The sequence below is a fragment of the uncultured Psychrobacillus sp. genome (genome assembly GCF_938022135.1).
Classification (GTDB): domain Bacteria; phylum Bacillota; class Bacilli; order Bacillales_A; family Planococcaceae; genus Psychrobacillus.
Window position 1 is genome coordinate 2,501 of sequence record NZ_CALIED010000019.1, and the last position, 57,671, is coordinate 60,171.

General features: G+C 36.4%; 58 protein-coding genes, 1 pseudogene and 2 riboswitches (2 of these 61 running past the window's edge). Of the genes and pseudogenes, 42 read left to right on the top strand and 17 right to left on the bottom strand.

Annotated features, from left to right (window positions below):
* The 7 genes from Q0371_RS04075 to dnaA form a co-directional block, all read right to left on the bottom strand.
* A protein-coding gene (locus Q0371_RS04075) for an HD-GYP domain-containing protein (protein ID WP_169359835.1) crosses the window boundary here: on the bottom strand, positions 1-137 show its 5' portion. The gene continues 973 nt to the left of window position 1, outside the view; only the first 137 of its 1,110 coding nucleotides appear in the window; its start codon is at positions 135-137; the stop codon falls past the left edge of the window.
* A gap of 170 nt (positions 138-307) precedes the next feature.
* On the bottom strand, positions 308-2,842 hold the full coding sequence (gyrA, locus tag Q0371_RS04080) for a DNA gyrase subunit A (RefSeq protein WP_169359834.1): 2,535 nt from the start codon (positions 2,840-2,842) through the stop codon (positions 308-310).
* Positions 2,843-2,869: 27 nt separating this feature from the next.
* Entirely contained in the window at positions 2,870-4,792 is a 1,923-nt protein-coding gene (gene gyrB, locus Q0371_RS04085; RefSeq protein ID WP_205964073.1) for a DNA topoisomerase (ATP-hydrolyzing) subunit B, read from the bottom strand.
* 48 nt (positions 4,793-4,840) lie between these two features.
* On the bottom strand, positions 4,841-5,953 hold the full coding sequence (gene recF / locus Q0371_RS04090) for a DNA replication/repair protein RecF (protein WP_169359833.1): 1,113 nt from the start codon (positions 5,951-5,953) through the stop codon (positions 4,841-4,843).
* 1 nt (position 5,954) lies between these two features.
* Positions 5,955-6,182: a S4 domain-containing protein YaaA gene (gene yaaA / locus Q0371_RS04095; RefSeq protein WP_169359832.1), complete on the bottom strand. Its 228-nt coding sequence runs from the start codon at positions 6,180-6,182 to the stop codon at positions 5,955-5,957.
* A 107-nt stretch (positions 6,183-6,289) separates the two neighbouring features.
* Positions 6,290-7,426: a DNA polymerase III subunit beta gene (dnaN, locus tag Q0371_RS04100; RefSeq protein WP_169359831.1), complete on the bottom strand. Its 1,137-nt coding sequence runs from the start codon at positions 7,424-7,426 to the stop codon at positions 6,290-6,292.
* A gap of 170 nt (positions 7,427-7,596) precedes the next feature.
* Positions 7,597-8,940 carry a chromosomal replication initiator protein DnaA gene (gene dnaA, locus Q0371_RS04105; RefSeq protein ID WP_169359830.1) on the bottom strand — a complete coding sequence of 448 codons (1,344 nt, stop codon included), beginning with the start codon at positions 8,938-8,940 and terminating at the stop codon, positions 7,597-7,599.
* Between the two features lie 575 nt (positions 8,941-9,515).
* Here dnaA and rpmH point away from each other — a divergent pair.
* From rpmH to Q0371_RS04160, 11 genes are all read left to right on the top strand, one after another.
* Positions 9,516-9,650, top strand: coding sequence for a 50S ribosomal protein L34 (gene rpmH, locus Q0371_RS04110; RefSeq protein ID WP_144540295.1), 135 nt, complete (start codon positions 9,516-9,518; stop codon positions 9,648-9,650).
* Positions 9,651-9,720: 70 nt separating this feature from the next.
* Positions 9,721-10,065 carry a ribonuclease P protein component gene (rnpA, locus tag Q0371_RS04115; RefSeq protein WP_251556726.1) on the top strand — a complete coding sequence of 115 codons (345 nt, stop codon included), beginning with the start codon at positions 9,721-9,723 and terminating at the stop codon, positions 10,063-10,065.
* 72 nt (positions 10,066-10,137) lie between these two features.
* The gene (yidC, locus tag Q0371_RS04120) at positions 10,138-10,914 is read left to right on the top strand and encodes a membrane protein insertase YidC (protein ID WP_169359828.1); all 777 of its coding nucleotides are present in this window, start codon (positions 10,138-10,140) and stop codon (positions 10,912-10,914) included.
* Positions 10,911-11,666, top strand: coding sequence for an RNA-binding cell elongation regulator Jag/EloR (jag, locus tag Q0371_RS04125; protein WP_251556725.1), 756 nt, complete (start codon positions 10,911-10,913; stop codon positions 11,664-11,666). Before yidC ends, jag begins: the two co-directional genes overlap by 4 nt.
* Positions 11,667-11,906: 240 nt before the next feature.
* Complete coding sequence (gene mnmE / locus Q0371_RS04130; protein WP_169359826.1) at positions 11,907-13,292, top strand: tRNA uridine-5-carboxymethylaminomethyl(34) synthesis GTPase MnmE; 1,386 nt, start codon at positions 11,907-11,909, stop codon at positions 13,290-13,292.
* A 22-nt stretch (positions 13,293-13,314) separates the two neighbouring features.
* Entirely contained in the window at positions 13,315-15,204 is a 1,890-nt protein-coding gene (gene mnmG, locus Q0371_RS04135) for a tRNA uridine-5-carboxymethylaminomethyl(34) synthesis enzyme MnmG (RefSeq protein ID WP_169359825.1), read from the top strand.
* Between the two features lie 23 nt (positions 15,205-15,227).
* Positions 15,228-15,944 (top strand): 16S rRNA (guanine(527)-N(7))-methyltransferase RsmG, encoded by a 717-nt coding sequence (rsmG, locus tag Q0371_RS04140; RefSeq protein WP_169359824.1) that lies wholly within the window; start codon positions 15,228-15,230, stop codon positions 15,942-15,944.
* A gap of 87 nt (positions 15,945-16,031) precedes the next feature.
* A complete protein-coding gene (gene noc / locus Q0371_RS04145) occupies positions 16,032-16,901 on the top strand; it encodes a nucleoid occlusion protein (protein ID WP_251556724.1) in 870 nt (289 codons plus the stop codon).
* Positions 16,902-17,047: 146 nt separating this feature from the next.
* Positions 17,048-17,809, top strand: a complete 762-nt coding sequence (locus Q0371_RS04150) for an AAA family ATPase (RefSeq protein WP_169359841.1) — start codon at positions 17,048-17,050, stop codon at positions 17,807-17,809.
* Positions 17,802-18,644, top strand: a complete 843-nt coding sequence (locus Q0371_RS04155; protein ID WP_169359822.1) for a ParB/RepB/Spo0J family partition protein — start codon at positions 17,802-17,804, stop codon at positions 18,642-18,644. Before Q0371_RS04150 ends, Q0371_RS04155 begins: the two co-directional genes overlap by 8 nt.
* 62 nt (positions 18,645-18,706) lie before the next feature.
* Positions 18,707-19,405 (top strand): DUF554 domain-containing protein, encoded by a 699-nt coding sequence (locus tag Q0371_RS04160; protein ID WP_169359821.1) that lies wholly within the window; start codon positions 18,707-18,709, stop codon positions 19,403-19,405.
* Here the strand turns inward: Q0371_RS04160 and yyaC are convergent.
* The gene (gene yyaC, locus Q0371_RS04165) at positions 19,370-19,957 is read right to left on the bottom strand and encodes a spore protease YyaC (protein ID WP_169359820.1); all 588 of its coding nucleotides are present in this window, start codon (positions 19,955-19,957) and stop codon (positions 19,370-19,372) included. The genes Q0371_RS04160 and yyaC overlap by 36 nt on opposite strands.
* 75 nt (positions 19,958-20,032) lie before the next feature.
* On the opposite strand from yyaC, the gene Q0371_RS04170 reads away from it, so the two are divergent.
* From Q0371_RS04170 to ychF, 3 genes are all read left to right on the top strand, one after another.
* Positions 20,033-20,887, top strand: coding sequence for a mechanosensitive ion channel family protein (locus tag Q0371_RS04170; protein WP_169359819.1), 855 nt, complete (start codon positions 20,033-20,035; stop codon positions 20,885-20,887).
* Positions 20,888-20,897: 10 nt separating this feature from the next.
* On the top strand, positions 20,898-21,098 hold the full coding sequence (locus Q0371_RS04175; protein ID WP_169359818.1) for a DUF951 domain-containing protein: 201 nt from the start codon (positions 20,898-20,900) through the stop codon (positions 21,096-21,098).
* An 85-nt stretch (positions 21,099-21,183) separates the two neighbouring features.
* The gene (ychF, locus tag Q0371_RS04180; RefSeq protein WP_169359817.1) at positions 21,184-22,284 is read left to right on the top strand and encodes a redox-regulated ATPase YchF; all 1,101 of its coding nucleotides are present in this window, start codon (positions 21,184-21,186) and stop codon (positions 22,282-22,284) included.
* A gap of 20 nt (positions 22,285-22,304) precedes the next feature.
* On the opposite strand, the gene Q0371_RS04185 is transcribed toward ychF, so the two are convergent.
* Positions 22,305-22,862 (bottom strand): DUF3267 domain-containing protein, encoded by a 558-nt coding sequence (locus tag Q0371_RS04185; protein WP_240949719.1) that lies wholly within the window; start codon positions 22,860-22,862, stop codon positions 22,305-22,307.
* Positions 22,863-23,028: 166 nt separating this feature from the next.
* Between Q0371_RS04185 and rpsF the strand changes: the two genes are divergently transcribed.
* From rpsF to rlmH, 17 genes are all read left to right on the top strand, one after another.
* On the top strand, positions 23,029-23,319 hold the full coding sequence (gene rpsF, locus Q0371_RS04190; protein ID WP_169359815.1) for a 30S ribosomal protein S6: 291 nt from the start codon (positions 23,029-23,031) through the stop codon (positions 23,317-23,319).
* Between the two features lie 43 nt (positions 23,320-23,362).
* On the top strand, positions 23,363-23,860 hold the full coding sequence (gene ssb, locus Q0371_RS04195; RefSeq protein ID WP_169359814.1) for a single-stranded DNA-binding protein: 498 nt from the start codon (positions 23,363-23,365) through the stop codon (positions 23,858-23,860).
* Between the two features lie 46 nt (positions 23,861-23,906).
* Entirely contained in the window at positions 23,907-24,143 is a 237-nt protein-coding gene (gene rpsR, locus Q0371_RS04200) for a 30S ribosomal protein S18 (RefSeq protein ID WP_142540806.1), read from the top strand.
* A gap of 491 nt (positions 24,144-24,634) precedes the next feature.
* Entirely contained in the window at positions 24,635-25,576 is a 942-nt protein-coding gene (locus tag Q0371_RS04205; RefSeq protein ID WP_169359813.1) for a YybS family protein, read from the top strand.
* A 12-nt stretch (positions 25,577-25,588) separates the two neighbouring features.
* Positions 25,589-27,565, top strand: a complete 1,977-nt coding sequence (locus Q0371_RS04210; protein WP_298468661.1) for a DHH family phosphoesterase — start codon at positions 25,589-25,591, stop codon at positions 27,563-27,565.
* On the top strand, positions 27,562-28,011 hold the full coding sequence (rplI, locus tag Q0371_RS04215; RefSeq protein ID WP_169359811.1) for a 50S ribosomal protein L9: 450 nt from the start codon (positions 27,562-27,564) through the stop codon (positions 28,009-28,011). The genes Q0371_RS04210 and rplI overlap by 4 nt, the downstream gene beginning before the upstream one ends.
* Positions 28,012-28,023: 12 nt before the next feature.
* On the top strand, positions 28,024-29,379 hold the full coding sequence (gene dnaB / locus Q0371_RS04220; protein ID WP_144540259.1) for a replicative DNA helicase: 1,356 nt from the start codon (positions 28,024-28,026) through the stop codon (positions 29,377-29,379).
* 135 nt (positions 29,380-29,514) lie between these two features.
* The gene (locus Q0371_RS04225) at positions 29,515-30,801 is read left to right on the top strand and encodes an adenylosuccinate synthase (protein ID WP_298468667.1); all 1,287 of its coding nucleotides are present in this window, start codon (positions 29,515-29,517) and stop codon (positions 30,799-30,801) included.
* Between the two features lie 551 nt (positions 30,802-31,352).
* Positions 31,353-32,828 (top strand): M23 family metallopeptidase, encoded by a 1,476-nt coding sequence (locus Q0371_RS04230; protein ID WP_298468670.1) that lies wholly within the window; start codon positions 31,353-31,355, stop codon positions 32,826-32,828.
* A gap of 253 nt (positions 32,829-33,081) precedes the next feature.
* The gene (yycF, locus tag Q0371_RS04235; RefSeq protein ID WP_169359808.1) at positions 33,082-33,786 is read left to right on the top strand and encodes a response regulator YycF; all 705 of its coding nucleotides are present in this window, start codon (positions 33,082-33,084) and stop codon (positions 33,784-33,786) included.
* Positions 33,787-33,790: 4 nt separating this feature from the next.
* Positions 33,791-35,608: a cell wall metabolism sensor histidine kinase WalK gene (gene walK, locus Q0371_RS04240; RefSeq protein WP_169359807.1), complete on the top strand. Its 1,818-nt coding sequence runs from the start codon at positions 33,791-33,793 to the stop codon at positions 35,606-35,608.
* Positions 35,605-36,960, top strand: coding sequence for a two-component system activity regulator YycH (gene yycH / locus Q0371_RS04245; protein ID WP_169359806.1), 1,356 nt, complete (start codon positions 35,605-35,607; stop codon positions 36,958-36,960). Before walK ends, yycH begins: the two co-directional genes overlap by 4 nt.
* Positions 36,947-37,753, top strand: a complete 807-nt coding sequence (yycI, locus tag Q0371_RS04250; protein ID WP_298468674.1) for a two-component system regulatory protein YycI — start codon at positions 36,947-36,949, stop codon at positions 37,751-37,753. The genes yycH and yycI overlap by 14 nt, the downstream gene beginning before the upstream one ends.
* Before the next feature lie 12 nt (positions 37,754-37,765).
* The gene (locus Q0371_RS04255; RefSeq protein ID WP_169359840.1) at positions 37,766-38,554 is read left to right on the top strand and encodes an MBL fold metallo-hydrolase; all 789 of its coding nucleotides are present in this window, start codon (positions 37,766-37,768) and stop codon (positions 38,552-38,554) included.
* Positions 38,555-38,686: 132 nt separating this feature from the next.
* Entirely contained in the window at positions 38,687-39,907 is a 1,221-nt protein-coding gene (locus Q0371_RS04260; protein WP_298468679.1) for a trypsin-like peptidase domain-containing protein, read from the top strand.
* A gap of 167 nt (positions 39,908-40,074) precedes the next feature.
* Positions 40,075-40,260: a CxxH/CxxC protein gene (locus tag Q0371_RS04265; protein WP_298468682.1), complete on the top strand. Its 186-nt coding sequence runs from the start codon at positions 40,075-40,077 to the stop codon at positions 40,258-40,260.
* A 69-nt stretch (positions 40,261-40,329) separates the two neighbouring features.
* Positions 40,330-40,809 (top strand): 23S rRNA (pseudouridine(1915)-N(3))-methyltransferase RlmH, encoded by a 480-nt coding sequence (gene rlmH, locus Q0371_RS04270; RefSeq protein WP_169359802.1) that lies wholly within the window; start codon positions 40,330-40,332, stop codon positions 40,807-40,809.
* Between the two features lie 187 nt (positions 40,810-40,996).
* On the opposite strand, the pseudogene Q0371_RS04275 reads toward rlmH, so the two are convergent.
* Positions 40,997-41,617: pseudogene (locus Q0371_RS04275) on the bottom strand (DJ-1/PfpI family protein); the annotation flags it as partial.
* A gap of 39 nt (positions 41,618-41,656) precedes the next feature.
* Positions 41,657-41,863: a hypothetical protein gene (locus Q0371_RS04280; RefSeq protein WP_169359801.1), complete on the bottom strand. Its 207-nt coding sequence runs from the start codon at positions 41,861-41,863 to the stop codon at positions 41,657-41,659.
* Positions 41,864-42,099: 236 nt separating this feature from the next.
* On the opposite strand from Q0371_RS04280, the gene Q0371_RS04285 reads away from it, so the two are divergent.
* Together Q0371_RS04285 and Q0371_RS04290 are read left to right on the top strand one after the other, a co-directional pair.
* A complete protein-coding gene (locus Q0371_RS04285; RefSeq protein WP_169359800.1) occupies positions 42,100-42,804 on the top strand; it encodes a response regulator transcription factor in 705 nt (234 codons plus the stop codon).
* On the top strand, positions 42,782-43,846 hold the full coding sequence (locus Q0371_RS04290; RefSeq protein WP_298468688.1) for a HAMP domain-containing sensor histidine kinase: 1,065 nt from the start codon (positions 42,782-42,784) through the stop codon (positions 43,844-43,846). Before Q0371_RS04285 ends, Q0371_RS04290 begins: the two co-directional genes overlap by 23 nt.
* 597 nt (positions 43,847-44,443) lie before the next feature.
* Here the strand turns inward: Q0371_RS04290 and Q0371_RS04295 are convergent.
* The 4 genes from Q0371_RS04295 to Q0371_RS04310 form a co-directional block, all read right to left on the bottom strand.
* Positions 44,444-44,905 (bottom strand): staygreen family protein, encoded by a 462-nt coding sequence (locus Q0371_RS04295; protein WP_169359838.1) that lies wholly within the window; start codon positions 44,903-44,905, stop codon positions 44,444-44,446.
* Between the two features lie 414 nt (positions 44,906-45,319).
* Positions 45,320-46,054, bottom strand: coding sequence for a glucose 1-dehydrogenase (locus tag Q0371_RS04300; RefSeq protein WP_169359798.1), 735 nt, complete (start codon positions 46,052-46,054; stop codon positions 45,320-45,322).
* A 107-nt stretch (positions 46,055-46,161) separates the two neighbouring features.
* The gene (locus Q0371_RS04305) at positions 46,162-46,791 is read right to left on the bottom strand and encodes a TetR/AcrR family transcriptional regulator (RefSeq protein WP_298468695.1); all 630 of its coding nucleotides are present in this window, start codon (positions 46,789-46,791) and stop codon (positions 46,162-46,164) included.
* Between the two features lie 177 nt (positions 46,792-46,968).
* The gene (locus Q0371_RS04310) at positions 46,969-48,120 is read right to left on the bottom strand and encodes an ABC transporter permease (protein WP_298468699.1); all 1,152 of its coding nucleotides are present in this window, start codon (positions 48,118-48,120) and stop codon (positions 46,969-46,971) included.
* A gap of 138 nt (positions 48,121-48,258) precedes the next feature.
* Between Q0371_RS04310 and Q0371_RS04315 the strand changes: the two genes are divergently transcribed.
* From Q0371_RS04315 to Q0371_RS04355, 9 genes are all read left to right on the top strand, one after another.
* Positions 48,259-48,843, top strand: coding sequence for a TetR/AcrR family transcriptional regulator (locus Q0371_RS04315; RefSeq protein WP_298468702.1), 585 nt, complete (start codon positions 48,259-48,261; stop codon positions 48,841-48,843).
* A 93-nt stretch (positions 48,844-48,936) separates the two neighbouring features.
* The gene (locus Q0371_RS04320) at positions 48,937-49,365 is read left to right on the top strand and encodes an HIT domain-containing protein (protein ID WP_298468704.1); all 429 of its coding nucleotides are present in this window, start codon (positions 48,937-48,939) and stop codon (positions 49,363-49,365) included.
* Positions 49,366-49,454: 89 nt separating this feature from the next.
* Positions 49,455-49,501: riboswitch (PreQ1 riboswitch) on the top strand.
* A gap of 126 nt (positions 49,502-49,627) precedes the next feature.
* Positions 49,628-50,101 (top strand): 6-carboxytetrahydropterin synthase QueD, encoded by a 474-nt coding sequence (queD, locus tag Q0371_RS04325; protein WP_298468707.1) that lies wholly within the window; start codon positions 49,628-49,630, stop codon positions 50,099-50,101.
* A complete protein-coding gene (gene queE / locus Q0371_RS04330) occupies positions 50,094-50,822 on the top strand; it encodes a 7-carboxy-7-deazaguanine synthase QueE (RefSeq protein ID WP_298468710.1) in 729 nt (242 codons plus the stop codon). Before queD ends, queE begins: the two co-directional genes overlap by 8 nt.
* A 675-nt stretch (positions 50,823-51,497) precedes the next feature.
* Complete coding sequence (gene ahpC / locus Q0371_RS04335) at positions 51,498-52,061, top strand: alkyl hydroperoxide reductase subunit C (RefSeq protein ID WP_169359796.1); 564 nt, start codon at positions 51,498-51,500, stop codon at positions 52,059-52,061.
* 243 nt (positions 52,062-52,304) lie between these two features.
* Complete coding sequence (gene ahpF, locus Q0371_RS04340) at positions 52,305-53,858, top strand: alkyl hydroperoxide reductase subunit F (RefSeq protein WP_298468762.1); 1,554 nt, start codon at positions 52,305-52,307, stop codon at positions 53,856-53,858.
* A 120-nt stretch (positions 53,859-53,978) separates the two neighbouring features.
* Positions 53,979-54,025: riboswitch (PreQ1 riboswitch) on the top strand.
* Between the two features lie 124 nt (positions 54,026-54,149).
* Positions 54,150-54,650 carry a preQ(1) synthase gene (queF, locus tag Q0371_RS04345; protein ID WP_298468713.1) on the top strand — a complete coding sequence of 167 codons (501 nt, stop codon included), beginning with the start codon at positions 54,150-54,152 and terminating at the stop codon, positions 54,648-54,650.
* A gap of 176 nt (positions 54,651-54,826) precedes the next feature.
* Positions 54,827-55,501, top strand: a complete 675-nt coding sequence (gene queC, locus Q0371_RS04350) for a 7-cyano-7-deazaguanine synthase QueC (RefSeq protein ID WP_169359793.1) — start codon at positions 54,827-54,829, stop codon at positions 55,499-55,501.
* A 47-nt stretch (positions 55,502-55,548) separates the two neighbouring features.
* Positions 55,549-56,088 (top strand): VUT family protein, encoded by a 540-nt coding sequence (locus Q0371_RS04355; protein ID WP_298468716.1) that lies wholly within the window; start codon positions 55,549-55,551, stop codon positions 56,086-56,088.
* Positions 56,089-56,221: 133 nt separating this feature from the next.
* Here the strand turns inward: Q0371_RS04355 and Q0371_RS04360 are convergent, their stop codons facing one another.
* Entirely contained in the window at positions 56,222-56,812 is a 591-nt protein-coding gene (locus Q0371_RS04360) for a hypothetical protein (RefSeq protein ID WP_169359791.1), read from the bottom strand.
* Between the two features lie 208 nt (positions 56,813-57,020).
* Positions 57,021-57,671 carry the 3' portion of a sodium/glutamate symporter gene (gene gltS, locus Q0371_RS04365; RefSeq protein WP_298468765.1) on the bottom strand. 534 nt of this gene lie beyond the right edge of the window, so 651 of the gene's 1,185 nt are visible here — the last part of the coding sequence; the start codon falls outside the window, past its right edge; it ends in the stop codon at positions 57,021-57,023.

Here is a 57,671-nt window from a genome sequence, read left to right on the forward strand (position 1 = left end):
GCTCTTAGTACCTCAATATGTTCCCTAGAGACTTTTGTATCTTTACGCACGACTGGGGACTTTGTATTCACAAACAGATCTTCGGCTATTATACTACCAATTCTAACCTCTTCTAGATTTTGTAAGATATATTCCATTTGTTACCCTGCTTTTTCTTTTATTTTCCTTAATTATACTAAATTCTATTGATTCTTGTATATGCGAATTCTATGTTTATCTAATTAATATAAATCGTATTTTCACTTAGCTACAGTTATCTAACTAAAAAAAACTACCCTTAAACAGTGTCTAAGGGTAGTTTACTTACTTATTCTTCTATTTCTTCTATTTCTTCTATTTCTTCTGTTGAGGATGAATCTTCATCAGGAGTAACAGCTGCTTCTTCCATTTCAGCATCTATTACTTCTTCTTCCTCTTCTTTTTCAACTTTTGCTACGGTAGCAATTAACTCGCTGCCAGATAATCTCATTAGACGAACACCTTGAGTACTTCGTCCTGTCATAGAAATATCGTTTACATCCATACGGATCAACATGCCATTAATTGTGATTAGCATCAAGTCTTCAGAACCATCTACTGCCTTCACGGCACATAAAGGTCCATTCTTATCAGTGATTTGGCATGTTTTTACACCCATACCACCTCTAGTTTGCAATCTATACTCAGATTCTGGTGTACGTTTACCGTAACCATTCTCCGTAACCACTAGTATCTCTTGTCCAGGTTCTATAATTTCCATTCCTACTACGTAATCGTCATCCTTCAAACGGATTCCTCTTACTCCTCCAGCAGTCCGGCCCATAGAACGTATATCTGTTTCTTCGAATCTTACTAGCTTACCTTGGCGTGTACCTATGATAATCTCTTTTTTACCGTTGGTTAAACGAACTCCTATTAGTTCATCCTCTTCACGTAAAGAGATAGCTATTAAACCATTAGCACGGATATGTGCAAAACCTGATACTGGTGTTCTTTTTGTTACACCATGCTTAGTCGTAAAGATTAAGTAATTATCTTCTTCAAATGAAGCCATTGGGATCATCGCAGTTACATGCTCGTTTTTCTCAATGCCTAGAAGATTAACCAGTGGCAGGCCTTTTGCTGTTCGACCATACTCTGGAATTTCAAATCCTCTTGCACGGTATACCTTACCATTATTCGTAAAGAATAGAATCGTATCATGGGTGGATGTATACAATAAATGCTCAACGAAATCATCTTCATTAGTTCCCATTCCTTGTACTCCACGACCACCACGTTTTTGACTCTTATACGTATTTGCAGGTAAACGTTTAATATACCCTTTATTTGTTAAAGTAAGCACAGAATTTTCTACAGGTATTAAGTCTTCATCTTCAAAGACCTCTGCTCCTCCTGCAACAATCTCCGTACGGCGTTTATCTGCATAGCGATCTTTAATCTCCGTGATTTCTTCACGGATGATTTCAATTACTCGATATTCATTAGCTAAGATGAATTTTAGTTCCTCTATTAATTGTACTAATGCCTTATATTCATCTTCAATTTTATCGCGCTCTAATCCAGTTAAACGTTGTAAACGCATATCCAGAATTGCTTGCGCTTGTCGTTCTGATAAATTGAACTGCTCCATTAAGCCATTTTTTGCTATTTCTCCTGTTTGAGAAGAACGAATTAGCTTAATAATTTCATCAATATGATCTAATGCAATTCGTAGACCTTCTAGAATATGCGCGCGGTCTTCAGCCTTGTTCAATTCAAACTGCGTACGACGACGGATTACCACTTTTTGATGTTCTAGATAATAGTAAAGCATTTCTTTTAGGTTCAACACTTTAGGCTGGTTGTCCACCAACGCTAACATATTAATACCGAAGCTCGATTGTAGTGCGGTTTGTTTGTATAAGTTATTGAGGAGCACGTTAGAATTTGCATCCTTACGAACTTCAATAACAATACGCATTCCGTTTCGATCTGATTCATCAGCCAAATGAGTAATTCCATCAATTTTCTTATCACGTACAAGCTCTGCTATTTTTTCAATTAGACGAGCTTTATTTACTTGATATGGAATTTCTTTAACGATAATTACTTCTTTCCCACTAGGCTTTTGTTCAATTTCGACCTTCGCACGGATTAGGATAGAGCCCTTCCCAGTCTCATAAGCACGACGGATCCCGCTACGGCCCAATATGATACCGCCTGTTGGGAAATCAGGACCAGGAATAATATTCATTAATTCCTCAATAGTGATGGCTGGGTTTTCCGTTAAAGCCAAAACCCCGTCTATTACTTCCCCAAGATGGTGAGAAGGGATGTTAGTTGCCATACCTACAGCAATTCCCGAAGCCCCATTTACAAGTAAATTTGGGTATCTACTTGGTAACACAACTGGCTCTTTTTCTTGACCATCATAGTTATCTTTATAATCAATCGTATTTTTATTTATATCGCGTAATAATTCTAAAGCAATTTTGGACATACGTGATTCTGTATATCGCATAGCTGCTGCTCCGTCTCCATCGACAGATCCAAAGTTACCATGGCCGTCTACCAGCATGTATCGATAGCTAAAATCCTGCGCCATACGAACCATTGCATCATAAATGGAGGAGTCACCATGTGGATGGTATTTCCCCATTACGTCTCCTACGATACGAGCAGATTTTTTATGAGGCTTATCTGGTGTATTTCCTAGTTCTTGCATCCCATATAAAATTCGACGATGTACGGGCTTTAACCCGTCTCGTACGTCAGGTAATGCACGGGATACAATAACGCTCATCGCATAGTCAAGAAAGGATGTTCTCATTTCTGTACTAATATTGATCCCTCTGACACCTTTATTCGGTATTTCTGACATCCTAAAGACCTCCAGTTAAACACATTCTTAAATATCTAAATTTTTCACATATACAGCATTGTCTTCGATAAACTGACGACGAGGCTCTACCTCTTCGCCCATCAGCTGTGTGAAGACTTCATCTGCCTCCATTGCATTATCCAAGTTAACTTGAAGCAATGTACGATTTTCTGGATCCATTGTTGTTTCCCAAAGTTGAGTTGCATCCATTTCTCCAAGTCCTTTGTAACGTTGAATGTTTGGCTTAGACGTTTTAGGCAATCGATCTAAAATTTCTTTTAGTTGTTCATCATTATAGCAATACTCTACATGCTTTCCTTGTTTCACTTGATATAAAGGTGGTTGTGCTGCATACACATAACCTGCTTCAATCAATGGTCTCATAAATCGGAAGAAGAAGGTAAGTAATAATGTACGAATATGAGCTCCATCTACGTCCGCATCGGTCATGATAATGATTTTATGATAACGAGCTTTTTCTAAAATAAACTCTTCCCCAATGCCAGTACCTAAAGCTGTAATCATAGTACGAATCTCTGCATTTCCAAGTATTCTATCTAAACGTGCTTTTTCCACGTTTAATATTTTTCCTCGTAATGGAAGAATAGCTTGATAGTGACGATCTCGTCCTGATTTCGCTGATCCACCTGCTGAGTCACCCTCAACTATATACAATTCGCTATCTGCTGGAATACGGGAAGAACAATCTGCTAATTTCCCTGGTAAGCTAGATACCTCTAAAGCTGACTTACGACGAGTTAATTCTCGTGCTTTTTTCGCAGCTACACGTGCACGGGCAGCCATCAGCCCTTTATCCACAATTTTTCTAGCAATTTGAGGGTTTTCTAATAAAAATCGGTCAAAACCTTCAGCAAACAAACTATTAGTAATAGTGCTTACTTCGGAGTTACCGAGTTTTGTTTTGGTTTGTCCTTCAAATTGAGGATCGGGATGTTTTACTGAAACAATAGCAGTTAAACCTTCTCGTACATCGTCACCAGACAAGTTTGTTTCTGAATCTTTTAGTAAACCATTTTTTCTTGCATAATCGTTAATTACACGAGTAAGGGCAGTTTTAAAGCCAGATTCATGTGTTCCGCCTTCATACGTATTAATATTATTTGCGAAAGATAAAATGTTTGATGAATATCCAGCATTATATTGCATGGCAATTTCAATAGATATTCCGTCTTTCTCACCTTCTACAAAAATAGCTTCTTCTGTAATTGGCTCTTTTGATTTATTTAGATCCTCTACGTAAGATTTAATACCGCCCTCGTAAAGGTATTTAACTGATTTTTCTTGGCCTTCTCGTTCATCTGCAATAGTGATGGTCAAACCACGGTTTAAATAAGCTAATTCTCTTACGCGGTGCGCTAAGATATCATACTCATAAACAGTTGTTTCCGTAAAAATTTGCGAGTCTGCTTTAAATCTTGTAGTAGTTCCTGTTTCTAATGCTTCTCCCGTTACTTCTAAAGGTGAAGCAACAGCTCCTCGTTCAAATTTAATCGTATGAATTTTTCCATCGCGTTTAACATAAACTTCCGTATACTCTGACAAGGCATTTACTACTGATGCACCAACACCATGAAGCCCACCGGACACTTTATATCCGCCGCCGCCAAATTTACCACCAGCATGAAGAACAGTCATAATAACTTCAACTGCAGGTTTTCCCATTTTTTCTTGGTTATCAACTGGTATACCACGGCCATTGTCTTCCACACGAATCCAATTGTCTTTTTCAATCGTCACAATAATATGATCGCAATAACCAGCGAGCGCCTCATCAATACTGTTATCAACGATTTCCCATACAAGATGGTGAAGTCCTTTAGAGCTAGTAGTCCCTATGTACATTCCGGGACGTTTTCTTACCGCTTCTAAACCTTCTAATACTTGTATCTGATCAGCATCATAAGATGGTTTTAAATCTTTCTCTTCCATTGCCAACTTGCTCACCCACTCTTTCATTACTTTCCATACTGGTGAATTTTATTTTATAACTGCCCCTTGTTCCACATGAAACATCTTTGCCTGTTTAATCGTGTCATGGGCTATTCCTTCAATACTTGTCGTTGTAACAAACGTCTGAACGTCACCATGAATAGTCGTTAATAGATGCGATTGTCGGTAGTCATCTAATTCCGATAGAACGTCATCCAGCAATAAAACAGGAGCTTCACCTACCTCCTGTTTTATCAATTCGATTTCGGCTAATTTAAGTGATAAGGCTGTTGTTCTTTGTTGTCCTTGCGAACCATAAGTTTGAACATCATAGTCATTGACAAAAAATTTAAGGTCATCACGATGAGGACCATACAAAGTGACTCCGCGATCTAATTCTCTTTTTTGATTTTCAAATATTTTTGTCTCTAAAGTTGTCTTCATCTGACTTTCTGAATAGTCTGCTTTAATACCTATAGTAGAGTCATATGCAACTGTGAGTTTTTCTAATCCTCGTGAGATACCAAAGTGAATTGGTTCTGCCCACTTTTGAAGTAATTCCATAAATTGGAATCTTTTTTGAATTACTTTTACTGCAGCATTTATATATTGTTCTGTATAAACGTCAAACATGACATCATTTAACTTAGATTGACCTTGATGTTTTTTTAAAATATGGTTTCTTTGCTTTAAAATCTTTTGAAAGTTAAGCAAATCATGTAAATACCTAGGAGATATTTGTCCTATTTCCATATCTAGAAAACGTCTTCTGACTTGAGGACTACCTTTAACCAAAAACAAATCCTCTGGTGCAAACATGACAACATTAAGCTGACCTATGTAGTCACTGAGTCTATTTTGTTCTAGGTGATTCACCTTTGCTTTTTTTCCTTTTTTGGAGAGTATTAATTCCAAGGGGAGTCGTCCATATTTTTTGTGTATATCCCCTATTATTTTACCATACTCTGCTTCCCAGCGTATCAATTCTTTATCATTAGAAGTTCTATGAGACTTCGCCATTGATAATACATATAGGGATTCCATTAAGTTAGTTTTACCTTGGGCATTTTCCCCAATCAACACATTTATTTTAGAGGAAAAATCCAATTCTATTGAATCGTAATTACGGAAGTTTTTTAGCTCAAGTCGTTCAATATACATATTACTCTCCGTTCTCAGGTCCAATCATTAGAAATTTTCCTACTCCTGGAATATTCACTACATCTTTGTTTCTTATTTTTCTACCTCTTCGTTGATCTGCTTCTCCGTTTATATATACGGGATTTTCGCTCAAAAACCATTTAGCCATTCCACCTGAACTTATTGCGTCTGTCATCTTAAGTAATTGACCTAAGGTAATAAATTCCGAATCAAAACGAATCTCTTCCACTAATTATTCAACCTCTTCTCATTTTGTTTATCCCTCCATTTTACCCTAATAAAGCAAATAAGTAAAAAAGATAGCCACTATTGGTGACTATCTCTTGTTTATGCTGTTTAGTAAGTTCTTACTGGAAGGATTAATTGCAAGATTGAATCGTCATGTACAGATTTTAAAACAAACGGTCTCATTGTCCCTGCAAAAAGAATTTTTACATCTTGTCCATCAATCGCCTTTAGTGCATCCATCATGTATTTAGCACTGAAAGAAATCTTAAGCTCTTCGCCTTCTATCGTTTCCGCTAGAATTTGTTCTTCTACTTTTCCGATTTCAGGAGAGTTGGAGGAAACTTCTAAGGAATTTAAATCTAGAGTTGAAAAACGAACAACATTATTTCTTTCTTCTCGTGCCAATAAGGAAGCACGATCTATTGCTTGCAATAAAGATTTACCGTTAACAACAATAGTTGTTTTATATTCGCTTGGGATCAGTCTAGATGTGTCAGGGTAATTTCCTTCTAACAATCTAGAGTAAAATAATACATCCTCGGTTTTGAATAATATCTGCTGCTGAGTCATAACTATAGCTACTTCGGAAGAAGTTTCTTCTAGAATCTTATTTAATTCATTTAAGCTTTTTCCTGGAATTACTACGCTATATTTTTCTTCAGGTAAATCTTTTAATGCTGTTTTTCTTTTTGCTAGACGATGGCTATCTGTAGCTACACAGTGGAGCTCCCCATCAATAACCTGCCAATTCACTCCAGTTAATACTGGTCTGCTTTCTGATGTAGAAACAGCAAATACTGTTTCTTTAATAATAGATTTCAACAAGTCAGAAGGAATATAGAATTGTCGATCTTCTTCAAGTTGAGGTAACAAAGGATATTCACTAGCATCAATGCCTATTAAGTTGAATTCTGATTTACCTGAACGGATATGTGTGTGGAATTGGTTTGTAACTTCAATTTCTACATCGTTAGTAGGTAATTTACGAACAATCTCACTAAACATTCTTGCTTGGACAACTATTGATCCTGGTTCTACGATCTTTATAATTTGTTCTCCATTTTTTTCAACTGGTATAAATGTTTGGATTGTAATATCTGAATCACTACCAGTCAAATACAAACCTTCTTTTGTTACTTCTAATTTTAATCCAGTCAATATAGGAATTGTTGTTTTAGAACTTACGGCTTTCATTACATCATTTAGTCCATTTAATAGACTATCTCTCATTACTTCAAATTTCATTTTAGTACCTCACTTATATATTTATTATTTATTAAAAGATTAATAGATATAGTAATAGGGCTTGTGGATATGTTGATAAGTGCATATTTCGCTATATTTCGCCACATATCCCCATGTGTATAACTTGTGTTTAAGTATGGACCTAAAATAGGAACTTATCCACAATCTAATTATCTACCGAGGATAGATTTTATTTGCTTAATATCATCCTGCAGGTTCATATCTGTTTTTAGCATCGTAGCTATTTTATCGTGTGCATGAATTACTGTAGTATGATCACGTCCACCAAACTCTTCGCCAATCTTAGGCAATGAGAAATCAGTTAGCTCACGGGAAAGAAACATAGCTACCTGACGAGGGAATGCGATAGATTTGGTACGTTTTTTCGCAGTAAAATCTTCTAATCTTATATGAAAATGCTCTCCTACAACCTTTTGGATATCTAAGATCGTAATAATTCTTGGACGTGCATTTGGAAGAATATCTTTTAATGCCTCAGCAGCTAAGTCTATATTAATATCTTTATTAACAAGCGAGGAATAGGCCACTACGCGAATAAGTGCACCTTCCAGCTCTCTTATATTCGAGTCAATTTGATTTGCGATATAGGCCATAACTTCATCAGAAATATCCAAACCGTCTGCGCGTGCTTTTTTACGTAAAATAGCAATTCTTGTTTCTAAATCAGGTGGTGCTATATCTGTTATCAAGCCCCATTCAAAACGGGAGCGTAAACGATCCTCTAACGTGGGAATCTCCTTAGGTGGTCTGTCACTGGAGATAACAATTTGTTTAGATTCTTCATGTAAAGCATTAAAAGTATGAAAAAATTCTTCTTGAGTTGATTCTTTTCCGGCAAGGAACTGAATATCATCTATTAAGAGAACATCTACATTTCGATACTTATTTCGGAAGTCTACTGCTTTGTTGTCGCGAATAGAATTAATAAATTCGTTCGTGAATTTTTCAGAAGATAAATAAACCACTTTTGCATTCGGATTGTGTTCTTGAACATAGTGTCCAATCGCGTGCATTAAGTGGGTTTTTCCTAATCCAACTCCTCCGTATATGAAAAGAGGATTATATGCTTTTGCAGGTGCTTCTGCTACAGCTAAAGAGGCAGCATGGGCAAAACGGTTACCAGAACCAATGACAAAAGTATCAAATGTATTTTTTGAGTTAAGCATTCCAGGAGAAAAGTCTGGCTGATCATCTGGAGTAACCGGTGTTTTTGGCTTTGGTATTTCAAAGTCATCAAAGTCCTGACCCTTAGGTACTACAAAAGAAATTAATAATTCATTGCCAGTAAGTTCTGTAAGAATCCCAGCAATTAAATGAACATAGTGATTTTCAAGCCAATCCCTAGCAAAGGAATTGGGCGCAGCTATGGTTACAGTGTCTCCCTTATAAGAAAGCATCTTTGTTGATTTTAACCAGGTTTCGAAGCTTGGTTTCGATGTTTTCTTTTCTACTTCAGAGAGAACTTTAGCCCAAAGTTCTTCAAAGTGTTCCAATAACATAATCTCCTTTTCTATAAGATTGATAGGAAATCCGTTTCTCCTACCTTTTAGTAATAAGACTGTTTTACAAAAAGAGAATAATCATTCAGCTTTCTATTTTATATGTATAAATTATAGTTATATACACAAATCCACGTCCTGTGGATAAACTTTATAAACGTATGGGGAAAATATTATCCACAGATTACTAACAACTGTGGATAATAAAAAATAACATATTTCGTTTGAAAAAGTAAAACACAGATATCGTATCAAAAAAACGTTGCAATTACAAGATACTTTAAGGTTATCCACAATATTAAATTAATTAACAGTTAAGGTTGTCCACAGCAAAGGGATATGTTAAAAACATGTTCATAAGCTATGTGGATATTTTTTTGTCGAAAATTGTTATTCACAGGTAAGTGGGAAAAGATATCTTAGTATGTGGATAAGAGTGGGCAAGAAGAAAACAGAAGCAGCAAGACATGGACTTAAATAAAGATTGACAAATACAGTGTAGTTTTTATATAATATCGGAGACTGTCTAAGGAACATTTTAAGATGATCACTCAGGAGGTGTCATATAGATGAAACGTACATTCCAACCAAATAGCCGTAAAAGAGCAAAAAATCACGGTTTCCGCGCACGTATGAGTACAAAAAACGGTCGCCGCGTAATAGCAGCCCGTCGTGCTAAAGGAAGAAAAGTATTATCAGCATAATTATAAGTCCACTGACCAATTCAGTGGTCTTTTTTTTCTTTCAAACCGATTAGTTGGAGCAGGTGACTAGATGAATAAGAAACAACGCATAAAAAAGAATGCTGAATTTCAAAAGATCTTTAAAAAAGGGAAATCATTCGCCAACAGACAGTTTGTAGTTTATACATTGGAGAATGAATACGATTATTTTCGAATAGGATTATCTGTAAGTAAGAAAGTTGGCAATGCAGTGGTTCGTAATCGTATTAAAAGATACATTCGTCAATCCTTTTTAGAGTTGAATGATTCAGTGGCAGGAAACAAAGATTATATTATTATCGCCAGAAATTCGGCGGCCAAGCTTGACTTTCATGAGACAAAAAAGAACTTAGAGCATGTTTTGAAAGTAGCCAAAGTTTTAAAGAAGAAAAGCTAGTGAAGTCTTTTGGATGAGATGTTAAGATAAGGATAGATGAAAGATGAATGTATTTTAATAGGGGGAAGAAGGTTGAAGAGAAAATTACCTTTACTATTATTATTAATAGTAATGACAGCTTTACTAGCTGGATGTACGGAATTCAATGAACCAATTTATAATACTTCCGAAGGTTTTTGGAATGAATACATTGTTTGGCCATTAGTTTCCGCTATTACATTTTTCCAAGAGCTATTAGGGACATATGGTCTCGGGATCATTGCAGTAACGATTATAATTCGTTTAGTAATTTTACCGTTAATGATTAAACAAACTAAAAACTCTAAGGCAATGCAAGAAGTACAACCAGAGATGTTAAAGCTAAAAGAAAAATATAGCTCCAAGGATGCTGTAACACAGCAAAAATTCCAACAAGAAATGATGGCTTTATATAAAGATAGAAATATTAATCCAGCAGCTGGATGTCTTCCTATTTTTATTCAGATGCCAATACTAATCGGTTTCTATCATGCAATTAGTCGTATGAATAATACACCAGAGATCAATCTAGGCGATTTCTTAGGTTTTGCATTGGCAGAGCCAAGTATTATCCTAGCTGTCTTAGCCGGAATCATGCAATTAATCGTATTGAGAACTGGCCCAGCAATGGACAACCCTCAAATGAAAATCATGATGTATATCATGCCGTTCATGATCATGGGATTTGGTATTGTATTACCTGCTGCATTAACATTGTATTGGGTAATCGGAAATATTATATCTATCATTCAAAACTTATTCATTTATAAACCTTGGAAAAGAGAAAAACAAGTACCTGTTAAGGCAAAAACGGGAGGGGCCAAAAAATGAAGCAGATTACACAGACTGCACCTACAAAAGAGGAAGCTATAAACGTTGCACTTAAAAAACTTGAAGTATCGAGAGAAGATGTGTCAATTACCGTAGTGGAAGAAGGGAAAAAAGGCTTTTTTGGATTTTTATCTAAGCCTGCAGTTGTTGAAGTAACTGTTTTAAAAAAGGAAAACCCAGTCGATCAGGTCTTGGAAGAAAAAATAGTAGAGGAAGTAATCGAACAGCCGGTTTTAGATAATACCTCTACATTAGAAGAAGTAAAAGAAACTATAGAAGTCACTGAAGCACCAAATAATGATCAAGCGATAGCTGAAACAAAACTATATCTTGAAACAATCGCTAAGGAATTGGATATTGACGATTTAGTAATTAATGAAACAAGAGAGGGTAAGTACATTTATCTTCATTTAAACAGTGAAAAGGCTGCCTTATTAATAGGAAAAAGAGGCCAAACATTAAATGCACTGGAAAACCTATCTCAATTAGTTGCAAACAAATTCTCAAATTCCTTTATCCTTATTAGGTTGGACGTTGGTAACTACCGTGAAAGAAGACAAGAAGCATTAGAACAGTTAGCAGAACGTATGGCTGACAAAGCAGTGCGTACTGGTCAACCGATAGAATTAGAACCGATGTCTTCTTCTGAGAGAAAGATTATTCATAATGCTTTATCCCTAAGAGTAGACATTGAAACTTACTCAGTCGGTAATGAACCAAATAGATATTTAGTGATTGAATCAATAAAATAAGTAAAACGGATTTTAGCTTGAAAATAAGCTGGAATCCGTTTTCTTCTGTTATTAATCCGCTTAAGAAGATTTCCGAAGATGAGCCATAAGCCATCAGTAGGATTCTTTTTTTGTTCACATAATAAAAAGTATCTATACTTCTGATTTAGGACAAAATATGTTATTGTTATATGTTAGATAGTCATGTTCTTTTCAGTTATTCACATGTGGATAACTGAAGGTGCAAGGAGGTGTACACTTTTGGAATTTGATACAATAGCTGCAATTTCCACTCCATTAGGAGAAGGAGCCATTGCCATTGTAAGACTTAGTGGAGCAGAGGCAATTTCAATTGCCAATAAAGTTTTTCAGTCTCCAAATGGAAAAAATCTTAGTGAACAATCTTCTCATACTATTCATTATGGACATCTCGTGGATCCAAAGACGAATGAAGTAGTAGAGGAAGTTATGTTATCTCTTATGAAGGGTCCAAAAACTTTTACGAGAGAAGACGTAGTAGAGATAAATTGTCATGGAGGACTAGTCACAGTAAATAGAGTTCTTCAGTTAATACTTATAAATGGTGCACGGCTTGCAGAACCTGGTGAGTTTACAAAACGTGCTTTTTTAAATGGAAGAATAGACTTGTCGCAGGCTGAAGCGGTAATGGATTTAATCAGAGCCAAAACGGATAAAGCAATGAATGTAGCTTTAGGTCAAATGGATGGACGTTTATCACGTCTCATCAAAACCTTAAGGCAAGCACTCCTTGAAACTTTAGCTCAGGTAGAGGTAAATATTGATTATCCAGAGTATGATGACGTTGAAGAGATGACGTTACCTATGATGATTGAAAAAGGGACTTGGGTAAAAGAAGAAATTGAAAAGCTGTTAATTACTTCATCTCAAGGTAAAATTCTTCGCGAAGGGCTGTCGACAGCAATTGTCGGAAGACCAAATGTAGGGAAATCATCACTTTTAAATAGCTTAATTCAAGAAAACAAAGCAATTGTTACGGAGATAGCAGGAACTACGAGGGATATTATAGAAGAATATGTAAATGTACGTGGTGTCCCTTTAAAATTAGTAGACACTGCTGGAATCCGTGAAACTGAAGATATAGTCGAACGCATTGGAGTAGAGAAATCACGCCAAGTTCTAAAAGAGGCAGATTTAATTTTACTTGTGTTGAATAATTCAGAAGAGCTAGCTGAAGAAGATAGAAGGTTATTCGAGACTATTAAAGGAATGGATTATATCGTTATCGTTAACAAAACGGATCTTCCAACCAAGTTAGATTACGATGAGGTACAACGTCTTGCTACTGATAAGCGTATTGTTTCTACTTCCTTATTAAAAGAAGAGGGAATTGACGAGCTAGAAGACTCTATAGCGTCCTTGTTCTTTGAAGGAAACATTGAAGTGTCAGACATTACCTATGTTTCTAATGCCCGTCATATCGCTTTATTAAATCTTGCTAAATCTACAATTACTGATGCCATTGAAGCAGCACATAATCACGTGCCAGTCGATATGATTCAAATAGATGTTACTAGAACGTGGGAAATATTAGGAGAAATAATTGGCGATACAGTCGAAGAAAGCCTGATTGACCAGTTATTTGCTCAATTCTGTTTAGGAAAATAAAAAACGAGAGGAAGTTACGAACATGCCAAACTTTGAAGCAGGCAAGTTCGATGTGATTGTTGTAGGAGCAGGGCATGCGGGTGTTGAAGCCGCATTAGCCTCTGCTAAAATGGGTGCTAAAACGCTTGTTTTAACAATCAATCTAGATATGATTGCATTTATGCCATGTAATCCGTCCATCGGAGGCCCTGCAAAAGGAATCGTAGTGCGTGAAATTGACGCCTTAGGTGGAGCCATGGGTAAAGTTATAGATAAAACTCACATTCAAATGAGAATGTTGAATACAGGAAAAGGACCAGCAGTACGTGCACTTCGAGCACAAGCGGACAAGGTTCTATACCAAAATGAAATGAAACGTCTTATAGAGGAACAAGCAAACCTTACAGTTCATCAAGCAGTAGTAGAAGAACTATTAGTTGAAGATGATAAAATTGTTGGCTTAGTAACCCAAGTAGGGGCAGTTTATCGAGCAGAAACAGTAGTTATTACTACAGGTACATTTTTACGTGGTGAGATTATTATAGGAGACCTTAAATATTCTAGTGGTCCCAATAACCAACAACCATCCATTAAGCTAGCTGATAGTATCCGTAATTTAGGATTCGACCTAGTTAGATTTAAGACAGGTACTCCACCTCGTGTAAACAGTAAAACGGTAGACTATAGTAAAACAGAAATTCAGCCAGGCGACGATGTTCCTCGAGCATTTAGTTTTGAAACAACAGAATTTATTATGGATCAATTACCTTGCTGGTTAACATATACAAGTTCTGAAACACACCAAATTATCAATGATAATTTACATTTATCGCCAATGTATTCTGGTATGATAAAAGGAACGGGTCCAAGATACTGTCCGTCTATTGAAGATAAAATTGTTAGATTTAATGATAAGCCACGTCATCAAATCTTCTTAGAGCCAGAGGGTCGTAACACAAGAGAAGTTTATGTACAGGGGTTATCAACGAGTCTTCCAGAGCATGTACAACGTAAACTGTTAGCTTCTATCCCAGGATTAGAAAATGCGGAAATGATGCGAGCAGGCTATGCGATTGAATATGATGCAATGGTTCCAACACAGCTATGGCCTACGCTAGAAACAAAAAAAGTTAAAAACTTATATACAGCTGGACAAATTAACGGAACTTCTGGTTATGAAGAAGCTGCAGCTCAAGGACTAATGGCAGGAATTAACGCAGCTCTTAGAGTATTAAATAAAGAAGAAAAAGTGTTGAGCCGATCAGATGCGTATATTGGTGTCTTAATTGATGATTTAGTTACAAAAGGAACTAACGAGCCATATCGTTTGCTTACTTCCAGAGCTGAATATCGTTTACTGCTTCGTCATGATAATGCTGATTTAAGATTGTTAGAAATTGGATATAATATTGGCTTAGTGCCAGAAGAACGGTATAATAAGTTTTTAGAGAAAAAGAAAAGAATAGAAGACGAGCTTCGTCGCTTACGCTCCATTATTATCAAACCGAATGAGGAAACTCAAGAGGTTGTTCGTAATGCAGGCGGTAGCGAGTTAAAAGATGGAATTCGTGCTTCAGATCTTCTTAAAAGAACAGAAATGAACTACGACTTAGTAGCCCAACTAGTTCCAGGAGAAGTTCAGTTAAGTGAAGAAGAAAAAGAACAAATTGAGATTCAAGTTAAGTATGAAGGCTATATAGATAAATCTCTACAACAAGTTGATAAGTTGAAAAAAATGGAAAACAAAAAGATCCCTGATCAAATTGATTACAATGCAATCTCCGGACTTGCAACAGAAGCAAAACAAAAACTAATGCAAGTAAGACCATTATCTATTGCACAAGCATCTCGTATTTCAGGAGTAAACCCAGCAGATATTTCTATCCTTCTAATATATATTGAACAAGGTAAGATAGCTAAAATCACTGGTTAGTCTAAGACAATGAGGAGAACAAAATGAACGAAGAACAATTTAAAAATGCCCTCTATGAAAAAGGAATTGAACTAACAGATTTCCAATTAGAGCAATTCAGAAAATATTATGAGTTACTTGTGGAATGGAACGAGAAAATGAATTTAACAGCCATTACAGATGAACCATCTGTTTACTTAAAACATTTCTTAGATTCTATCAGTGCTTCTTTCTATGAGGATTTTAATGGTTCCCTTTCTGTTTGTGATGTAGGAGCAGGGGCAGGGTTTCCAAGTATTCCATTAAAAATTTGTTTTCCAAACCTTAATGTAACAATCGTTGATTCTTTAAATAAAAGAATTCAATTTTTGACTCATTTAAGCAAGGAGCTAAATTTAAAAAATGTTAATTTTGTTCATGCGCGTGCTGAGGAATTTGGACAAAATAAAGAATATAGAGAACAGTTTGATCTTGTTACTGCACGAGCAGTAGCAAGACTCTCTGTACTGTCAGAGCTATGTATTCCACTTGTGAAAGTCGGTGGGAAGTTTATAGCTATGAAAGCAGCAAGTGCACTAGATGAATTAAAAGATGCACAAAAAGCTATTGAGGTATTAGGCTCTGAAAAAAGTGCGGAGTATTCTTTTCTATTACCGATAGAAAATAGTGAGAGAACGTTATATGTCTTTTCTAAAATTAAAAGCACACCGAAAAGATACCCTCGAAAGCCAGGTATACCAAACAAAACACCTATTATTTAATGAGGAACGTTCCACGTGAAACATTATTATATTATTTTCTGTGTCGTGAACATAAGTAAAGAGTATCTAAAAGGTGGTGCTAGTTAGATGAAAAGTCCTTTCTCACGATTTTTCGGAGGTTCTGATAAGCAAGGACAAGATCCAGTCGTTGAGGCTACTCAGACTAATAATGAAGAAGTAGTACAGGTAGCCATAGAAAAAATAGTTCCTAATAGGTACCAGCCTAGGACCGTTTTTGATGATGCAAAAATAGAAGAACTTGCTAGAACTATTCATACACATGGTGTAATTCAACCAATCGTCATTCGTAAAATGGATGACGATAAGTATGAAATAATAGCGGGGGAACGTCGCTTCAGGGCGATGACAAAGCTTAAGTGGACAGAAGTACCTGCTATAGTTCGTAACTTAAGTGATAAGGAAACAGCATCAATTGCATTGATAGAAAATCTTCAACGAGAAGAGCTGACTGCCATTGAAGAGGCAGTAGCATATCAAAAATTACTTAAGCTGCATGAGCTAACACAAGAAGCGCTCGCTCAAAGATTAGGTAAGGGCCAATCGACTGTAGCTAATAAGTTACGTTTGCTGAAACTACCAGAAGAAATTCAACAAGCAATTATGGATAAGAGATTGTCGGAACGTCATGCAAGATCTCTTATGCAAATAAAGGATGAAGAAATACAAATCAAGCTTATGGTTGAATCCATTGATAATCATTGGAATGTAAAGCAGCTCGAAGAAAAAGTTAATGATATAGTAAATCCTCCTGTTAAAGAGGAAAAAGCTCCAAAGCCTAAAAGAAAAGCGATTAGTAAAGATGTACGAATTGCTTTAAATACGATCAAGCAATCTCTTAGTATGGTTACTAAAAGCGGAATTAATTTAAAAACCGAAGAAGAAGACACCGAAGATTTTTATCAAATTACAGTAAGAATACCTAAAAAGAAATCATAAATAGATATTATAATATATAAAATATATGAAACTCTCACTATTTTGTGAGAGTTTTTCTTTTGTAACAATAATAACATTCATTTTTCTGTAAAATTTGATAGAATGGAAGAGAGTGGTTTTTTATTTTGATGAAAGTAGGTGCAAGAGTGGGAAGAATTATTGCAATAGCCAACCAAAAAGGTGGTGTAGGTAAAACTACTACATCCGTTAACTTAAGTGCCTGTCTTGCATACTTAGGAAAGAAGGTTTTACTGGTAGATATTGATCCCCAGGGAAATGCTTCTAGTGGCGTTGGTGTCAACAAAGGCGATGTGAATCAATGTATTTATGATGTGTTAATAGATGATGTTAGTGTAAAAGAGACAATTTTAGAAACGAAAGTGGAAAATTTACATATAGTTCCTGCAACCATTTCTTTAGCAGGTGCAGAAATTGAACTAGTATCTACCATTTCAAGAGAGGTACGACTTAAAAAAGCTTTGCAGGAAGTGCAAGCTGATTATGAGTATATTATTATAGATTGTCCTCCTTCACTTGGTCTCTTAACCATCAATTCTCTTACTGCTGCTGATGCTATTATAATCCCAGTTCAATGTGAATTTTATGCTTTGGAAGGGTTAAGCCAGTTACTGAGTACGATTCGATTGGTGCAAAAACACTTAAACAAAACGTTAGCAATTGACGGCGTGTTATTAACAATGTTTGATGCCAGAACAAATCTTGGCATTCAGGTAATTGAAGAAGTTAAAAAATATTTCCAAGACAAAGTATATAAATCTATTATTCCAAGGAATGTTCGTTTAAGTGAAGCACCTAGTCACGGAGAGCCTATAATTATTTATGATCCAAAATCTCGAGGAGCGGAAGTATATTTAGAACTTGCGAAGGAAGTGATTCGTCATGGCTAAAGGACTTGGAAAGGGGATTAATGCTCTTTTTCCTGGAGAAGATACAATGCCAGAAGAAAAAGTAGAACAGATTAGTATTGTTGATATTAAGCCTAATCCTTATCAACCAAGGAAAATATTTGACGATGAGGCATTACAAGAGTTATCGGAATCTATAAAAGAGCACGGAGTACTACAACCTATCATCGTTCGAAAAAAAGGTTCTAAGTTTGAAATTGTTGTAGGAGAGCGTAGATTTAGAGCTTCTAAAAAGGCTCATTTAGATGCAATTCCTGCTGTAGTACGCGAGTTAAATGATCAACAAATGATGGAACTTGCTATCTTAGAAAATCTACAACGAGAAGATTTAACACCCATTGAAGAAGCAGAGGCTTACCAAAATCTGATGGAGACTCTTGGCCTTACCCAAGAACAATTAGCGTTCAGACTGGGGAAAAGTAGACCTCATATAGCAAACCATCTTCGCTTACTTACACTCCCTGATGTTGTTAGAAATGCTGTCTCTGAAGGGAAATTATCCATGGGGCATGGGAAGGCATTATTAGGTTTAAAGAAGAAAAAATCTATCCCTCTCATTATGCAAAAAACAATTAAAGAAAATCTAAATGTAAGGCAGTTAGAAGCCTTAGTTCAACGTTTAAATGAAAATGTTCCACGTGAAACAAAAAAAATAGATAAAGATATTTTTACTTTAGAAAAAGAATCGGAATTAAGAGAACTTTTTGGGACAGCTGTAAAAATAACTAAAAACAATGAAAAAGAAAAAGGAAAAATCGAGATAGAGTTTTACTCGAAGGATGATTTGGAAAGAATTTTAAAATTATTAGAGGATTAGACGTGACCTATTTCTAGGACAACCTAGAGATAGGTTATATTTTTAGGAGAAGAGGATAGGATATGGTGTTATTTGGTACATTGGTCAATGCAATACTGATCATAGCAGGGACATTAATCGGACGACTTTTAAAGGACATCCCTGAAAATATGAAACAAACGGTAATGTATGCTATAGGAATAGTAGTAATGGTAATGGGTATACAAATGGGATTAGAAAGTAGTAATTTTGTTATTATCATTATCTGCATTGTGCTTGGTGCGGTAGTAGGTGAGTGGATAGATATAGACAAATGGATTAACAGGTTAGGGCAGTCTATTGAAAAAAAGTTTGGTTCAAAAAAACAAACAGATAGTATTGCCCAAGGTTTTGTTACAAGCACACTTATATTTGTAATAGGCGCAATGGGTATTTTAGGAGCTTTAAATAGCGGTCTTCAAAATGATCATGAATTATTAATCAGCAAGGGAATCATCGACGGCTTTACTGCTATTATTCTCTCCGCAACATTAGGGATAGGTGTTGTTTTTTCAGCTTTTCCGGTTGCAATTTACCAAGGAACAATAGCATTGCTTGCTACACAAATTACAAGATTGGTACCAGAAGCTGCACTTGATTTGTTTCTTCAGGAAATGACAGCCGCTGGAGGAATTATGATTATTGGTATTGGAATGAATTTAATAGGATTAACTAAAATTAGAGTAGCAAACCTATTACCATCTTTATTATTTGTAGGTATTGTAGTGGCTTTTATTTTTTAAGTTATATCTATGCCATGCAAGAAGTAGAGATCGAGAAATGACCTTTCCCATTTCAAAAGTAAGATTTAATCGAGTACTTTGCAATACATTATATTCCATATAGCCACCGATATTAACAATTGCTTTGATTGAAATTTCACCAATAGGTGGTAAATCTTTTTTTACAGCTTTTCCAGGAAAAAGAGGACCTGGATGAATAATAATTTCTCCAATGTTATTAGCATTCCCTAAGCAGGCATCAATGGCCACAACAAATGGTTTTTGAGAAGAACTGTAGAGCGTATTAGTAGTCTCCTCTAAATTCAACGCATGGAGTGGGCTGTCCAATGTTCCAACGATTTCAAAAGGAAAAGAGTTAAGCTGTGTTAAAAATGACCCAGTCATTGGACCTAAGGCATCTCCAGTTGAACGGTCTGTCCCTATGCAACAAAAAACAAGGTTTTGATGATCAAAAGGTATATATTCTAAAAAGTGGTTGCTTAATCGCCAAATAACTCCTGTTTCTTTATAATAGATAGTGGAAGCTTGAGGCGCAGCATTAATTTTATTCATATATAAACTCGCTTTCTTTTTTAAAGTTAGTATATGCATGGTAGAAAATATTTATTCAGTGAGGGTGGGGATGCAATGAATGCAACATATAAAGAGTTGGAAGCATACATATTAAATGAAGTAGATTGGATAGAATTAGGAAAATCGTTTGTTGAAATTATCTTTCTTTTTCTTTTGGCAGCTACTGTTATAAAAATAGGTAAGTCAATTATTCGTCGAGTTTTCGCTGTTAGATTAAAAGGCCCGTTGAGATATTCGGAAAGAAGACATAATACGCTCATAAAGCTATTAGAAAATATTTTAACCTATGCAGTTTATTTCACATTGATAGTAGCAGTTTTATCAAAATTCGGATTTGATGTTGGAGGTTTAATCGCTGGTGCTGGAGTTATAGGCTTAGCGATAGGGTTTGGTGCTCAGAGTCTAGTTAAAGATGTTATTACAGGTTTCTTTATCGTATTTGAAGACCAGTTTGCAGTTGGAGATGAGGTCCAAATTGGAACATTTAGAGGAATAGTAGAAGAAATAGGACTGCGTACAACGAAGGTGCGAAGTTATGTAGGGGAAATGTATATTATACCTAACGGGACAATATCTAATGTCGTTAACTATTCTGTGTTCAACACCATTGTTACTATTGATATTAAAGTATCATATGAGTCGGACATAGACGCAGTAGAGAATATGTTAAAGGGATTTTTAGAAAATCTGAATTATAAATATGAAGAGCTTGTAAAAGTACCGGAAATTTTAGGGGTACAAGAGATATCCTCAGATGATTTGGTGCTTAGAATTGGAGTAGAGACGATCCCTATGATGCAGGATGACATTGCTAGAAGAATTAGAAGAGATCTTAAAGAATTTTTAGAGCAATCTGGGGTGGATATTCCGTATCCAATCGTCGTACGTAATGCGAAAACTAATGAGTAGGTGAGAGTAAATGGAAAGAAAAAAATTTCAGCTAAATGATATTGTAGAGATGAAGAAGCAACATCCTTGTGGAACAAATCGTTGGAAAATAATACGCATAGGGGCAGATATACGGATTAAATGTGAAGGTTGTCAGCATAGTGTCATGATTCCACGTATAGAATTCGAGAAGAAAATGAAAAAAGTGCTTGTACAAGCTGAGACAGAGTAAAGATAGACTTTTACTGTCAAAATCAATATAATAGACAGGTTAAAGGGAATACGTTAAGTAAGAAAATTGAAGGGTTGTGACATATATGGCATTAACAGCAGGAATTGTTGGGTTACCAAATGTAGGTAAATCCACATTATTTAATGCAATAACAAAAGCAGGGGCTTTAGCTGCAAACTATCCATTTGCAACAATAGATCCTAACGTAGGGATTGTTGAAGTACCGGATGCTCGTTTAGATAAACTGACAGAATTAGTAGTACCAAAGAAAACAGTGCCAACTGCATTTGAGTTTACTGATATTGCTGGAATAGTAGCAGGAGCAAGTAAAGGCGAAGGCCTAGGCAATAAGTTTCTTGCTCATATTCGTGAGGTAGATGCAATTTGTCAGGTTGTACGATGCTTCCAGGATGACAATATAACGCATGTAGCTGGAAAGGTAGATCCAATTTCTGATATAGAAGTTATTAATTTGGAGTTAATTTTAGCTGATTTAGAAAGCGTAGATAAACGTTTAGCAAGAGTTGCTAAGATGGCTAAACAAAAAGATAAAGAAGCAATGGTAGAAGAGCCTATATTGACTCGTTTAAAAGAAGCATTTGAAGAAGGTAAGTCTGGTCGCTCTGTAGATTTTACAGAAGAAGAGCTTCGTGTTGTTAAAGGCCTTCACTTGTTAACCATCAAGCCAATGCTTTATGTAGCAAATGTATCTGAGGATGACATTATGGAATCAGAAGATAATGAGTACGTTCAAAAAGTGCGTGCATTTGCTGCAGAGGAAGGTGCGCAGGTCATAGTTGTATGTGCCAAAATCGAAGAAGAGATGGCTGCTCTAGAGGACGATGAAAAGCAAATGTTCTTAGAGGAGCTAGGTATTCAAGAATCTGGTTTAGATCAGCTTATTAAAGCATCATATTCCTTACTTGGACTAGCTACTTACTTTACAGCTGGAGTGCAAGAAGTTCGTGCTTGGACATTCCGTAAGGGTATGAAGGCTCCTCAATGTGCGGGTGTCATTCACTCCGACTTTGAAAAAGGATTTATCCGTGCTGAGACAGTTGCTTACGACGATTTAGTTTCAGCAGGTTCAATGTCTGCTGCGAAAGAAGCAGGTAAGGTACGTTTAGAGGGTAAAGAATATATTGTACAAGACGGGGACGTTATGTTGTTCCGTTTCAACGTTTAATATCAAAAGACCGGTTTGCATTATGCAGACCGGTCTTTTTTAATTACATATAATATTGGAAGGGTAGGATCATCTTTTATTAAACTATCGTTAGGAATTTTCCTTAACTCTTTATACATAGCAAAATCTCCAGCTGCACCAGCAATAAGCCAGGCACCTAGTAAGACTAATATGGGAGATTCGATCATGTAACCTATGATAACAGGTAATATTCCCGTCATCCAAAATGGGAGCAGTAATGCCTTTTTCATCGATCTATTGGAAATGGGGAGGGAGGTAGTTGCATAAGCAACCCCTAATTTAAGATTCACACCGTAGTCCATTTTGTTCCAAGGGACCTTACCGAACAACCAAAAGCCAAGCAGATGGAATGCTTCGTGTAAGACTATTAAAAGTATAAAACCAAGGAATGTTAATAAAAGACCTAAAAGAGTAATGTTTATTTCATATTCTCTATAAATGAAACCATATAAAACTAGACCTAATATAGAAAATAGAATAGTCATCCATAGGCTATGCCAAGCTACCTTCTTTATATCAATTTCGATAGTAGAAAGAATCGACTCGTTTTTTTCCATCCTCATTCCCCCTTTACACGATTATAGACAAATATTTGAAATAAGACAATCAATCCTTGATATAAGTAAAAGTGTATGATACAATAAACCGATGTGAGTAATAGCATTACTTGCTCCTTGTCGGCTGACCACAGTTCGACCAAAGACCATAGGGAGGTGTAAATAGATGAGAAAGTACGAATTAATGTACATTATCCAACCAGCAATCGAAGAAGATGCGAAAAAAGCTCTAGTTGAGCGTTTCAACGAAATCTTAACTTCAAATGGTGCTGAGATCATCGAAGCTAAAGAGTGGGGTAAACGCCGCTTAGCGTACGAAATCAATGACTTACGTGAAGGTTTCTACCAAATCGTTAAAGTAAACGCTGATTCTCAAGCAATCGATGAATACATTCGTTTAGCTAACATCAATGAAGACATTATCCGTCACATTGCTGTTCGTATGGACGATAAATAATAACAATCGACGATGAATGCTGAACGAGGGAGGTTATTAACTGATGATTAACCGTGTCGTATTAGTTGGAAGACTAACAAAAGATCCGGAACTTCGATATACACCGAGTGGAGTAGCAATGGCTAGATTTACACTTGCTGTAAATCGTACATTCTCTAATCAACAAGGTGAAAGAGAAGCTGATTTTATCAACTGTGTCGTTTGGAGAAAACAAGCAGAAAACACAGCCAATTTCTTGAAAAAAGGAAGTTTAGCAGGTGTAGAAGGCAGAATTCAAACGGGTAGTTATGAAGGACAAGATGGTAAGCGTGTATATACGACGGATGTTGTCGCAGACAGCGTTCAGTTCTTAGAACCACGTGGAGGCTCTGGTGAACGTAGCCAAGGTGGACAATCATATGGTGGCGGACAACAGAATTCTAATCCAACATATCAGCAAAACCAACCAATGAATCAGCAAAACTATACGCGTGTAGATGAAGATCCATTTGGAAATAGTAGCGGTCCGATAGAAGTATCGGATGACGACTTACCATTCTAAAATTTTCTCGCACGTTTTACTTTAATCGAAAAGGAGGCAACCTATTATGGCACCACGTCGCGGAGGCAAAAGACGCCGTAAAGTTTGTTACTTCACTGCTAACAACATCACACACATCGATTATAAAGATGTAGATTTGTTGAAAAAATTCGTGTCAGAACGTGGGAAAATTCTTCCACGTCGTGTGACAGGAACTAGCGCGAAGTACCAACGCAAGTTAACACGAGCTATCAAAGTATCTCGTATTATGGCTTTACTACCATTCTCTTCTGAAGAGAGATAAGTATATATGAAAGACCGGGAAACCGGTCTTTTTTTTGTTGTCTTTATTATGTAGAAAACGGCAATAACTTAACTTTTATAGTATATAGCTCATTAGCGGGTCATATTCCTATGGTTCAAATAGGATCAACAGAACTTAAACGTACTACATACTACCTGAAAGAATCAGCTAGACCATAATAGCTATTACAAGATCTCGTTAGCATAATATTGGTTTTTCGATTAACTCGTTGGAAGTGGACAATAGTGAAAGAAATTTCATTGTATCTGTGCATAGCAAAGCATATAGAAATCTTTATTTTTTATTGCTTGGTCGTATACTAAATAAAAAGGAATTATGAGATTGACTCGAATAATATAAACTATACAAGAAATCATTTACTGAAACCTTCCATAGTACATTTCACCTAATCAGTGTGGTAACGTGTAATTTTAGTTGTATAGCAAAATCTGTTACAATGGATAGATGATTATAAAAAAGGAAGGTCGATCATGCAAAAGAATCAGTCAAGCTATTTAACGTTTGGATCTTTAATGATTGCACTATTTGCTATTTTGATAGCAATGTCCGTGTATGTTCCAATTCTAACAATTATCACGTCCCTAATAGCGCCTTTACCTTTAGCTTGGTATAGTGCCAAGTTTGAAAGAAAAGAGTCTTTACTTGTTACAGTTGTAGCAGTTATTATAACTTTTATTATTGGAGGTATAGTAGGTGTTACACTTGGTTTAATAGTAGGTCCAGTTGGTTTTCTAATAGGAGATTCTTTACGAAGAAAGCAGACAAAGCTATATATGCTAATGGCCACAGGAATATTTGTACTACTCATGACAGCTGCTCAGTATATAGTTTCTATTTTAGTATTAAATATTAACCTAATAGAGCAATTTTTAGAGGGCATTAAAATATCCTATGAACAAGTCGGTAATTTACTGGAATCAGCTAATCAAAAACCAGAAACCTATGATGAGATGGTTAGGCAGTTTTTAATTGTCCTAGAAGCTTTAACGCCAACTTACTTTATTTTTCTTATGTTTATAACAGCATTTATCTATATTGCTGTTAACTTACCTATTTTAAAAAAATTAAAAGTACCAGTTCCAAAATTTCCTAAATACATGTATTTTAAATTACCTAAAGCGGTGTTGTGGTATTATTTAGTTGTAGCTATTATATCCTTAGTTACAACATTTGAGGTAGGTACCTTTAGCTATATGCTTATCATAAATGCTACATTCATTTTAAGGGCATTATTATTCTTACAAGGTGTATCCCTGATTCAATATTATTTTCATATTCAGGGGTGGCCAAAATGGAGTGCTATTTTAGCTACCTTCTTAGCAATTCCGCTCTATACGTTTACTATTATCCTAGGTGTGTTAGATTTAGGATTTAATTTGCGAGCATATTTAAAAGACAGATACAAGAAATAAGGAGCTGATTCAGTGGCGTCTTTTTTTAGAAAACGACCAATACGATATCCACTAATATTATTTATGTTCTTAGGTGGAGTGGCATCCTATTTGCTTCTATCTGACAACCTGTTAGTTGGATTATTATTTGCGCTATTAGTTATTGGTGTATTCATATATGCATGGATTATCGAGCAACGTGTTTATGAAGAAACGGAAAGGCATATAGAGACGCTTTCCTACAGGATGAAGAAGGTAGGGGAAGAAGCCTTGCTTGAAATGCCTATTGGGATTATTCTCATCAACGATCAGCATGTTGTGGAATGGGCCAATCCGTATATGACACAGCAGCTACCCTTTGACACAATTATAGGGGAAGAGTTGCTTTCCATATCCTCTGATTTTCAGCAGCTACTAAAGCAAGAGGATTCTAAGGAAATGGTGATCTCTTTAGACGATCATAATTATAAGGTATTTTATAAAGCAGAGGAAAAACTTCTATACTTCTTTGATATTACGGAGCAAATAGAAATGGAATCCCTCTATTATGGCGATCGTACGGTTATCGGTGTATTATTCATCGATAATTATGATGAGATATCACAGGGAATGGATGACCAAACCAGAGGACAGTTAAACAGCCTGGTAACCTCGTGTGTAAATAATTGGGGTGCCAAGTATGGTATATACGTTAAAAGAATATCCTCTGATCGTTTTTTAGCTGTGTTTAATGAATCCATATTAATGGAACTAGAGAAAAGTAAGTTCTCCATTTTAGATGATATTAGAGAAACCACCTCTAAATTTGGTTATTCTTTAACTTTAAGTGTAGGAGTAGGGGCAGGTTCTACTTCTCTAGTAGAATTAGGAGCACTTGCACAATCCAGCTTAGATTTAGTTTTAGGACGTGGTGGAGATCAAGTAGCCATCAAACATCCTAATGGAAAGGTAAAATTCTATGGAGGCAAAACAAATCCCGTAGAAAAGCGGACGCGCGTGAGAGCCAGAGTTATCTCCCATGCATTGAAGGACCTCATACAGGATAGTGACCAAGTAATCGTGATGGGACATAAGTTCCCCGATATGGATGCCATCGGTGCAGCAGTTGGTGTAAGGAAAATGGCAGAAATGAACAAGATAAATGGTTATGTTGTAATTGATTTCAATGAGCTAGACAAGAGTGTCCTTCGCTTAATGGAGGAAATTAAGGAAAAACCAGAGCTATATAATCGATTCATTAGTGCTGAAGAAGCGATCAACAAAATGACAGAGAAAACACTACTAGTGATAGTGGATACACACAAACCAAGTATGGTTATAGATGAAAAGGTATTACAAAAAGCAGAGAAAGTAGTAGTGATTGACCATCATCGTCGCGGAGAAGAGTTTATCACTAATACGATGCTTGTATACATGGAGCCATATGCTTCCTCCACATCAGAATTAGTAACAGAGCTTATAGAGTACCAGCCGAAAAACGAGAAAATTAACATGCTAGAGGCGACTTCCATGCTAGCAGGTATAATAGTCGATACGAAAAGTTTTACGCTCCGTACAGGGGCTAGAACGTTCGAGGCAGCCTCTTATTTAAGAACGCATGGTGCAGACACCATATTAGTACAACGCCTCCTAAAAGAGGACTTAGATACGTATATTGAACGCTCAAAAATTGTGCAAAATGTTCACTTTTTAAAGGATGGAATCGCAATAGCTTACGGTGATGAGAATACGATTTATAGTCAAGTATTACTCGCTCAAACAGCAGATATTTTGCTCGCTATGAATAATGTTTCTGCTTCCTTTGTAGTAGGTAGAAGAAGTGATTCTTCCGTAGCAATAAGCGCTAGGTCGCTAGGAGAAGTAAATGTTCAAGTAATCATGGAAAAATTAGATGGTGGAGGCCATTTAACAAATGCAGCCTCTCAGATAGCTGGTATCACTGTTCCAGAAGCTATCAATCGATTAAATGAAGCTATATTAGAAACAATTGAAGGAGGAAATGAAGAATGAAAGTAGTATTTTTAAAAGATGTTAAAGGTAAAGGCAAAAAAGGTGAAATTAAGAATGTAGCAGATGGTTATGCACATAACTATTTACTTAAAAATAAACTTGCAGTAGAAGCAAATTCTGCTGCTATCAGTGCTCTAGAAGGACAAAAGAAGAAATCAGAAAAAGAAGCTGCTGAAGAACTAGCAGAAGCAAAAAAATTAAAAGAAACTTTAGAGCAACTAACTGTTGAACTAAAAGCAAAATCAGGGAATGATGGTCGACTATTTGGATCAGTGACAACGAAACAAATTGCCGCACAACTAGAGAAAACTAACGGTATTAAAATAGATAAACGTAAAATGGAACTAGATGATGCAATTCGTGCTCTAGGATACACAAATGTACCAGTAAAACTACATCAAGAGGTAGTAGCTACTTTGAAGGTACACGTATCTGAAGAAGCGTAAGGAGAGAATTCTATGAGCGATCCATTATTGGACCGTGTACCGCCGCATAATCAAGAAGCAGAGCAATCTGTTCTTGGAGCCATATTTTTAGAACCACAAGCATTAATAACAGCCGCAGAGATTGTCATGCCAGAGGATTTTTATCGGGTAGCTCATCAAAAGATATTTCAGACCATGCTTCGTCTGAGTGATCAGGGAAAAGCAATTGATGTTGTAACAGTCACAGAAGAACTTTCTTCTAAGAAGGAATTAGAAGATGTCGGCGGTATCTCCTATATTAGTGAAATAGCAAATGCCGTGCCTACCGCAGCTAACATCGGACATTACGCTAAAATAGTAGAGGAAAAATCTATACTCCGTCGTCTTATTCGCGTGGCTACGACAATAGTAGAGGATGGCTTTACTCGCGAAGATGAGGTAGAAGCTCTCCTTTCCGAAGCAGAAAGAAAAATGATGGAAGTTGCCAATCGTAAAAATGCAGGTGACTTCAAACACATTAAAGATGTGTTAGTAGAGACGTATGACAATATTGAGAAGCTACACACAAGAAAAGGTGACGTTACCGGTATTCCTACTGGTTTCCGAGATTTAGATCGTATAACAGCAGGTTTTCAGCGTAATGACCTTATTATTGTGGCTGCCCGTCCTTCGGTAGGTAAAACAGCCTTCGCTTTGAACGTAGCACAAAACGTAGCAACTAAAACAGATGAAAACGTCGCTATCTTTAGTCTAGAGATGGGTGCAGAACAGTTGGTTATGCGTATGCTCTGCGCAGAGGGTAATATTGACGCACAAGTGTTAAGAACAGGTGCGCTGACTACAGAAGACTGGCGCAAGCTGACGATGGCTATGGGTAGCTTATCAAATGCAGGAATCTATATAGATGATACACCGGGTATCCGGGTAAATGAAATAAGAGCAAAATGTAGACGATTAAAGCAGGAGTCAGGCTTAGGCATGATTCTAATTGATTACTTACAGCTGATTCAAGGGAGCGGTGGAAGTCAGGCAAACCGTCAACAAGAGGTATCTGAGATTTCTCGTTCATTAAAGGGGCTAGCCCGTGAATTGAAAGTTCCTGTTATTGCTCTATCGCAGCTTTCCCGTGGTGTTGAGCAACGTCAAGATAAGAGACCAATGATGTCTGATTTACGTGAGTCTGGTTCTATTGAGCAAGATGCCGATATTGTTTCCTTCCTGTATCGAGAAGATTACTACGATAAAGAAACAGAAAATCAGAACATGATTGAGATTATTATTGCTAAGCAACGTAACGGCCCGACTGGCACAGTTACTCTAGCATTTGTGAAAGAATTTAATAAATTTGTGAATATTGATTGGAGTCAACATCAAGCTCCTCCAGCATAAAAACACGAACGAATTGATTATTTAAACATCAATTCGTTCGTGTTTTTTACTTAAGTTGGTTGACTATGGTAAAAATGATTGGTACAATTACACTGATTTTTAATCAGGACGAAATGTCTGACGGAGGTGTTGGCAATGCCATCAGTAGTTGTAGTAGGGACCCAATGGGGAGACGAAGGAAAAGGTAAAATTACTGACTTTTTATCAGAACACTCAGAAGTAATTGCACGTTACCAAGGTGGTAATAATGCAGGACATACAATTATTTTCGGAGGAGAGACCTATAAGCTACATCTCATTCCTTCCGGTATTTTCTATAAGGACAAGATTTCAGTTATTGGAAATGGCATGGTGGTTGACCCCAGAGCATTAGTAAAAGAACTTAAAGGGCTGCATGATCGCGGTGTAACGACTGAAAACTTACGTATTTCTAATCGTGCCCACGTCATTCTTCCTTATCATATAAAGCAAGATGAAGTAGAGGAAGCTCGCCGAGGAGCAAGAAAAATTGGAACGACAGGTAAAGGAATTGGTCCTGCCTATATGGACAAGGCTGCTCGTGTAGGTATACGTGTTGCAGATCTTTTAGATTATGAAGTGTTTAAAGAAAAATTAGAGCATAACCTAGAAGAAAAAAATCGTATGTTTGAGAAGTTTTATGAAACAGAAGGATTTACAGTAGAAGAAATTTTAGAAGAATTCTACAGTTACGGCCAAGAAATTGAGCAGTATGTAACAGACACCTCTAAAGTACTTAATGATGCATTAGATGAGGGTAGACGCGTACTTTTTGAAGGAGCTCAAGGGGTAATGTTGGATATTGACCAAGGAACGTATCCTTTTGTCACTTCTTCTAACCCGGTAGCTGGTGGAGTAACGATTGGAGCAGGTGTAGGTCCAACAAAAATATCGCATGTGGTAGGAGTATGTAAAGCATACACTTCACGTGTGGGAGATGGGCCATTTCCTACTGAACTCTTTGACGAAGTAGGGAATCAAATCAGGGAAGTAGGAAAAGAGTATGGGACTACAACAGGTAGACCACGTCGTATAGGATGGTTTGATACAGTGGTAATCCGCCATGCGCAAAGAGTAAGTGGATTAACGGATTTAACAGTGAATTCAATTGATGTTTTAACTGGATTAAAAACAGTTAAAATTTGTACAGCATACGAATATAAAGGAGAACTTATAACAGAATATCCAGCAAACCTGCGTATGCTTGCCGAATGTAATCCAGTATATGAGGAGTTACCAGGTTGGAGTGAAGATATCACTCAGTGTAAATCTCTCGATGAATTACCAGACACTGCAAGACATTATTTAGAACGCATATCTCAATTAACAGGAGTTCCTATCTCTATTTTCTCTGTAGGACCAGATCGTACACAAACAAACGTTATTTCAAGCGTTTGGAGATAATTATAAGTGAAATGAAAGCCGCCAATGAAAACTTGGCGGCTTTTTATGTGAAATAATTTTAAGAATTTTCACCGACAAACAAAGATTTATCCCAGTAATTTGCCTTCTATTCATCTGAACGTAAGACCTATTCTCTCTGTAAGAAACCAGGTCTAAGTAATATATATAAACTGTCTAACAATATAATTGGAAAAGTGGCCAATAGCTAGAAATGGATTTACAAGATATTCATGTCTATCCATTTGATTCTCTTCATATACAAAGCTATAGGTGTCTGAAATTTATCGAATTATTACAAATATAACAGAGGCACCAATAGTAATATGTATAAATAAGAATTTACTGGAGGAAATTCTTAAAAACATAGGATTAAAACCTATAAAAATGATTAAATATAACAACTAAAATGTAAAAATAGAAAATAATGGATTTAAAAATACATTTTCTTTACAAGATAGACTATTCCTACACTTCACTATTTCAAATATGTTAAATTAAGATAGTGTAAAATTTGCACTAGCAACTTAAATAGGTTTGGAAGGAGCTTTATCATGCTTTGGAATAGTAAGAATGAGGAACAAGAGGATCAAAACTTCACTGTTCTTTCAAACAGAAAATCAAATGTAGTGAAAAAAGCTACTATAATGGTATTACTTATGTCATCTCTAACTTTTAATATGGCATTTGCTAATGAAGAGGATAATAAGGCTTTAAAAGAAATTTATCATATATATGCAGAAGGTCAGTATGTTGGGGCTATTTCCGATAAAACGGAAATGGAAAAGCTTTTTGATAAAAAAGTGCAAGAGAGTAGCTCCCAATATGACGGTCTTCAACTACAAGCAGGCAATAACCTAAAGGTTATTACTGAACAAGTTTATACTCCCTCAACAAACGATGAAACAACATTGCAAAAGCTTAACGATTTAATAGAAGTGGAAGCAACCGCGTTTGCCTTATCTGTCAATGACGAGATGGCAGTCTACGTCAAAGACATTGCAACATACCATGAAGTTATTAAAAAATTAAAACTTCAGTTTATCACAGAAGAAGAGCTAGCCACATTGGAAGCTAGAAAAAGTGTTACAGATAGCTTACCCGAATTACAAACTGGCGAAACTAGAATTGTAGATTTAATTTTAAAACAAGAAGTCTCAGGGGTTACGGTAGATGTGACACCCGAAAAGGTTGTATCTGCTGATGAAGCAGTTAAGCTTCTTTTAGAAGGAACTTTAGAGCAAGAAACCTATAAAGTTTCAGCTGGTGACGTACTTGGTAATATTGCAAGTAAATTTAATTTAACCTCAGCAGAATTATTAACAATCAATCCAGGACTTACAGATACAAGTGTCTTACAGATAAATCAAGAGCTTAATGTCACTGTACTTAAACCACTTATAAATATGGAAGTAGTTTATGAGAAAAAGGTAGAGGAAACTGTACCTCATACTAAACAAGTAATAGAAACAGATGAGATGTTCAAAGGTGATACAAAAGTGAAGCAAGAAGGTGCCGATGGAAAACGAGTGGCGACTTATTTGATTCGTCAAGAGAATGGTGTAGAAATTGACCAATCACTTTCAAATGAAACGATTTTAGAGCAACCTAAGGAACATGTTGTATTAAAGGGAACAAAAGTGATTCCATCACGTGGTTCTGGAGTGTTTGCATGGCCAGCAGAAGGTGGCTACATTTCTAGTAAAATGGGTTACCGTTGGGGACGTAAGCATGAAGGTATTGATATTGCTCGACCAAGTGGATTTAATATTAAAGCTGCAGATAATGGAGTAGTTGAAGCTGCTGGTTGGGATGGTACATACGGTAATCGTGTAATCGTTAATCATAAAAATGGGTATAAAACGACGTATGCTCATCTCTCCTCAGTTAGTGTAAGTGTGGGAGACGTAGTGCCACAAGGCTCAAAACTAGGCGTTATGGGGAATACAGGACGCTCCACAGGAACTCACTTGCATTTTGAAGTGAAGAAGGACGGAGTTACGATTGACCCCTTATCTGTGTTAAAATAAATATAAGTTAGAGACAGTCGCTAGCCGGCTGTCTTTTTATGTATTGTGAAATATTGAATTAGGAAAGAATTAAATTTCCTGGGAAATATTTCGACAAAGCTCGACCTTAAACTTTCAATTTCTACCCTCATTTTTTCTCACTTCTTTAATGATGCAAGGAGAGTAAAAGAATGATAGAGTAATGATATATTAATTGTTTAAAGTAATGTATTTGATTAAAATATAGCAGAAAAGGGCGAAAGGGGTTTAACAAGTGAGTAAAAAAATACTAGTAGTGGATGATGAAAAGCCGATTGCTGACATACTACAATTTAATTTGAAAAAAGAGGGCTATCAGGTTTTCTGTGCATATGATGGCGATGATGCATTGAAAAAAGTAGACGAGATTCAACCAGATCTCATGCTGTTAGACATAATGTTACCTAACAGAGATGGAATGGAAGTTTGTAGAGAAATTCGTAAACGCTTTAGCTTTCCTATCATAATGCTAACTGCTAAAGACTCAGAGATAGATAAGGTCTTAGGGTTAGAGCTAGGTGCAGATGATTATGTAACAAAGCCATTTAGTACAAGAGAGTTAATAGCTCGAGTTAAAGCTAACATGAGAAGACACCAAACCATTCAAGAAGATAATGAAGTAGTTACTAATGACATTACTATTGGTCCACTAACTATCCAACCGGATGCTTATTTGGTATTAAAAAGAGATGAAACAATTGAATTGACTCACCGTGAGTTTGAACTCTTACATTATCTTTCTAAACATATTGGACAAGTAATGACAAGGGAACATCTATTACAAACAGTTTGGGGTTATGATTATTTTGGTGATGTCCGTACTGTAGATGTTACAATCAGACGTTTACGTGAGAAAATTGAAGATAATCCTAGTCATCCAAACTGGATTGTAACTAGACGAGGCGTTGGTTACTATTTAAGAAGTCCTGAGCAGGAGTAATTCGATGCATAAGGTTGGTTACTTTAAATCAGTTCATGTAAAGATTGTGTTGATTTATGTTTTACTGATTTTAATAGCTATGCAAATAATTGGTCTATATTTTGTCAAGGGATTGGAGCATACATTAAAAGAAAACTTTCAACAATCTGTTAAGGATCGCGTTGGTGTATTAGAGTTTAGTGCAAGAGAAGAACTTGTTAAAATACGGGTAGAAGAAGACCAAACATTAGAACAAAGCTTACGTTCTATTTTGAATGGTCTTAATTCTGATGATATTAAAGAAGTTCGAGTAATCGATGCGAAATATCAAATACGAGCTACCTCAGATTCGAACAACCAAGCAATCGTTGGACAAAAGTCGTTAGATGAGCTAGTCCATAAATCTATCACGGCAGAAGAAGATTTTGATAGCATCGCCTCTAAATCAGGAGAACGTGTATGGATATTAGTAACGCCAATTATTTCACAGGGTGAGGTAATTGGAACTCTTTATATTGAATCGAATATTGAAAATGTATTTGGTCAAATGAACGAAATAAACCAAATCCTCGCAGTGGGTACGGCAGTAGCCCTTGTAATCACAATTGTACTAGGTATTCTTATAGCACAAACGATTACAAGACCTATATCGGAGATGAGGAAACAAGCACAGGCTATGTCTAAGGGCAACTTTTCTCGTAAGGTAAGAGTTTATGGAAATGATGAAATCGGTCAGTTAGCACATGCATTTAATCATCTAACAAATAGGCTGCAAGAATCCCAGTCGACTACAGAAGCTGAGCGTAGGAAACTTGCCTCTGTTTTAACTAATATGACGGATGGAGTAATAGCCACTGATCGAAAGGGTAGAGTTATTTTGATCAATGATCCTGCCCTAAGGCTCTTGCGCATACCAAGAGAAATGGTTCTCAACAGGCCTATTATTTCAGTGCTTGGCATTGATAGCATTCATTCCTTCGAAGATCTCATTCATTCAAAGGAATCCATGAATTTAGATTTCAGTACCCAGGAACGACCATATATACTTCGTGCGAACTTTTCAGTTATCCAAAAAGAAACTGGTTTCGTAAATGGTTTAATCGCTGTTTTACATGACAATACCGAGCAAGAGAAGATTGATATGGAACGTCGAGAGTTTGTAGCTAATGTATCGCATGAACTTCGAACTCCTTTAACTACTATGAGCAGTTATTTGGAGGCACTAGCGGATGGAGCATGGAAGGATGAGGAGATAGCACCGTCATTTCTAATGGTTACGCAAACGGAGACCCAACGAATGATTCGATTGGTAAATGACTTACTACAATTGTCTAAGATGGATAGTCGTGACTATGATTTGAATAGAGAAATCGTTAATTTTAATCTATTTTTCAATCGTATTATTGATCGTTTTGAACTGTCTAAATCACAAAATGTTACGTTCCAACGTATGCTTCCAGATACGCCGTACTATGTAGACATTGATACAGATAAGTTAACTCAAGTAATCGATAATATTATATCGAATGCGTTAAAGTATTCCCCAGATGGAGGGAATATTCGATTTGGCATAGCAGTCAAAGATGAGTGGTTACAAGTGATGATATCAGATGATGGTATGGGAATACCTTCTGAAAATGTAAATCGCATTTTCGATCGTTTTTATCGAGTAGACCGGGCTAGAGCCCGTTCAATGGGAGGGACAGGGCTTGGCCTAGCCATTGCCCGGGAAATGATTGAAGCCCATGGAGGTAAGATTTGGGCAGAAAGTGAAGAAGGTCATGGAACTACTATATTCTTTACTTTAGAAATACTGTTGGATGAAGAAGGTGAGTGGGATTGAAGTATATTGAACCAGTAAAATCTATTATTTTATTATTACTAATACTGCTTAGTCTTACACTTACCTTTACGATTTGGACCTATTCACCAAAATATGATACTACTGAACCACCTGTCGTTAATATATCGATTGCAGAGAAGAAGAAGATGGAAGATGTTATAAAACCGTATCGTTTGCTGATTAGTCAACCCGAAAATCTAAGAGGCTCCTATTCGATCGTAGATATCAATAATGTTATAAATCCCATGAAAAATTGGGAGATTGAAACGGTGAAACTGTATAGTAATAATACGAATGCGGGGCAGGTAAATGAATTAATCAACAAGCCATATACGAGTACATTGTTTTTTCAAGCAGATATACCGATAGAATCTTATAGTTCGATTTTAAAGTTTTTAGATCCTATCTTTCCTAACTCTTCTTTTAATCGTCTAGTTATAGATTGGTCCTCGAAAAGTGTGGACCAAAGAGTAGAGGAAAAGGAATCTGATCAAGGGGCTACTTTGTATTTCATAAGCACCACCTTGAATAAAATCTATACGGCAAATGTGACGAAGGAAGATATCTTTGGTTTCTCTGAGCGTATGGTCAAGACTTCCAATGCTATGCTGGAATATAAAGAAATCGTAAGAGAAGGCAAATTATCCTTATATACTACAAGTAACCCTGAAAAGGTTGTTCAATATACTTATTTAGTGGAAGAGATTGATACGAATAGGTTCAAAGATGCCCTTTTTAATATACCAAGTTTAGTTGTTCGGCGAAGTAACCCAGTAGGATCAGGAGAACAATATACGGATGATAACGCATTAATGACTGTAGACCCTATTTCTAAAAGGTTAAGCTACGTTCATCCAGCATCAGAAGGTGAATTTCTTGGTAAATCATCGGAACTTTTATATAATAGCTTAAGCTTTGTAAATGAGCATGACGGTTGGACTGATGATTATCGATTTAGTAGAATGAATAAGAATGCGAGTCAAGTAAATTATCAACTGTATTTTGATGGGTTGCCTGTATTCAGTAAGGATATGTTGACTACAGAAATAGTTCAAGTTTGGGGAAGTAATAGAGTTTATCGTTACAATAGACCGTATTACACGTTAAATGCTCTACCGATAACTTCCACTGATTTAGAGTTACCTTCCGGTCAAAATGCATATGAATTACTTAGCTTAGCCCCAAATTCACAAGTCTCTTTAATAGAGGATTTAGTACAAGGCTATTATATATCCAAAGACGAAGACCAACCTTTATTTACTTTGGTGCCCTCTTGGTATTATCAAGTTAATGGATCATGGTTAAGACTATCTCCAGAAACTATAGGAGGTGGCACCTATGGATTGGAATAAAACGAAGACTATTTTTATCATTGTTTTTTCTATCTTGAATGTCTTTTTGTTTTCCTTATATTTGAATAGATATACAGCAGGTCAAAATATAGAAGTTTTAAGCTCTACCACGACAGAGGATCGTCTAAAAGTAGAGAACATTAATGTGTCAAAAGCTTCTAGTGTTACTGTGGAAGAAGCCTATTATGTTTCTGGTAGTGTTCATAACTTTAAGCCAGAAGAAATAGAAGAATTAGAAAATCAAACAGTTGAATTTAAGCCTGATGCACAAATAGTCGGCACATTTATAAAACCTATACCAATAACCGAAGAGAATTCCATCGAAACTCTCATCAGTGATAATATATTTAAAGGTTCTTCATATGGATTGTGGAAAATAGACGAGGAAGCTCGTATGGCAATTTTTTTTCAAAAAGTAAATGATCGTCTTGTCTATTACAATCAAAAAGCTAAATTAGTAGTCTATTGGAATGAGAATAATGAACTCATAAGCTATGAGCAAACCATCCTAGATAACTTAGAGGATTATAGTGAGTCTAAAAATCTATTGCCTACTATTCAAGCAGTTTCAAATCTATATTCCAAAGGTTTGCTAGTTGCCAATTCAACCGTTACAGATATTAGTCTGGGCTATTTTACATTAGTCCAACAAGCCGAGACGCAGGTATTTGCACCAACTTGGCGAATACTTGTGGAACGTGAGGACGGAACTATAGATGAACACTTTGTAAATGCGGTAGAAGGAAGAATTATTGAAATACCAACAGAAGTAGATTCATCAGCAGTAGAATAAGGAGTTTTGATGATGAAGTTTAGTGTATTAGCTAGCGGGAGCAGCGGAAACGCCATCTACGTAGAAAACGAGAAGCATTCTTTTTTAGTTGACGTAGGCCTAAGCGGCAAAAAAATGGACGAGCTCTTTCAAGGAATTGGAAGAGAAATAAAAAATCTTTCTGGTATCTTCATTACTCACGAGCATAGTGATCATATAAAGGGGCTCGGTGTATTAGCTAGAAAATATGGTGTACCAATATACGCCAATGAAAAAACATGGGGAGCAATGGATTCACTTGTTGGAAAGGTGCCCTTAGATCAACGTTTCACTTTTGATATGGAATCGGTGAAAACGTTTGGCTCTATGGATATCCAATCGTTTGGTGTCTCCCATGATGCTGCAGATCCGATGTTTTATATATTTCATGAAAATGGGCGCAAGCTTGTTTTAATTACAGATACGGGATATGTAAGTGATCGCATGAAGGGACATATTAAAGGAGCAGATGCCTTTGTCTTCGAAAGCAATCATGATGTCAGTATGCTACAAATGGGACGCTATCCTTGGTCGGTCAAACGCAGAATACTAAGTGACGTGGGACATGTCTCTAACGAAGATGCTGCGGTAGCTATGAGTGAGGTAATTGATTTAAAATCAACTAATGTGTACCTCTCACATCTTAGCAAGGATAATAACATGAAGGACCTAGCAAGAATGAGCGTTACCCAAACCTTACAATCGTGTGGTATCATCGCAGGTGAATATGTTCACTTACACGACACGGATGCAAATCAGCCAACTGAATTAGTACTAGTATAATTATAAAGTTCCAGGAGCCTAAAAGCTTTTGGAGCTTTTTTTAATTTAATTTTAGATTATTTTCATTTAATTTTAATGTTTAGTGGGTAAAGTAAGCTTACGAACATATTGTTTAATGAAAGGGAGAGTGCAATGGGTTACTATAATTCATATGGTCCTGAACAAGAACCACCAAAAGTAAGAAATAAGGATAAGAAAAGAGGAGTAGTAGGTTATTTCTTCAGTGGATTAGCAGGAGTCCTAGTAGGAGCTCTTCTAGTTTGGTTTTTAACTCCTTCTGTTGTAAATAATTTACCTTCCCAAACAGAAGGTGAAGCAACGACAAGTAAAACAACTAAAACAGAGCAAGTAAGCGTAGATATTACTACGGATGTAACCGGAGCAGTAGAAAAAGCCTCGGCGGGAGTAGTCGGTATTACTAATATTCAATCCGTAAGAAATTTCTGGAGCCAAAGTTCCACGGAGCAGGAGGCTGGCACTGGTTCAGGAGTAATCTATAAAAAAGAAGGCGGAAAAGCATATATCATTACGAACCATCATGTAATTGCAGGTGCAGAAGCATTAGAAGTGACATTAAAGGATGGAGTAAAAGCAGACGCAAAATTAGTCGGAAGTGACATGTGGACAGATCTAGCCGTGTTAGAAATAGACGATAAAGGAATTGAAACAGTTTTAGAGATCGGAAACTCAGATACATTAAAGCAGGGAGAAACAGTTATTGCTATTGGTAATCCTCTCGGCTTAGACTTTTATGGTTCAGTTACTACTGGTGTAGTTTCTGGTACGGACCGTGCTATTCCAGTGGATATCAATGAAGATGGGACTGTGGATTGGCAAGCAGAAGTTTTACAAACGGATGCAGCCATTAACCCGGGTAATAGTGGTGGAGCATTGATTAATTTAGCCGGTCAGCTTATAGGCATCAATTCGATGAAAATCTCTGAGTCAACAATAGAAGGAATTGGCTTGGCTATTCCAGTAAACTCCGCAATGCCTATAATTGAAGACTTAGAAGTCAATGGTAAAGTAATTCGACCTTCTATGGGTGTTACACTTATCGATTTAACAAATGTTCCAGCATTTCATCAACGAGATACTTTAAAACTACCTGCAGAAGTTACTACTGGGGTTGTTGTAGATGAAGTATATGAAGGAACACCTGCAGCAATTGCTGGTATAAAAACCTATGATGTCATTGTAGAAATGGATGGAGAAAAAGTGGAGAATTCCATCGATCTTAGAAAGCATCTATATAATGAAAAAGATATTGGTGATAGTTTGGACGTCAAGGTGTACCGTCAAGGAGAAATAGTCGAATTAACTTTAACATTAAAGGACTCCACTCAGTTATAGACATGTGGATAACTAAAAAGTAGCAACAGAAGTTTTACACAACGAGTATGGAAAGAAAAGCTTGTCTTTCCTACTCGTTTTTTCTTTGTTAAAATAGACTGTGGATAACAATAGAAAAAATGTGTATAACTATGTTAAGTAATTTTAAAGAGAAAGGGAGTTAAATAGTGAGAATATTCAGTTGCGAAACCCATATAAATCACGCTTTAGATATCTTTGTAGCAGAGGAAAAAACATTCCCAGTGATGGAGAAATTAAATGAGGAAAAACAGTTATCCACAAGTTGTACCTATTGTAACAATTCTGCAATATATCTTGTGGCTCATGAAAATGACGACACAACATGTAGATAAGTGTTGTGGATATGTGGATAAGTGTTGTTAATAACTTGTTTGTAAATGAAATGTAAAGGTGGATAACCTGTGAATATACAAATTATATCAGTAGGTAAGCTGAAGGAAAAATACTTGAAAATGGGGATTGAAGAATATACAAAGAGACTGGGAAGCTATGCAAAAATAGATCTTGTCGAAGTAGCAGATGAAAAAGCTCCTGAGAATCTGAGCGAGGCAGACATGGAAATCGTAAAGAAGAAGGAAGGAGACCGTATCCTAGCAAAAATCGGTGCAGACACATATGTCATCGCTTTAGCTATCGAAGGAAAGATGAAAACCTCTGAACAGCTTGCTGCAGATATCGAGTCGTTAATGACTTATGGAAGAAGCAAAATAGCTTTTGTAATAGGTGGTTCTCTAGGATTGCATGAAGAAGTTATGAAGCGAAGCGACGAAAAGTTATCCTTTTCCAAAATGACTCTACCACACCAGCTTATGAAGCTCGTTTTAGTGGAGCAGATTTACCGAGCATTTCGAATTATGAAGGGCGAACCGTATCATAAATAGATGAGGTTTTTAAAATAACCACCTAGAACGTTAATTTATCAGCGTTTTAGGTGGTTATTTTAATTAAGGATTTGTTGAATTTCCATCTTAACGCTACGTGTTATAAAATTTATTCAGTTAAGGCCTCATTACTTGTCGGTTTAATTATATTTTTTTGTTGATTTTCTCTCGGTACATCTCCCTCTGCTCTCCAAACCGTACCCCTGCGTTCATACTCTAACAGTTGCTCCACTGCGTGTGCTATACGGGGACCTAATTCTCGCTCAACTAGGTAAAGGGCAACATCGAGTCCCGAAGTAACGCCACCGCCAGTAACAATATTACCATCATCTACAATTCTAGCATTAACCGGAATCGCATTTGTAGCACTTAAAAGCCCCATCCCCATGTGGTGGGTAACAGCATGCCGGTCTTCTAACAATCCACCCATTGCTAAAATGAGAGAACCACCGCAAACTGCTGAAAGCAATAGATCTGGTTTCTTAATAGCTTCAATGAGTAAATTACTTAACTCTGTTTCCGTTGCTTGTTGTAATTTAGCTGGGCTCGAATCTGGTCCATCCTCGTGAACCGAACCAAATGCTCCTGGAATAAGAATAATTCCTTTACTGTTTATATCAAGTTTACCGCTAGCTTGAATAGGTAAGTGATTTACCCCGCTTGGTACCATTCGTTCCCCTTCAGGAGAAACGAGTTGAACGGTGATGTCTTCATTTGCGTACATCGCTGCAGCAGTAAACACTTCATAAGGTGCAATAACGTCTAATAAATCAAATCCATCAAACAATACAATTTGGATATACAGAATATTACCTCCATTTAAAATGATTTTTATTCGATAATGTCTTTACTTTGTAAGTAAATTTTTCAGTCGTTGATATTCCGACTCAGTTAGGTCCCCCTCAATTACAAGGTCTTTAAGACGGTCAATTTGCTTGGAATGCATATAACGACAGCGTATTGCGTATATGCGAACCGCTACAATACAGAATAGTGTAAGGCAAAACAAAGCACCGAATGGAAAGAATGAGAAAGTTTGATCTTCAATACCCATTTGTAAATCCTCCCTTAATATAGTTAAAGTGTGGAGTATTTCAAATAGATGATGATAGCTCCACAATGAAAGAATAACCTTTGAATGTCTCAAAAGAGGGTATGAAACAATCACAAAATCATCACAATCCATCGGAAAACTTATTCTTTAATGTAAAAGTGATAAACTAAAACTATATTTTAATTTTGTTAATTTGTATCTATGGGAGTCGTCTGAGGAAAGGTGGAATTTTCGTAATGGAAAGATATACGGTTTTAGTCGTTGACGATGACATTAGCATTGTTGAACTATTGAGAGATTTCTTAGAAAATGAAGGCTTTTATGTGAAAACGGCTTATGACACTAATTGGGCACTCGTCGCCCTGAAACAAAGTACAATTGATTGCCTCGTCCTAGATATCATGATGCCGGGTCAAAATGGTTTTGAGTTATGTCGGCAGATCCGTATGGAAAGTAATGTGCCAATTCTATTTTTAAGTGCTCTGAGTGATGACGTAGATAAAATTCGTGGATTAGCACTTGGAGGAGACGATTATATAGTCAAAACTGCTTCGCCAGGAGAGATTGTTGCAAGAGTAAAGGCTGTATTAAGGCGATCCAGTTCTAAGCAAGAATTCAGAAAGGTCTTAGATTATGGACGTCTCTTATTGGATCTGTCCACAAGAGAAGTATTTATAGATGGGCAATCCATATCACTGACGCCGAAAGAGTATGATTTGCTGCAACTGTTCGCGGAACATCCAAAATATGTTTTTTCATATGATCAATTACTCGGAAAATTTTGGGAAGGGATTGGTGATAAACATACTATTCGTGTCCATCTAAGCCGACTTCGGGAGAAAATTGAAGCTGATCCGAATAATCCCCAATTTATAGTTAACGTATGGGGTATAGGTTATCGCTTCAAAGGAGAAAAAAGTGAAAACTATTCGCATTCGTAAATTTACCATTCTTAGTTTATTAATTATACTTATTTTCCCGTGGATATTTTATGTAGGTGGGCATTTTCTTGAAACAAAGTCATTCAATCTTGGAATTCCGACCAATTCAAAAATTACACAAATAGTTGCGGGAATTACGGGTCTACTATTGGCCTTTTTGATTGTGGCCTATACAATGCGAAGATATATTCTCCTCCCTTTAGAGAAAATGAGCCTCTGTGCTCGCCAAATTGCAGATGGAGATTTAGATATCCAAATCCCTTCTTCAAAGATTTCAGAAATTGCTGAAGCCCATGATGGGTTTAATGTTATGGTCGATAGTTTAAAAAAATCTTTTGATAAACAAGTTGAATTGGAAGATGAACGGAGGTTTGTGATTGCTGCTGTTGCGCATGATTTACGGACACCGTTATTTGCCTTACGGGGTTATTTAGACGGCCTAGAGCAAGGTATTGCTGATTCGCCTGAAAAGAGAGCAAAGTATTTGGCAGTTTGTAAGGAGAAGTCAGCGCAGTTGGACCGACTTGTAGAGGAGCTTTTCACGTTTGCGAAGACAGAGTACCAAGAAATGGTACGTGGTGAAAATAGGGTTGATCTGATACTTGTTCTCAAGAAATCGATTGAAAGCTTAAGCCCTCGGGCTGAGCAAAAGGATATCTCTATCATTGTAAATAATTTGACAAGTGATTGTAATATTAAGGGCGATTCACACTTATTAGAGCGAGCATTGAATAACTTAATAGATAATGCGGTCAGACATACACCTAGAAATGGTGAAATTTATATCAATTGCAATAGAGATGAAACATGTGTGATCTTTACGATACAAGATACAGGGGAGGGGTTCTCTGCAGAGGATCTGCAAAGAGTTTTTGAACCGCTATATAGAGGGGAAGCATCAAGAAATCGCTCAACGGGAGGAGCCGGATTAGGATTAACTATTTCTCAGCGAATTATTAAACAGCATGGCGGGGACCTAGTTGTAGGAAATCATCCAAAAGGTGGAGCATACTTAAAAGGCTGTATACCCTTGGATACTTAATTATCAGTGCTCTTAATGCCTGAAGGATAGACCGTTCACTAAACTTAAGAATTTTTTTCAATATCTAGACTGAATTTGTGATAGGGAGAAGTATATTATTTCTAAAAGAACAAACTGGAACGATATTGTCACAATATTCTAGCTGGTAAGATGGTAACAATTTAACAGTATTAGTATACCAGTCATTAAAGGAATATAAATTCCTCTTGAAATGGGAAATCCCTATTCAAAATTAAGAAACAAAAAAGCAGCATCTCACAAGGAGATGCTGCGGTAGAATTCTTTGTTCCTGAAGAACTCTAATGGGTTTGGCACCCAATAATGCTAATTTGCCTAATCTAAAGTTACCATTATTCGGTGTCAACGAGAGTTGTTTATTACTTATATAATATAGCATAGCAATCCGTGATATCGTTACTAATTATGTATTCTGTGTATAGAATACATAAAAATGAGGCCACATTCGATTTATACAAATCGCACTTATTTAATAAGAGAACCACCAAAAATATTGATCCAACATGTTTTGGTGGTTTAAACGTAAACGAGTTGTATGAAGCTTCCATATTAAGGTCGGTAGGTATTCAAGTTATTTGTTTATAGTGTTATGGAGTAATTGCTAAAGGTACCCCAAACCTCCTGTTTAAATAATGACGGATAAATGGACATAAAGTTAACGATTATTAAGGCATAATCTAAACTTGGGTATAGGTCAAATAAAAACCTATCGCCATATCGAATGGTTGTTAATGCAAGTGGTAATTCGCGCCTAAAAACTTCATTCCGCTTTGTTGCTGCACTTAAGTCGTGATTTTCTTTATCTAGATATAGATATACGTTGTAATTTAAACTATTTCCTTGTGTTTTCCAAACGCCTAGTACTTCGTCTCTCATTTCAGTATTAATTTTATCCCATGCAAATTGTGTTCCAATTGTTAAGAATAATTCTCCAGTGAAATCAGAGTGAGTCAGTGTGTGACTTCTGGAAATGATGGGTCCTGTAGCTGAAACACCATCTCGATATTCAACAGTGAGTTTATCTGGATTTAACTTACTCATGCCACCAACTCCAATCGTTTTTTTACCAATATGCTATTTTTTAGTTTGAGGTTGGTTAAAAGACACAGATGTAATGATTTTAATTGGAGGAGCAGAAGTAAAAAGGATAGCAGAGACCAAATAGGTCAAGTTATCCCTTCCAATGTTATTGAATTTTGCAATAAACCTCAAAAGCGTCCTAATTTTGTTAAGCTACTGTTACTTAGTAGTTCTTCATAAAATAATGAGTAAGTTGGTAAATTGGATAGAATGACATAATTCAGGTTTTTTTCACAATACCTAGGGGTGAAAAAATCGCTAGAGTTAAATACCGAGATAAAGACATTGATCTCATCGCAGGGTGAACTGGGAATGAAAATTAAATAAAAAAAAGGTCGATTTTCTACATTAATAGAAAATCGACCTTTTAAAATCTTACTGTGCTGTTAATCCGCCATCAATTACGAATTCTGAACCTGTTGAATAGCTAGATTCATCAGAAGCTAAGAATAGTACCATGTTTGATACTTCCTCTGGTTGTGCAACGCGTTTTAAAGGAATGTGTTTAGCGAATTCTTCAACCGCTGCTTTTGTATCTTCTTGCACAACCATTGGTGTAGCGATTACACCTGGATGTACAGAGTTTACGCGAATGCCCATTGGAGCTAAGTTAATTGCAGCTGCTTTTGTCATACCACGTACGGCAAATTTAGTATCAGTGTAACCAACAGCCCCAGCAACTAAGCCGTTCATAGAAGAAATGTTGACGATGGAACCGCCACCAGCTTTCATCATGGAAGCTGCTACTGTTTTCATACCTAAGAACACGGAAACTTGGTTAATGTCAACGATACGACGGTATTCTTCTACTGTAATATCCAGCATATTTTTAGCCATTGTAATACCGGCATTGTTTACTAAAATGTTTACTGGACCAAAAGCTTCTTCTGCTTTTGCAATAACGGTAGCCCAATCCTCTTCAGATGTTACATTTTGTTTTACAAAAAGCGCATTCTCACCTAACTCAGCTGCAAATGCATTTCCTTTTTCCTCATTTAAATCTGTTAAAATGACTTTTGCACCGTGCTCAACGAATAATTTTGCATGTGCTGCACCCATACCTTGCGCAGCTCCTGTAATAATTGCAACTTTACCTGATAAACGACTCATGTAAATGGCCTCCTAAGTTTCATATAAAGTGATAGCTGACTATCACTTTTATACTTACTAGTAAACAACTTAACTGTCAAAATGTCAATTCCTAAGTCCGTTACTTATTATGGTCGGATGTAACGTAAAAAAACATCCTTCATCATTAATAATTGTTTTTCTGCAGTAAGTAACGACGAAAGATAGGCATCATGCTTTGTCAGCCTTGATTTATAAGCGAATATACTAAAATTTTGAACCATCGTCATCATAAATACTTGCAAATCGGCATCAGATCTTAAACTACCATCTTGCTTGCCCTGATCACCTACTGTTAATAAAATACCTGCCAATTTGCTGCGTGCAGATAAGTATTCTGCATATTGATCAGGTGATTCCTCCGCTATTTTTTCATATAAATCAAATGACTCAAAAAACTTCGCTAAACGTAGCTGTGGATCCTTCGTTACATTTATATAATAATCTAAAATCTGCTCTATTTTTTCATATGCAGGGATTGTTTGCTCCACAATCTCCCCTACATCTGTAGCCATTTTATCCGTAATAGCATTTGTAGCAGCTATCACTAAATACTCTTTTTTAGGGAAATAACGGAATAACGTTGCTATTCCAACGCCAGCAGCAGTCGCGATATCTTGCATTTGTATAGTTTGTATACCTTGTTCCAAAAATAAGTCTGTTGCAATCTTGATAATGTTTTCACGACGTTGTTGCTTTTGTTGTTCTCGTTTACTCATCTCTACTCACTCCAACTGTTCTTCATACCTTGATTGTAACATGTTTAATCGTATGAACTCCTAATCACATCCGGATAAAAAAGGTAAGACAATAAAAAAACCAACCTTATGGGGTTGGTTTTTTTGTTATGAAAGATGTTAATAACGTTTAATCTAATTGAGTCGAAGCCAATTCTCTTATTTCGTATTAGTTTTTGGTACTTTTACTGGTTTAAAAATGGAGAGTAGGAAAATAACTAAACCTACAATACCAATACCTAAAATTATGTTGAATGATTGGCCAGTATAGAACCCACTTCCAAAGTAGAAAATATCACGTAAACCCTCAGAAGCAAAACGAATCGGTACCCATGGACGAATGAAGTTGACGAAGAAACTTGGAAGCATTTCTTGTGGTGTCATTAGAACACCCATACCTAATAGCATGACAACCATGAATAATGTAATGGCTGGCTTTCCGATCCATGCAGTAATAGCGGATACTAATAAGAAGAAACAGAACGCTGCAAACGATACAAAGAAAGCAACTAAGAGGTAGCTTGGCATATTAATACCAGCCAAAAGTGCCAGTGTTGCAACGGTAAAGCCCGAGAATAAGGCAATAATAACACCAAATAAAATCTGTCCACCTATCAGGCGTAATGTTTGTTTACGTGTGAGCATTTCCTTTTTAAGTATGTTTGAAGATGCTAAAAATACAATGAAACCACCGATTAATGCACCTACCCACGCAGGTACGGCCAGTAATGTTGGTGCACTGCCATTTGCTGTAGCAGTAGAGATCGCATTAAATACTTTTTCTTCAGACACAATAGGGTTTACAAGCACGGGTGCTTGATTAACATCGATTTGTTGATCACCTATTTGTGCTACAAAGTTTGTTGAATATTGGTTACTAATTTGAGTAATTAAACCATTTAAAGCAGTTTTCGCAAAGTTTGCGCCAGTCATGTTAAAGCCTTGGTTAATATATACTTTTAATGTTGCTGGTGTGTTGTTTACCATGGCATTTTGTACGGATTCATTAAAACCTTCAGGAATAACTAAAGCTGCATAATATTGTTTATCCGCAAATAATTTTTCAATATCTGCTTCTTTTTCATTAGTAAAAGCAATCGTTGGCTCTTTGCCATCCATCCCTTTACTCATTTGTTCAGCTGCTGCCCTCACAACGTCAACGTGTTCGCCCTCATCACTTGTAATCAGTGCAACGGGTAGATTTTTTACTTGTGGATCTCCTTGAGCAAATAAGTTTAAGGAGAATAGCGCAATTATTAATATAACAGCGATGGGTGCAGCCCATGCTAATTTTTCTTTAAATAGTCTCAATCGATTTCGTCCTTTCTAATTTTCAAGATGTTGTTTATTAGTGTGCTTTAGTATGCGTTTATCTTATAATTTTTATGAAAGTAAAAGCAATGAACAAAAGTGAACAAGATGTTGAGTTTTGATGGAAAGGTGATTTATATGAATATTTATGAAGAGAAGAATCGTAAAACGAAACAACTTATTCAGAAGTCATTTATGCAGATTTTAGATAATAAGTCGTTTGAAATAATTACAATAGGGGATATTACGAAACATGCAAAAGTTAACCGAGGGACATTTTATTTGCACTATAAGGATAAATTCGATTTACTGGATCAAATAGAACAGCAGTTATTTGCAGATCTAGGGAACCATATTGATGAATTACAATCGAATTATTCACCTACACATACATTTGAAAAAGAACAAGAACAACTAGCTGCCACATTATTCAGTTCTATTAAAATGCATTCGCCTTTATTAAAAATATTCTTAAGCAATCATGGCAGAGCAGGATTTCATCTTCGATTTAGAGCTGCCTTTTCAGAAAAAGTACGTGTTAATTTAGAGAGAAATGATAGCATTAATGCCAAATTAAAAGTTCCAATGGAATATTTTTTATCGTTTATCACATCTGCATTTTTAGGGTTAATCGAGCAATGGGTGCAAAATGATTTAGACAAAACTCCTCAAGAAATGACATCAATATATATTAACATTATTTCTTTTATTCAAAAGAAGTAGCGAGAGACATAAGTTCGAGAATAACATCTACTGGCGTACAGGATGAGTGTAATAGCTGCAGGTAGAATATAAAAAGAAAGGAGTTCTGCTATTATGGAGCAATGTTTGCTGTGTCATTTAGAGTTAGTGCCCTCACAAAACGTTATATTAAGTAATGAGTATTGTATGTTTTTACAACTTGACGAGGCTCGTGAGAAAGGTGTACAGCTTGAGGGGGCTGGTATTATTGTGCCAAAAATACATAGAGAGACAGCTTTCGATTTAACGAAAGAGGAATGGAATGCTACTTATGAGCTTCTACAGAAAGTGAAGCAATATTTAGATGAGCTTTATGAGCCAAGTGGCTATAATTTAGGCTGGAATTGTGGAGAAGTGGCAGGGCAGCATATAAATCATGCGCATTTTCATGTTTTGCCAAGATATAAGGAGGAAGCATTAGCTGGAAAAGGTATAAGATATATGTTCAAAGCGGAAAAAAATAAAAGAAATGTAATGGAGTTTAACGTATCAGAAGAACTTTAACAGTATTATTGACAAGGTACAAAAAAGTATATTTGAAATTTCTTACCATTTTATATAATATATTCTTATAAAAGAATGCCCGGAATTAAACGGGAGAGGTTCATAGCTAATACCCTCTATAAAAAACTATGGAAACATGACAATTCGCCATGTCCATATAGGACGTGGCTTTTTTATGTTTAATGCATATGTTTTATTAGAATGATTGTTAAGGCCTCTCTGGAGAAATGTCGGGACCATTTTTAAGGAGGAATTTTAACGCATGACTAATTTTAGAATAGTTGATAAGCTACAAATAATCGAGGAAGATATTCAAAGTAGTCAGCTGAAATACCATTCAAAACGTGTTCTTGTTAGCAAAGAATTTACTTTTGATGCTGCTCATCATTTGCATAACTATGAGGGTAAATGTAAAAATCTACATGGTCATACGTATCGCGCTGTACTAGGTTTAAGTGGCTATACGGATGAACGGGGCATTGTGGTTGATTTTGGAGACATCAAGGAGATTTGGAAACAGAAAATAGAAATTTATTTGGATCATCATTATATAAATGAAACACTACCACCGATGAACACCACTGCAGAAAATATCGTCGTTTGGATTTATGAGAAGTTGACGGAAGCCTTACTTGATGAACAACGGTTTAATGGGACACGTGTGGAGTTTATCAAGCTGTATGAAACTCCTACAAGCTATGCTGAGGCGAGAAGGGAATGGATGGAGGTTGAGTAAAGTACCTGTTATAGAGATTTTTGGTCCTACAATTCAAGGTGAAGGAATGGTAGTTGGCCAGAAGACTATGTTTGTACGCACTGCCGGATGTGATTATTCCTGTTCCTGGTGCGACTCATCCTTTACATGGGATGGCAGTGGCAAGCATCTTATCGTACAAATGACAGCAGAAGAGATCTGGTCTGAGTTGAAACGCCATGGAGGCAACGGTTTTTCATTCGTCACGATATCAGGAGGAAATCCGGCACTTCTTCGTCATCTGGGAGCTCTTGTTGCCATTTTAAAAGAGAATAATATTAAGATTGGCGTTGAAACCCAGGGAAGTAAATGGCAAGATTGGTTGTATGAAATAGATGAACTGACAATTTCTCCGAAGCCACCTAGCTCTGGTATGACGACAGATTTTTCTGTGCTTACTAGTATGTTGAAAAAACTGAAAGATAGAAGAAACAACCAGCATATATCTCTTAAAGTCGTCCTATTCAATCAGGAGGATTATACCTATGCTAAAGACGTTCATCTCCGATACCCAACTATTCCTTTTTATCTACAGCTAGGAAATGATGATATTACTTCAAAGGATAATATACATTTAGTTAGCCATTTATTAAAGAAATATGAAATGCTAATCGATCAAGTGATGATGGATGAAGAATTAAAGAACGTTAAAGTGCTGCCTCAGTTACATACACTCATCTGGGGAAATAAAAGAGGTGTATAGCTCTTCTTATAGATACCGACGTTGGCCATTTAGAATATAGTAAGTATGAAGTTCCTTTTAAAATAAGGCTATGTTAAAGGTACAGGTTGATTTAAAATACACTTAAAAAATGAGCTAGGATATTTTCTCCTGGCTCATTTTACTTTGATATTGTTTTTTACTAACGCACACGTTAGTTGAATAACTAAGCTTATTTGTGATCCTCAATAGTTTCAATGTCACTGAGAAAAATTAAACCATTTCTTTTTATCGTGTATCCAACAAAGTATGTCTCACCTTTCTGAATTAAATTCATTACCATTGGTTCCCTAACAATTACGTTAATCTCTTCTTGATATCCCACTGGAATATTGGGTTGAACAACTTGCAAAATATGTGCTTTGGTACTTTAATTCGTATGCTCCGTGGAAAGAATCCTAATTCGATTCATTCGTTTTTTTGGAAAAGGATTCTATCCGGATTGTAAGCCTATCTTAATAGGACCTTTACTTTTAAAAAAAAAATAAAAATAATACTCATATTCTATTAGGAGTAAATGTTAGTAATTCATTTTCATACCTTAATGGTTGACTGAGAACTAAATGTATAGAATAATAAAACTATACATTAGAATTATTATAAGATAATTTTAATACTTATGAGAAATAATAAATAATACATAGGAGGCTATAAATCATGGCATTAATAGGTAAAGAAATTGCACCATTCACTGCAAAAGCATTTCAACAAGGTGAATTTATCGACGTATCTTCTGAAAACTTCAAAGGTAAATGGTCGGTAGTATGCTTCTATCCTGCAGATTTCACTTTCGTATGTCCTACAGAGCTAGAAGACTTACAAAATGAATATGCAACATTAAAATCTTTAGGAGTTGAAGTTTACTCTGTATCGACAGACACTCACTTCACACATAAAGCTTGGCATGATACTTCCGATACTATCGGCAAGATCGAATACATAATGATTGGTGATCCATCCCACACAATTTCTAAAGCATTCGATGTATTAAATGAAGAAGATGGCTTAGCAGAGCGCGGTACTTTCATCCTTGACCCAGAAGGTATTGTACAAGCTTACGAAATTAACGCTGGTGGTATCGGTCGTGATGCATCTACGTTAGTAAACAAAATAAAAGCAGCTCAATATGTTCGCAACAATCCAGGCGAAGTTTGCCCAGCTAAATGGCAAGAAGGCGGCGAAACTTTAACTCCAAGCTTAGACTTAGTTGGTAAAATCTAAGTTTCTAAGCTATATAAACTAGAGCGAGATTTAAGCGGCAAGTGCCTGTTATGAAATTATTTTCAGACAGCCTTGTCGCTATTTTTTATTAGGATTACAAAGAAAAAAGAAATAAGCGTATTAAAAAATTATGAATAGAGGTGAGGGGCTGCTCGTTGAGGATAACATATAGATTTATTATTTAATGATAGTTATATAATTTTCTGACTATAATAATTCTACATGTCAGCGACAGCGAAGTTTATGCTATTAGATGCAAACTTGAAAGCTCAGTTACAACAGTATTTAGCATTATTAGAAGGTGAGATAGTTATCAAAGTAAGCGTAAGCGATGATAAGGTATCCAATGATATGCTTGATCTTGTAACGGAGTTAGAAAATATGTCTCCGCTAATTACTGTACAACATGCATTACTAGAGCGTACTCCTAGCTTTAGCATTAATAAGGTGGGGGAGGAGTCAGGTGTAACATTCGCAGGCTTACCACTTGGCCATGAATTTACATCATTAGTACTAGCCTTATTACAGGTTTCTGGTCGTGCTCCAAAGGTAGACGAGTCAGTGATTAAACGCATTCAAGCAATCAAGAAACCTATGAAATTTGAAACGTACGTGAGCCTGACTTGTCACAATTGTCCAGACGTTGTGCAAGCATTGAATATTATGTCTGTGTTAAATCCAAATATCTCTAACACAATGGTAGAGGGTGGCACGTTCCAAGACGAAATTAAAGAACGTGACATTATGGCCGTACCAACAGTTTATATGAACGGTGAGAACTTTGGTGGAGGGCGTATGGAGCTTGAGGATATTTTAAACAAGCTTGGAGAAGCGTCTGACGGCTCTGAATTTGGAGACGTTGAGCCGTTCGATGTATTAGTAGTTGGTGGCGGTCCGGCAGGTGCCTCAGCCGCAATCTATTCTGCTCGTAAAGGTATTCGCACAGGAATTGTAGCGGAGCGCTTTGGTGGCCAAGTAAATGACACATTGGCTATTGAGAACATTATTGGTACCAGAGCTACAGAAGGTCCACAATTTGTTTCAAGCCTAGAGGCACATGTAGCGGATTACAATGTAGATATTATGAAATCCCAACGAGTTACAAGTATTACTCGTAACGAGATGGTAGAAGTAACTTTAGAAAACGGTGCAGTATTGAAAGGAAAAACAGTTATTCTTTCAACAGGGGCACGCTACCGTCAATTAGGTGTACCGGGCGAGCAAGAATTTAAAAATAAAGGCGTAGCATATTGTCCGCATTGTGATGGTCCTATCTTCAAAGGGAAAGATGTGGCAGTAGTTGGCGGTGGAAACTCTGGAGTTGAAGCAGCAATTGACTTAGCGGGTATTGTTAATCATGTTTACCTATTACAACGGAATGCAGAGCTAAAGGCTGATACAGTATTACAAGAGCGTTTACATAGTCTATCTAATGTAACGGTTTTAACAAATGCCTTAACACAAGAAATTACAGGTACAGATAAAGTGAACGGGTTAACTTATTTGGATGTTGTGTCTGGAAAAGAAGAGCATATTGAGCTACAAGGGGTTTTCGTACAAATTGGTCTACTACCGAACACAGAATTTTTAAAAGGTATAATTGATTTAAATCAAAATAATGAAATCATTATTAATAAGCATGGTGCGACAAGCATGCCTGGCGTATTCGCAGCAGGTGACTGTACGGACACAGTATACAAGCAAATCATCATTTCAATGGGTTCAGGGGCAACCGCTGCACTTGGATCATTTGATTATTTGATACGTAACACGACGCCTCAACTAGTTAATGGTTAATATCTTACTAATCTAGTCCTAGTTATAAAGAATACAAAAGCAGTATCAAGATTATTTTAAACAATTTGACATTTATCTCCATGTATTATATTATTTTTTTAGATAAATACCTGAAATTTTTCAGGAGAGGTTCATAGCAGATACCCTCTATAAAAAACTATGGATACATGACGAACATGCCATGTCCATAACTGGACATGGCTTTTTTGTTTTAATCCTGTAAAGTTTTATAGAAAATGTTGCAGCCTCTCCTTGAAAAGATTTGGTATTACTTTTCAAGGGGGTTTTTTTATGTCTGGCCGAAAGTCAGCTGAAGGATTAGAAGATTTGACCTTATTAGGAAATCAAAAAGTGCAATATGCATTTAACTATGCGCCTGAAGTATTAGAATCAGTAGACAATCTCCATTCTAATCGAGATTATTTTGTGAAGTTTAATTGTCCAGAGTTTACGAGTCTATGTCCAATAACGCAACAACCTGATTTTGCCACTATGTATATTTCATACATCCCGGATAAAAAAATAGTGGAAAGTAAATCGCTGAAGCTATATTTATTTAGCTTTAGAAACCATGGTGATTTCCACGAGGACTGTGTGAACATTATTATGAATGATTTAATCAAACTGCTAGACCCTAGATATATTGAGGTTTGGGGGAAATTTACACCACGTGGTGGTATCTCTATTGATCCGTGGTGCAACTATGGACGACCAGGAACAAAATATGAGGAAATCGCGAGCTATCGTTTAATGAACCATGATCTTAATCCAGAAAATATTGATAATCGATAAATGGAATTGAATAGGAACTAGGAACTTCTTACTTCTAGACGATTACTTATAAATAAAATTAATTAAATAGATCCTTGTTAGCAAGGAAGAGGTTATTAGCGACCCTCTTAAAAAAACTAAGATGAAAACAGCACTTCTCTTAGTGTGCTGTTTTTCGTCGTGAAGGAGATTTATACATGAAACAAAGTAAAGCACTTATTGTATTCAGTGGAGGGCAAGATAGTACGACTTGTTTGTTCTGGGCGATTGAAAATTTTGCAGAAGTGGTGGCCGTGACCTTTGATTATGGTCAAAGGCATCGCCTGGAGATTGACTGTGCAAAAGAAATAGCAAAAGAGCTTGGCATCGAACATCATGTGCTCGATATGTCATTACTAAATCAGCTTGCAGCTAATGCATTGACACGCGAGGAGATCAAAATTGAAGAAGGGGATAAAAGTGAGCTACCTTCAACATTTGTTCCCGGAAGAAATCTGCTTTTTCTTTCATTTGCTGGTGTCTTAGCTAGTCAAGTAGGAGCAAAGCATATCGTGACAGGGGTTTGTGAAACAGACTTTAGTGGGTATCCCGATTGTCGCGACGTTTTTATCAAATCGATGAATGTGACATTAAATTTATCAATGGATAGTTCCTTTGTCATTCATACACCATTAATGTGGATCAACAAGGCACAAACATGGGAGCTAGCAGATTCTCTTGGTGTATTTGAGTATGTGAGAGAAAGAACTTTAACCTGTTATAACGGAATCATTGCAGATGGTTGTGGAGAGTGCCCAGCATGTAAATTACGTGAAAATGGGCTTGAGGAGTATTTAAATACGAAGCGAGAACTTGAGGAAAAGAATATATAAACGGTACTAACCTTTACAAAGTTAGTGATGTTTAAAGGAGAAGCATAATGAGAATATTATTTTATTTATTATCTATTGTTATTGCAAATGTGGTGACGGCTAGATTTGCACCGTTAGAGTTTGGCATGTTTATCGTTCCTATGGGAACGCTTTTTGTTGGAGCAACCTTCATTTTTCGAGATCTTGTGCAAAATAAATATGGTAGAGCTAAAACATATTTATTTATCTTCTTAGCATTACTCTTATCAGGGACTGCATCATTTGCACTTGGAGATACTTTAATGATTGTGGCAGCATCTGCTTTATCTTTTGTCATCGCCGAGACAGCAGATACAGAAATCTATACACGCTTAAAGTTACCAATGGCGTGGAGAGTTTTTTACAGTGGTATTGTTGGAGGTCTTCTTGATTCTGTTGTTTTTGTAATCGTTGGATTGAGTCCACTTGGAGCAGGATTTATACCGTGGGAAGCTGTACCAGCAGCAATTGTCGGCCAAGTAATTGTGAAGACAGTCATTCAAATGATAGGTGCCTTGATACTGAACCAAGGGCTTGCTCTTAAAGCAAGGCGTCTAAGGGAGGTATAAAAAAATAGGCTTAGCTACTAGGCTAGGCTGTATTTACGATAAAGAATGCATAAACACGATTTTATATAAAAAAGAGCCGATTTAAGAGATTATCTTAAATCGGTTCTTTTGAGAGAGAAGAAAAGTGAATAGTTTAGTGTTCATGTTTTTCCTCTTCTCTCTCTTTTTTTATTTCTTCTATTTGCTTCATCTGTTCATGATACTCGTTCTCCACATCTGAAGTAGCTGGGAGGAAGGATTCTGCGTTGAAGTCGATTCTCTTTCCGTATCGAATCATTTCATAAATAATCATGCCGTTGTTCGGTTTACCATTAATCGTAATCATAGGTACTATATCAAATAACAAATAATAGAAGGCATAGAAAACAAAGCGATCCCAAAATGTTTTATATTCTGCAGCCCATCCGTTGGCAATTAAGAAGTTAATGAGGAGGGCAATAATCAGGTTAACCAATATTGGTCCAGAATAAATGCTAACATAAGCAAACTTACTTTTACGCTTTAAGTCATCGTAGGAAAACCAGCTATACAAATGATAATATTTACGTATATCAATCATTCCAATTTTAAAGAGCCTGGGTCCAGAACCGATTGTAAGCCGTGGTTTTACTACTCCGAATAACCAGCTAACGATTAAATAACCGGATTCTCGCAGAAATACGACCACAGGCAAGATGATAAATGCAGAAATAATCAGTGACAAGAGGTCAGATAGTCCAAACATAAAAACATCACATCCTAAGCTCAACTCGTAAGTATATTAGATACCCAGAATAAAATATTTAAATCCTCCAAACACTAATTGGGAAATATTACATGATGGTTTTTGACTTGGAAGTCTAGGAGTTTCTTCGAGATAACTATTTTGAATAACCTATTCCAATAAGAAAACGCAAACCTTTGATATTTAAAGGCTTGCGCTTTTATTTTGTCTATTTAAACAAATTAATTGTAGTAATAATAATTGGCATACCGAAAACATCGATCAAAAAAGCACCAACGATTGGTACTACTAAGAACGCCTTACGGGATGGCCCAAATTTTGAAACTACTGCTGACATATTGGCCATGGCGTTAGGTGTTGCTCCAAGTCCATGACCAAGGAAACCTGATACCATAATGGCTGCATCATAATTTTTTCCTAGCAAACGGAAAAGGACGATTACTGCAAATAATACGATGAAGATCACTTGCGCTAATATGATGACAAACAATGGAAGGGCTAAGTCTGCTACTTCCCAGAGCTTGATGCTCATCAGTGCCATAGATAGGAAAATACCAAGAGAGATATCTCCTATTAGGTTAATCTCTTTCATATTGATTAGATTAGGATTAAAGCGATCTAAAATGTTACGAACAATTACAGCTACAAACATCGCCCCTACGTAGCCCGGTAACACAAAACCAGTCATAGTAGAGAACCATTCACCGACATATGTACCAACAGCCATACAGAAGGTAATTAAGAAGACCTGTACCATAAATGATTTCTCGGTAATTTCATGCTGTGCTTTTTCTACATATTCTTCTGTTTCTTCAGAAGATGGCTTTAAGTTGAACTTGCGTATTAAATATTGAACGAC

Bases quoted from the DNA above. Each gene is read 5' to 3' on its own strand.
- queF (WP_298468713.1), top strand. From the start codon at position 54,150: ATGTCTGGCCGAAAGTCAGCTGAAGGATTAGAAGATTTGACCTTATTA.
- rpsF (WP_169359815.1), top strand. From the start codon at position 23,029: ATGAGAAAGTACGAATTAATGTACATTATCCAACCAGCAATCGAAGAA.
- Q0371_RS04185 (WP_240949719.1), bottom strand. From the start codon at position 22,862: ATGGAAAAAAACGAGTCGATTCTTTCTACTATCGAAATTGATATAAAG.
- Q0371_RS04260 (WP_298468679.1), top strand. From the start codon at position 38,687: ATGGGTTACTATAATTCATATGGTCCTGAACAAGAACCACCAAAAGTA.
- yyaC (WP_169359820.1), bottom strand. From the start codon at position 19,957: ATGAATAAAATTAATGCTGCGCCTCAAGCTTCCACTATCTATTATAAA.
- Q0371_RS04160 (WP_169359821.1), top strand. From the start codon at position 18,707: ATGGTGTTATTTGGTACATTGGTCAATGCAATACTGATCATAGCAGGG.
- Q0371_RS04255 (WP_169359840.1), top strand. From the start codon at position 37,766: ATGAAGTTTAGTGTATTAGCTAGCGGGAGCAGCGGAAACGCCATCTAC.
- Q0371_RS04230 (WP_298468670.1), top strand. From the start codon at position 31,353: ATGCTTTGGAATAGTAAGAATGAGGAACAAGAGGATCAAAACTTCACT.
- Q0371_RS04300 (WP_169359798.1), bottom strand. From the start codon at position 46,054: ATGAGTCGTTTATCAGGTAAAGTTGCAATTATTACAGGAGCTGCGCAA.
- ssb (WP_169359814.1), top strand. From the start codon at position 23,363: ATGATTAACCGTGTCGTATTAGTTGGAAGACTAACAAAAGATCCGGAA.
- Q0371_RS04280 (WP_169359801.1), bottom strand. From the start codon at position 41,863: ATGGGTATTGAAGATCAAACTTTCTCATTCTTTCCATTCGGTGCTTTG.
- dnaB (WP_144540259.1), top strand. From the start codon at position 28,024: ATGAGCGATCCATTATTGGACCGTGTACCGCCGCATAATCAAGAAGCA.
- Q0371_RS04355 (WP_298468716.1), top strand. From the start codon at position 55,549: ATGAGAATATTATTTTATTTATTATCTATTGTTATTGCAAATGTGGTG.
- jag (WP_251556725.1), top strand. From the start codon at position 10,911: ATGAAGCAGATTACACAGACTGCACCTACAAAAGAGGAAGCTATAAAC.
- Q0371_RS04205 (WP_169359813.1), top strand. From the start codon at position 24,635: ATGCAAAAGAATCAGTCAAGCTATTTAACGTTTGGATCTTTAATGATT.
- rplI (WP_169359811.1), top strand. From the start codon at position 27,562: ATGAAAGTAGTATTTTTAAAAGATGTTAAAGGTAAAGGCAAAAAAGGT.
- dnaN (WP_169359831.1), bottom strand. From the start codon at position 7,426: ATGAAATTTGAAGTAATGAGAGATAGTCTATTAAATGGACTAAATGAT.
- mnmG (WP_169359825.1), top strand. From the start codon at position 13,315: ATGCCAAACTTTGAAGCAGGCAAGTTCGATGTGATTGTTGTAGGAGCA.
- rnpA (WP_251556726.1), top strand. From the start codon at position 9,721: ATGAATAAGAAACAACGCATAAAAAAGAATGCTGAATTTCAAAAGATC.
- Q0371_RS04225 (WP_298468667.1), top strand. From the start codon at position 29,515: ATGCCATCAGTAGTTGTAGTAGGGACCCAATGGGGAGACGAAGGAAAA.
- Q0371_RS04320 (WP_298468704.1), top strand. From the start codon at position 48,937: ATGGAGCAATGTTTGCTGTGTCATTTAGAGTTAGTGCCCTCACAAAAC.
- noc (WP_251556724.1), top strand. From the start codon at position 16,032: ATGAAAAGTCCTTTCTCACGATTTTTCGGAGGTTCTGATAAGCAAGGA.
- queC (WP_169359793.1), top strand. From the start codon at position 54,827: ATGAAACAAAGTAAAGCACTTATTGTATTCAGTGGAGGGCAAGATAGT.
- queD (WP_298468707.1), top strand. From the start codon at position 49,628: ATGACTAATTTTAGAATAGTTGATAAGCTACAAATAATCGAGGAAGAT.
- Q0371_RS04305 (WP_298468695.1), bottom strand. From the start codon at position 46,791: ATGAGTAAACGAGAACAACAAAAGCAACAACGTCGTGAAAACATTATC.
- walK (WP_169359807.1), top strand. From the start codon at position 33,791: ATGCATAAGGTTGGTTACTTTAAATCAGTTCATGTAAAGATTGTGTTG.
- ychF (WP_169359817.1), top strand. From the start codon at position 21,184: ATGGCATTAACAGCAGGAATTGTTGGGTTACCAAATGTAGGTAAATCC.
- Q0371_RS04360 (WP_169359791.1), bottom strand. From the start codon at position 56,812: ATGTTTGGACTATCTGACCTCTTGTCACTGATTATTTCTGCATTTATC.
- Q0371_RS04155 (WP_169359822.1), top strand. From the start codon at position 17,802: ATGGCTAAAGGACTTGGAAAGGGGATTAATGCTCTTTTTCCTGGAGAA.
- Q0371_RS04170 (WP_169359819.1), top strand. From the start codon at position 20,033: ATGAATGCAACATATAAAGAGTTGGAAGCATACATATTAAATGAAGTA.
- Q0371_RS04285 (WP_169359800.1), top strand. From the start codon at position 42,100: ATGGAAAGATATACGGTTTTAGTCGTTGACGATGACATTAGCATTGTT.
- recF (WP_169359833.1), bottom strand. From the start codon at position 5,953: ATGTATATTGAACGACTTGAGCTAAAAAACTTCCGTAATTACGATTCA.
- rsmG (WP_169359824.1), top strand. From the start codon at position 15,228: ATGAACGAAGAACAATTTAAAAATGCCCTCTATGAAAAAGGAATTGAA.
- gyrB (WP_205964073.1), bottom strand. From the start codon at position 4,792: ATGGAAGAGAAAGATTTAAAACCATCTTATGATGCTGATCAGATACAA.
- ahpF (WP_298468762.1), top strand. From the start codon at position 52,305: ATGCTATTAGATGCAAACTTGAAAGCTCAGTTACAACAGTATTTAGCA.
- ahpC (WP_169359796.1), top strand. From the start codon at position 51,498: ATGGCATTAATAGGTAAAGAAATTGCACCATTCACTGCAAAAGCATTT.
- yycI (WP_298468674.1), top strand. From the start codon at position 36,947: ATGGATTGGAATAAAACGAAGACTATTTTTATCATTGTTTTTTCTATC.
- gyrA (WP_169359834.1), bottom strand. From the start codon at position 2,842: ATGTCAGAAATACCGAATAAAGGTGTCAGAGGGATCAATATTAGTACA.
- Q0371_RS04295 (WP_169359838.1), bottom strand. From the start codon at position 44,905: ATGAGTAAGTTAAATCCAGATAAACTCACTGTTGAATATCGAGATGGT.
- rpsR (WP_142540806.1), top strand. From the start codon at position 23,907: ATGGCACCACGTCGCGGAGGCAAAAGACGCCGTAAAGTTTGTTACTTC.
- Q0371_RS04315 (WP_298468702.1), top strand. From the start codon at position 48,259: ATGAATATTTATGAAGAGAAGAATCGTAAAACGAAACAACTTATTCAG.
- rpmH (WP_144540295.1), top strand. From the start codon at position 9,516: ATGAAACGTACATTCCAACCAAATAGCCGTAAAAGAGCAAAAAATCAC.
- Q0371_RS04175 (WP_169359818.1), top strand. From the start codon at position 20,898: ATGGAAAGAAAAAAATTTCAGCTAAATGATATTGTAGAGATGAAGAAG.